Raw genomic sequence first — 56,532 nt, forward strand, 5'->3', positions numbered from 1 at the left:
CGGCATGGGCGGCATGCAGATGCCGAAGGCGCAGGACGACGACGACAACGTCTGATGCCGGCGGCCCGCGGCTTCGGCGGCGGGCCGTGCGCATCGGCGTCACACGGGGCGGCAGGCGCCGCTCCGTGTTTCCATTTTCGAATTCTCATCTTCCGTTCCCATGACCTCGCTCTCAACGCTCTCGTTTTCTCCGACCGTCGCCGCTCCGTCGATGACGGGCGTGGCAGACCCGTCGAGCAGCCTGCAGGCCGGCATGCAGCAGCTCGAACAGATCGACTCGCAACTGCAGCAGATGGTGCGCGCGCTGGTGTCGTCCGCGCAGCAGCAGGACGCCGGCGGCGCGTCGGGCAGCAGCGACGCGGCGCCGTCGGGCGGCCTGCAGATGCCGCAAACCGATGCCGCCTCGCTGCCGCAGGACGGCACGCCGGGCGGCACCGACGCGACGGGCGCGGGGGCGGGAGCGGGTGCCGCGAGCGGCGCGGCGACCGATGACGGCAAGTACGCGGCGCTCGACAGCTACAGCCAGGCCAACGACCAGTCCGATCTCTCGAAGTGGGCCGATCTCGCGCCGCCCGACCAGGGTGCCTCGCTCGAGCGTCCGCTCGCGGCGATGCAGATCCTGAGCGGCAAGGCCGGCCCGGACGGCCAGCCGCCGACCGACGCGCAGAAGGCCGCGGCGATGCAGTTCGTGAACGACAACCCGTCGCTGAAGACGGCGCTGCAGAACACCGGCGCGCTGAAGTCCGACGGCACCGTCGACACGAAGAAGATGGACAAGTTCATGGGCCAGGTCAGCACCAACCTCGACCAGGCCGACTCCGACATCAAGGACTACATGAAGAAGCATCCCGACGCGGATGCCGATTCGGTGAACGTCGAGCGTTCGGCGGGCCTGCTCAAGGCCTACAACGCGATCGCCGGCGAGTCCGAGGGCCACAAGTCGCACGGCAAGAACGGCAACAACTACACCAACGGCGGCAAGAGCGGCGGCGGCCTGACCACCCAGAAACAGATCCAGGACCTGCAGAACGACGCGGGCTTCAGCTCGTCGCTGAAGGCGGCCGCGCAGGCGTTCGGCTCGGACGGCGGCTTCGACGACCTGGACCGCAGCGGCGACGACAAGGCCACCAACAAGCGCGACCAGATCTACTCGACCAACAACATCGACAACTTCCTGAAGAAGGACGCGCCGACCACCCAGGCCGGCTCGCAGCAGTTCCTGCAGGACGCGAGCCTGCAGAACATCACCGGCAACACCGACATCAGCCAGCTCAACGGCGACGTGATCCAGAACCCGCAGAACTACTCGCCGCAACAGAAGGCGGCGGTGATGGTGAAGCTGATGGAGACGCTGGTGGACGTGCAGGCCGGCGGCTCGGACAAGCTGCGCAACGTCGACAAGACGGTGGCCGCGCTCCAGCAGGACATCCAGAAGCTGGCGAGCGACCCGGACACGGCGGCCTACCTGCAGAAGACGGTGCCGCCCGAGATGCAGCAGATGTCGGGCCAGTTCCAGCAGGCGGGCGGCATCAGCACGGCCGGCAGCGGCGCCGACGACGGCACCGATGGCGCCACGGCCACGGGCGGCAACGGCCAGTCGGCCGGCCAGACCATCGACGACGTGCATCGCGGCCTGAGCGACGCGAAGACGGTCACCGACACGCTGAGCGATCTCGCCAAGGGTGACGGCTTCATGGGCCTGGGCGGCGACAGCGCGGCGGCCGAGGCGGCCGGCGCGGCGGCAACGGGCGGCGCGGAAGGCGCGGCCGAGGGCGCGGCGGCCGGTGCCGAGGCGGCCGAAGGCGCGGCGGCCGGTGTCGAAGGCGGCGCGGCGGCGGCCGAGGGCGTGGCCGGCGCGGTTGGCGGCGCGCTCGCGGCGGCGGCACCGGTGATGGCGGTGGGCGCGGCCGTGGTCGGCGTGGCCGGCATCATCTTCGCGATCGTCGAGGCCGTGAAGAAGCACAACGACCAGAAGAAGTTCGCGTCGAACGTGAATCCGACGCTGCAGCAGTTCGGTATTCCGCTGCCGTCCTGATCCCCGGAGGCGCCATGCGCAATCTGGTATTCGACCGCCACGACGAAGTCATGCACTTCGTCGCGGCGCGCACCGGCGAGGCGCGCTACGACGACGCCAAGGCGATCGGGCTCGCGAAGGACGGCGAGCTGGTGGCCGGCGTGGTGTTCCAGGGGCACAACGGGCCGAACCTGCTGATGCATTTCGCGCTCGACGGCTCGCGCCACCTGATCACGGCGGCGTTCGTGGCCGCCGCGTTCCTCTATCCGTTCGCGATGCTCGGCTGCCGCCGCGTGACGGGGCTGGTGCGCGTGGACAACCCCGACGCGCAGCGCCTCGACGAGCATCTCGGCTTCGTGCGCGAGGGCGTGATGCGCGGCGCGGCCAGCGACGGCACCGACTTCATCCTGTACGGGATGCTGCGCGACGAGTGCCGCTATATTCGCGGGCGCTACCTGAAGGCGTTTCTGAAGGAAACCGAAGCGATTCCGGATGCGGAGAGGGTGGTGCAGCCGCAGCGCGAGGCTGCGTAGTTTCACGGTCGCCGGGCCTGGCGTGCGGCAGCCCGCCGTGATTGATCCGGTTTCCTGATTGGTTCACGGTCAATGGGCCGTGAACCACGTAGATCACCACGCGACGGCGGTCCGAGCCGCCGCCGCGAAACCCGGTCCATGCCGCCACCTGGCGGCCGTCGGTCTTTGCCCCGCCGCCCGACGCGTTCCCCCGAATTCCGCTACAGTCACCGCGCCCCGGCGCCCGCGCGGCGCCATGGGCACCAATGGCGAACCCTTTGAAAGACGAATGCAAGGAGATGGCGATGCGGATTCTGGTGGTGGGCGCGGGCGCGACGGGCGGCTATTTCGGCGGACGGCTGGCGGCGGCCGGACGTGACGTGACGTTTCTCGTGCGCGAGGGCCGCGCCCGCGCGCTGGCGCGCGACGGCCTCGTGATCCGCAGCCCGCACGCCGGGGACCTGACGCTCGCCGGCGTGAACACGGTGCAGGCCGGCGACGCCGCGCGCGCCGGCGCGTTCGACCTGGTGTTCCTGAGCTGCAAGGCCTACGGCCTCGACGACGCGATCGACTCGTTCGCGCCGTTCGTCGGCCCCGACACGCTGATCCTGCCGGTGCTCAACGGCATGCGCCACCTCGACGTGCTGCAGGCCCGCTTCGGCCGCGAGCGTGTGCTGGGCGGCCTCTGCATGATCGCCTCGACGCTCGACGCCGGGCAGCGCATCGTCCACCTGAACGACTCGCAGGCGGTGGGCTTCGGCGATCTCGCCGGCGGCATGCCGGCGCGCGTGCGGGCGATCACCGAGACGTTCTCGGGCGCGGGCTTCGACGTGCTGCCGAGCGACGACATCGTCGCCCGCATGTGGGACAAGTGGACCTTCCTCGCCACGCTCGCGGCGGCCACCACGCTGATGCGCGCCTCGATCGGCGACATCCTCGCGGCGCCGGACGGCCGGCAGCTGCTCGAGGCGCTCTATGCCGAAACCGGCGCGATCGCCGCGCATCACGGCTACCCGCCGCCCGCCGCCACCCACGAGCGGTCGCGGCGGATCCTGTTCACGCCGTCGGCGATGACGGCCTCGATGCTGCGCGACGTAGAGAACCGCTCGCGCGTGGAGGCCGACCACGTGATCGGCGACCTGCTCGCGCGCGCGCCCTCCGAGCCGGGCACGGGCGGCCTGTCGCTACTGCGCGTCGCCTACAACCACCTGAAGGCCTACGAGGCGCGTATCGCGCGCGAAGCCGCGAACGCCTGACGCCGGGCTCCGGGCTCCGGGCGGCCGACATCGCCCGCGCCCGGCCGGCCCGAGGGGGCCCGGCACGCAACCGCGGCGCCCGCCGCCCTGCGGCGGTTCGTTTTCCCGCAAACCGGTTCGCCGTTGTCGGCTCGTCGTCGGCCAGCGATGGTCCCATCGAGGTTTTGCCAGGAAAGCGCATGGCTCCGATCCGTTCCCCCTCCCCGTCGACGCCGTCGATCACCACACCGTCCACGCCCGCCTCGCCGGGGACGACGGACGGCGCCGACGCGCGCACCGGCCGCGGCCTGCCCGCCGCGCAGCAGAGCGGTCCGGCCCAGCTGGCCGGGCTGCGTTCCCGGCCGCCGTCGCCGGTTCGCGGCGAGGGCGGTGCCGAAGCGGCCCGCACCGGCCGCGGCCGCGCCGCGTCCCAAGACGTCGCAACGCCCGCGCCGGCCCGCTCGACCGATCCCGCCGAGTCGGCGCGCATCGTCGCCGCCGCCGAGACGATCACGACGCTGCCGGCCCTGCAGGCGGCGCTCGGCGAACTGGGCGGCCTCGACCCAAGCCTGCACGCGAAGCCGCTCGGAGCGCTGGCCAACCGCATCGAGACGCTGCCGCCGGAGGATCGCGCGGCGGCGTTCCAGGCCGTGTCGAAGGCGGTCGGCGAGCTGCCGCCAGCGGCCCAAGCGCACCCGCTCGCCCGCCTCGGCTTCCAGGCCTGCGAGCTGCCCGAGGGCGATCGCGCGCGCGCGTTCCAGAACACGTTCGCGTCGATGGAACACGTGGTGAGCAGCGGTCAGGCCACGCCGGGCGAGCACGCGCAGATGCTGGCCGGTCTCGCCTATTCGGTGCCGGGCCTGACGCCCGGGCAGCAGCAGGCCGAAGTCGGGCGGCTGATGACGCAGATCGGCAAGCTGCCGCAAGGCTCGCGCGGCGCGCCGATCAGCAGCCTCGCGTACCGGCTCGACGTGGCCGATCCCGGCGTGCGGCAGGCCGCGTTCGACGGCGCGATCGCGCATCTGGAACCGGGCGGCGGGGGCAAGGCCGAGCTGACCGCGCTGGCCGCGGCCGTGCATCAGCTGCCGGACCCGGGCGAGCGGCAGAAGGCGTTCGACGAACTGCTGCCGCGCATCGACAAGCTCGCCGGGCCCGATCGCGGGGAGGCCGTCCAGAACCTGACGATGCAGATCGTCCACCTGCCGCCGCAGAACATGCTGCCGGCCGTGAACACGATGCTCGGCGTGGTGGGCGAGCCCGGTGAAGATCCCCATCTGCAGATGGCGCAGCAGCTGTTGAATCACTTCAAGAACCTGCTGTCCCAGGCGGTGGACGCCTAGCGCCGGCCGGCTCGTCGGGCGCCGTGCCCGACGAGCCGGGGACCGGTCCCATCACCGGGACCGGTCCCGCGCGCCGTCCTTCGTCAGCTTTCCACCCGTCCCTCCCGCTCCGCCCCCGATTTCCCCCGCCCTGCGCCGCCCCCGCGCGCAATCTTTCACGCCGGCGCGCCGGCGGTTTCCCGGCAGCGCCCCGCACAAGCCGCGAACTGCGCGCAATATCACCATGGAATTCAAAAACCATGCGAGTCCCGCGCGTAATGAATAAATCCAGACGATTACGGGAGAAATAAAAACGGCACGCCGCTCACGCCGGCCGAAAAATCCGGCCAATTTGCGCTCCGGCCCCGCCGGGCCTTGCTTTTCCGCGCGCCGGCGGTGATCGGAAATACCACTTTTTTCGTTCTATTTCGGTTTTCAATAACATCGAAAAAACATTTTGAAAATCGGTACGACTCCGGGACGAAAGGCTCTATCACTCCGGACGGCGAATTGTTACGATCACCGCCGAAGCGGGCGACAAAATCAAACGTGGAGATGATTAAATGAGCCAATACGGGCCATTGAAATTGCATGTACCGGAGCCGACCGGGCGACCGGGCTGCAAAACCGATTTTTCCTATCTGCAACTTTCCCCGGCCGGCAAGGTGCGCAGGCCGCCGATCGACGTCACGCCGGTCGATACCAGCGATCTGGCCCATGGCCTGGTGCGGGTGCTCGACGACGACGGACGCGCGGTCGGTCCCTGGGCACCCGAACTCGATCGCGAGCGGCTGCGCGCCGGCATGCATGCCATGCTCAAGACGCGCGTGTTCGATTCGCGGATGCTGATCGCGCAGCGCCAGCGCAAGATCTCGTTCTACATGCAGAGCCTGGGCGAGGAGGCGATCGGCACCGCGCACACCTTCGCGCTCGACAACGGCGACATGTGCTTTCCGAGCTACCGCCAGCAAAGCATCCTGATCACGCGCGAGGTGCCGCTCGTCGAGCTGATGTGCCAGCTGATGTCGAACGAGCGCGATCCGCTGAAGGGCCGCCAGCTGCCGGTGATGTACTCGAACCGCGCGGCCGGCTTCTTCACGATCTCGGGCAACCTCGCCACCCAGTTCATCCAGGCGGTGGGCTGGGCGATGGCCTCGGCGATCAAGGGCGACACGCGCATCGCGTCGGCCTGGATCGGCGACGGCGCCACCGCCGAGGCGGACTTCCACACCGCGCTGACCTTCGCGCACGTCTACCGCGCGCCGGTGATCCTCAACGTGGTCAACAACCAGTGGGCGATCTCGACGTTCCAGGCGATCGCGGGCGGCGAGGGCGCGACCTTCGCCGGGCGCGGCGTGGGCTGCGGGATCGCCTCGCTGCGCGTGGACGGCAACGACTTCCTGGCGGTTTACGCGGCCTCGCGCTGGGCCGCCGAGCGCGCGCGGCGCAACCTCGGCCCGACGCTGATCGAATGGGTCACCTACCGCGCCGGCCCGCATTCGACCTCGGACGATCCGTCGAAGTACCGCCCCGGCGACGACTGGACCCATTTCCCGCTCGGTGATCCGATCGAGCGCTTCAAGCGCCACCTGATCCGCGAGGGCATCTGGTCCGAGCAGGAGCATGCCGACCTGAAGGGCGTGCTCGAGGCCGAGGTGATCGCCGCGCAGAAGGAGGCGGAGCGCTTCGGCACGCTCGGCGACGACCGCGTCGCCGACGTGGCGAGCTTCTTCGAGGATGTCTACAAGGACATGCCGGAACACCTGCGGCGCCAGCGCCAGCAACTCGGAGTCTGACCGATGACCACAGCACAACCGAAGGGTCAGTCGGCCACGACCATGACCATGATCCAGGCATTGCGCTCCGCGATGGACGTGATGCTCGAACGCAGCGGCGACGTGGTGGTGTTCGGCCAGGACGTCGGCTATTTCGGCGGCGTGTTCCGCTGCACCGAGGGCCTGCAGGCGAAGTTCGGCAGCTCGCGCGTGTTCGACGCGCCGATCTCCGAGGGCGGCATCGTCGGCGTGGCGGTGGGGATGGGCGCCTACGGGCTGCGGCCCGTCTGCGAGATCCAGTTCGCCGACTATTTCTATCCGGCCTCCGACCAGATCGTCTCCGAGGCAGCGCGCCTGCGCTACCGCTCGGCGGCCGAATTCACCGCGCCGCTCACCATCCGCATGCCGTGCGGCGGCGGCATCTACGGCGGCCAGACGCACAGCCAGAGCCCCGAGGCGATGTTCACGCAGGTCTGCGGGCTGCGCACGGTGATGCCGTCGAACCCGTATGACGCGAAGGGCCTGCTGATCGCCGCGATCGAGAACGACGATCCGGTGATCTTCCTCGAGCCGAAGCGCCTCTACAACGGCCCGTTCGACGGCCACCACGAGCGTCCCGTCACGCCGTGGAACCAGCATCCGGCGAGCCTCGTGCCCGAGGGCTACTACACCGTGCCGCTCGAAACGGCCGCGGTGGTGCGGCCCGGCCACGCGATGACGGTGCTGACCTACGGCACCACCGTCCACGTCTCGCTCGCGGCCGCGCAGGAAACCGGCATCGACGCCGAGGTGATCGACCTGCGCAGCCTGTGGCCGCTCGATCTCGACGCGATCGTCGCGTCGGTGCGCAAGACCGGGCGCTGCGTGGTGGTGCATGAGGCCACCCGCACCTGCGGGTTCGGCGCCGAGCTGATCGCGCTCGTCCAGGAGCACTGCTTCCACTGGCTCGAAGCGCCGGTGGAGCGCGTCACCGGGTGGGACACGCCTTATCCGCATGCGCAGGAATGGGCGTATTTTCCGGGGCCGAGCCGCGTGGGCGAGGCGATGCGACGCGTGATGGAGGGCTGAGATGGGTATCCATGTGATCAAGATGCCGGACATCGGCGAAGGCATCGCGGAAGTCGAACTGGGGCTGTGGCACGTGAAGGTGGGCGACCTCGTGAAGGAGGATCAGGCGCTGGCCGACGTGATGACGGACAAGGCGTCGGTGGAGATTCCGTCGCCGGTGGCCGGGGTGGTCGCGGCGCTCGGCGGCAATGCCGGCGACATGATGGCGGTGGGCGCGGAGCTGATCCGCATCGAGGTGGACGGCAGCGGCAACCATCGCGGCGAGGCGGCGGTGGCCGCGAACGAGGCGCAGCCGGCCGCGCCGGCGCGCGAAGCGGCGCCCGAGCCGAAGCATGAACCCGCTCGTGAACCCGTGCAGGAAGCCACGCGCGAGTCGGTCCGCCCGGCGGCCCGCGAACCGGCGCAGGCCGCGCTCGCGCCGGTGGCCGGGCACGGCGAACGCGAGGCCGCGCTGCCCGTCGCGCGCGAGCCCGGCGAGCGGCCGCTCGCCTCGCCGGCGGTGCGCAAGCGCGCCTGGGATCTCGGCATCGAGCTGCGTTTCGTGCGCGGCACGGGCGAGGCGGCGCGCATCCTGCACGAGGATCTCGACGCCTATCTGCAGGGCCGCGGCGGCATGTCGGGCGGCGGCGCGCCCGCCGCGCGCGGCGGCTATGCCGAGCGCCGCGACGAGGAGGCGGTGCAGGTGATCGGGCTGCGCCGCCGGATCGCCGAGAAGATGCAGGAATCGAAGCGGCGCATCCCGCACTTCAGCTACGTCGAGGAGATCGACGTGACCGAGCTCGACACGCTGCGCGCCGAGCTGAACCGCCGCCACGGCGAGACGCGCGGCAAGCTGACGATGCTGCCGTTCATCGCGCGCGCGATGGTGATCGCGCTGGCCGATTTCCCGCAGATCAACGCGCGCTACGACGACGAGGCCGGCGTGGTCACGCGCCACGGCGCCGTGCATCTGGGCGTGGCCACGCAGAGCAAGGCCGGGCTGATGGTGCCGGTGGTGCGCCATGCCGAGACGCGCAACGTCTGGGCGCTGGCGGCCGAGGTGGCGCGGCTGGCCGAGGCGGTGCGCAGCGGCCGCGCGGCGCGCGACGAGCTGAGCGGCTCGACCATCACGCTGTCGAGCCTCGGCGCGCTGGGCGGCGTGGTCTCGACGCCGGTGATCAACCATCCCGAGGTCGGCATCGTCGGCGTGAACCGCATCGTCGAGCGGCCGATGATCCGCCATGGCCTGGTGGTCGCGCGCAAGCTGATGAACCTGTCCTCGTCGTTCGATCACCGCGTGGTGGACGGCATGGACGCCGCCGAATTCATTCAGGCCGTGCGCGCGCTGCTGGAGCAGCCGGCCCTGCTTTTCGTGGATTGAGCCGATGAACGAACCGATTACAACCACGCTGCTCATCGTCGGCGCCGGCCCGGGCGGCTACGTCGCCGCGATCCGCGCCGCGCAGCTGGGCGTGCCCACCGTGGTGGTGGAGCGCGCGCAGCCGGGCGGCACCTGCCTGAACATCGGCTGCATCCCGTCCAAGGCGCTGATCCACGCGGCCGACGAGTTCGACAAGGCCCGCCACTACAACGGCGACTCGCCGCTCGGCATCCGCGTGGCCTCGCCCGAGATCGACATCGCGCGCACCGTCGCCTGGAAGGACGGCATCGTCGGGAAACTGACCGGCAGCGTGGCCACGCTGCTCAAGCGCCACGGCGTCGAGCTGGTGCGCGGCGACGCGCGCGTGATCGACGGCAAGACCGTGGAAGTCGCGCGCGAAGCCGCCGGCCCGGTGCGGATCCGCTGCGAGCACCTGCTGCTCGCGGCCGGCTCCGAGCCGGTCGCGCTGCCGTCGATGCCGTTCGGCGGCATCGTGCAGTCGTCCACCGAGGCGCTCTCGCCCGCCACGCTGCCGCGCCGGCTGGTGGTGGTGGGCGCCGGCTACATCGGGCTCGAGCTGGCGATCGCCTACCGCAAGCTCGGCGCCGAAGTGAGCGTGGTCGAGGCGCAGGAGCGCATCCTGCCGATCTACGACGCGGCGCTGACCAAGCCGGTGGCCGCCGCGCTCGCGCGGCTCGGCATCACGCTGCAGCTGGGCCGCAAGGTGCTGGGCCTGAGCCCGGCCGGCGACGCGGTGCGCGTGCAGGATGCCGCCGGCGCCGAGACGGCGCTGCCGGCCGACCGCGTGCTGGTGGCGGTGGGGCGCCGGCCGCGCACCCAGGGCTGGGGGCTCGAGGCGCTGCAGCTCGATCGCGCCGGCCACGCGCTGAAGGTCGACGACCAGTGCCGGACCTCGATGCGCAACGTCTGGGCGATCGGCGACCTGGCGGGCGAGCCGATGCTCGCGCATCGCGCGATGGCGCAGGGCGAGATGGTGGCCGAGATCGTCTCGGGCAAGCGGCGGCGCTTCATGCCGGCCGCGATCCCGGCGATCTGCTTCACCGATCCCGAGGTGGTGTCGGTGGGGCTCGCGCCGCACGACGCCGCCGCGCCCGACGACGCGCTGGCGGCCAGCTTCCCGCTGGTAGCCAACGGCCGCGCGATGACGATCGAAGGCACCGACGGCTTCGTGCGCGTGGTGGCACGGCGTGACGATCACCGGATCCTCGGCTGGCAGGCGGTCGGCCGCGGCGTGTCCGAACTCGCGGCGGCGTTTTCGCAGTCGCTCGAGATGGGCGCGCGGCTCGAGGACGTGGGCGGCACCATCCACGCGCATCCGACGCTCGGCGAGGCGGTGCAGGAAGCGGCGCTGCGCGCGCTCGGTCACGCGCTGCATGTCTGACCGGTGGTGACGGGATGGCGCGCGCCAGGACGCGCGCCATCCCGCGCGGCAAACGATGAACAACACAAGGCCGGGACGCGCGACGGACCCGGCCATCAGGCATTCGACGACGAGAGAGTGCGAAGTCTGAGTTTCAGCTACAAGGAATGGCGGGGCGGAAGGGCGCACGGCGCGGGCAAGCGCGGGTGCGGCCTCTACCGCACCCGCCGTCATCGTCCCCGCAATCCGGCCCGAGTCCAGCAGAGGCTTCGGGCCGCACGAGCGAACCGGCACCGTCCGCCGCGGCCAGGCCTGCCGTAGCGGGGTCGCGTGCCGTGCGCGACGCTGCGCCGCCGCGCTGCGTTCGCGACCCCGGTGCGGGGCCTCCCGGCTCCGCGCACATCGGGCGGCCGCGCCGCGTCCATCGACGCGTCGCGGCCGCGTCGTCACGTGCCGCCGCCCTTGCCGGCCGCGCACGTTCGTCTGTCTGTCACTTCGGCTTCCACCGCCCGGCCGTGCCGGCTGCTGCGCGCCCGCTTCGGCGGCGTGCCGTGCCCGGCCGTGTTGGCTCCGGGCCGGGTCCGTTTCTCGTCGCTCGAGATCACCGGCGCGCGGCGGCGCATCCGCCGCGCGCTCGATCCCACCGATGGCCGTCGGTGCGCGTGGCGCGGAGCGAGGCATGCCAATCCAGTCGATCGTCCCAGTCGTTCATTGCGTTCACGTCCCGTGCGCAATCCGTTCCTGTCGCCGTGCCGGTTCGATTGGCGAGCGCGGCGGCCGGACGGACCGCCATCGCCTCCACTCATTCGACACGTGGTCCGGCGCACATGGCTCGACACTCCGTTCCCCCTTCCCGTCCTACCCCCGAATTCGGTTACGACGACCTCCTGCAGGTCCGCCACGGCGTGACCGGCGGCAAGCAGATCTCGCTCGTGGCGCGCGGCAGCCCCCGGCACGGCTTCGTGCTGGAGCGGCACCGGCGCGCGCCCGGCGAGCCCCACTCGATCCAGCGCATCGACGCGCGCGATCGCGCGGCGCTGGCCGAATTCGTCGCGCAGGATCCCTACGCGGCGCAGCTCGGCGACGAATACCGCGCGGTGCTCGATGCACTGGCGGCGGCCGCCGACGGGCCGGCCGAGGCGGCTGGCCCGGCCGGTGGTCAAGGTTCGCCAGGCGCGCCCGGTGCCTCCGGTGCTTCCGCCCCGGCCGCGCCGCGCGCGCCGGAGCGGCTGCCCGCCTACGCGTCCGAATGCGAGAGCGACGCCGAGCTGATCACGCTGATGCGGCGCATCACGGGCGCCTGCGGCGCCGTGCAGTGCTTCTTCCACTGGTTCGTCTACGACGAGCGCAGCGGCGAGGTCGCCGCGCATCACCTGCTGATCGGCGGCGATCCGGCCTGGGCGCAGCAGTACGTGGATCGCCACTGGTACCTGAACGATCCCGCCGTCGCGCACGCGCACGACGACACGCGGCCGCTGCGCGGCTCGTCGCTGGTGATGCCGTCCGGCCACTGGCTGAACCGCCACGGCCCGCTGCACGGCATGCGCAGCCACCAGTTCCACCCGGCGCACCGGCGCGACGTGGCGACCATCGGCGTGCTGCACGTCAGCACGGCGGCCGAGCCGCCCGGCGGCGAGGAAGTGCTGTGGGCGCACCGCCGCCCGCTGCGCGGCCTCGCCAACGAGCTGCTCGAATGGCAGGTGCTGCGGCGCCGCCGCGAGCTGGCCGCCACGCTTTCGCTGGAGGCGCGCGAGCTGCAGGCGCTGCGGCTGGTGGCGCGCGGCGGCAGCGCGCGCCACGTCGCCGCGGAACTCGGCATCGCCGAACGCGCGGCCTACCAGCTGTTCACCGCGATCAACCGCAAGCTCGACAGCGAACACATCAAGGTCAGCGCCAACAAGGCACGCCAGCTCGGGCTGCTCGGCGACGGTTATATCCAGGAATGATGAAAACTTCCATGCATATGCAGGAAACGATCTAAGTCATTCCCCGCCGCTATCCCGTTAATGTGCATCTCAGGAATCGAGCAGAAGAAACACGAATGAGAGAGAGGGACGCAGCCCGCGGGCGCGCCGCATCCAATGCGGCGCGCACCCACGGCCGTCCGACCAAACCGAGGGGCCGAACCCGGCCGGAAGCATCGCGCATGCCTGCCTGCATGCACCACGCGATGCGTTCGAGGGATCGGTGCGCCATGTCGCCCGCCTTGCAGAAGGTGCCCATAGAGACACATCGCAGGAGGGTCATCGAGATGTCCGGACACATCGTTCAAGCCATCCAGACGCACGCGCAGGCCACGCCGTATCGCGCGGCGCTGTCCGATTCACGCGGCGATTTCAGCTACGCCGACCTCGACATCTTCAGCACGCGTTTCGCGCTGCGCCTGCAGTCGTATGGCTGCGCGCCGGGCGACCGGGTGGTGATGGTGGCGAGCCGCTGCGCGCTGATGGTCGCGACCATGGTCGGCACCTTCAAGGCGGGCTGCATCCACGTGCCGCTCGACCCGAAGATGCCGGTCGAGCGGCTGCGCTACATCCTCACCGACATCGCGCCGGCGCTGGTGATCGCCGACGACGAGATCGCCGAGCTGGTGGCCGGGGCGCTGCCCGAAGCGGCGCCGGTGCTGCGCGTGAGCGACGTCGAGCGGCTCCACGACGATGACGATTCGGCGCTGCGCGACGCCTGCGTGCGCGCGCTGCCGCTGCCCGATCTCGACCCCTCGGCCACCGCCTACTGCATCTACACCTCGGGCTCGACCGGCCGCCCCAAGGGCGTGCTGATCGCGCATCGCGGCATCGCCGACTTCTTCGACGGCACGCGCCGCGTCTACGAGGTGACGGCGCAGTCGCGCTGCGCGAGCTTCTCGCCGCTGCATTTCGACGTGTTCCTGATGGACATGCTGTTCCCGCTCTCGCAGGGCGCGCACCTGTACGTCCACGACGACGTGGTGGTGCCCGACATCATGCTCGACGCGCTCTGCGCCCACGACGTCACGCACTTTTCCGCGTGGGGGATGATGCTGGGCCTGCTCGCGCAGGCCGAGCACTTCGCCACGGCGCCGCTGCCGCATCTGAAGCAGATCCTGACCGGCACCGACGTGCCCGACATCAAGACGGTCCAGCGCTGGATGCGCAAGACCCCCGGCGTGCAGGTGATCAACGCCTACGGGCCGACCGAGGCGACCTGCGCGTCCACCGCCCACGTGATCCGCGAGATCGAGCCGGAGCGCCGCACGCTCTATCCGATCGGCGTGCCGCTCGAGCACGTGAAGGTGCTGCTGGTGGGCGACGACGGCCGCGCGATCGACACGCCCGACACGCCCGGCGAGCTGATGGTGGGCGGCACCCAGGTGATGCAGGGCTACTGGCACCTGCCCGAGGAGACCGCCGCGCGGCTCACCCACGTGGGCGGCGTGCCGTTCTATCGCACCGGCGACCTGTGCCGCTGGCTCGACGACGGCAGCCTGTTCTACATGGGCCGCCGCGACAACGAGGTCAAGCTCGGCGGCTACCGGATCCATCTGAACGAGGTGAGGCGCGTGATCGACAGCGTGCCGCACGTCCACGGCTCGGAGATCGTCGTGCTCGACACGCGCTTCGGCGAGAAGGTGCTCGCGGCCGGCGTGCTGTTCGAACAGGCGCAGGCGGTGGATACCGGGTCGCAGCTCGCCGCGATCCGGCAGCGCCTCGCGGGCGAGCTGCCCGCCTACATGGTGCCGCGCTATCTGACGGTGTTGGACGAGTTTCCGGTGTTGTCGTCGGGAAAGACGGATCGCAAGGCGCTTCTGTCGATTTTGCAGCAACGCATCAATACAAGCCACCAGGAGGAAGTCAATTCATGAAAACCGAAGCCATCTTGATTCAGGTTCTGGAAGACGTGATCGGCGTGAAGAACGTGACGCCCGAGACGCGTTTTCCGGATATCGGCGGCAACTCGCTGAATCTCGTCGAAGTATTGAAGCAGATGAAGGCGAAGGTGGGCATCACGCCGCCGCCGCGTCAGTTCTTCGACCGCACGCGTTCGAGCGTCGCCGAGCTGGCGGCGGCCACCGACGCGCTGCGCGAGGCGAGTCGCAACACGGCCGACGCGGCGAGCTGACCGGCGGCGGGCGAGAGCCCGCTGCCCGGTCGATCCCGAGGTTCGTCCGCCCCCGGCGCCGCGCGAGCGGTGGAACCCCGCAGTACCCGTCGTTACCCCGCGCATGGTCTTCCATGCAAATTTAGGAGAACTGAGATGCAGAAGCGTTTTCACCTGTCCGAGGACGAGAAGAAGTTCTTTTACGAGAACGGCTATGCCGGTCCGTTCACGCTGTACGAGCCGGAAGAGATGACGCGCGTCTGGGAGGAGGTCCGCATGGATCTGCTCGATGCCACCAACGCGCCGTTCCCGAACAGCAAGCTCAACTACGACCGCCATCTCGACCTGACGAACCTGAGCCGGATGAGCAGCCATCCGGCGATCGTCGACCGGATCTCGAGCATCCTCGGGCCGGACGTGCTGAGCTGGCGCACCGAGTGGTTCCCGAAGTACCCGGGCGACGAAGGCACCGACTGGCACCAGGCGGAGAGCTTCGTCGAGTTCGAGGGCACCGAGAAGCTCGAACCGACCGCGGCCGAGGAGGGCCGCCCGTGGGAGCTGACGGCCTGGGTCGCGATGAGCGAGGCCACCAAGGCCAACGGCTGCCTGAAGCTGATGCCCGGCAGCCACCGCACCTGGTACTTCGACGAGAAGCGCAACATCCCGTTCGAGCCGGAGAACTTCAACCAGCGCGTGCTCGACGACGGCCAGAAGTCCGGCTTCTACGGCTACGACTACGAGAAGCTCAAGCTCGATCCGAAGTGGAAGCCCGACGAGGACCGCGCCGTTCACATGGAAGTGAAGCCCGGCCAGTTCTTCATCTTCACGTCGCGCTGCATGCACGGCTCCAACCCGAACTCGACCAAGGATTCGGTGCGCTTCGGCTGGGCCACGCGCTACGTGCCGACGCACGTGAAGGTGTACGCGGGCCAGGAATCGTTCCATCACTTCGGCGAAGTGCTGCCGCTCGACCGCTACTCGACGGTGCTGGTGGCCGGTGAGGATCGCTACGGTCACAACCGCGTCTCGCAACCGCTGGCCGCCAAGGCCACGGCGACGGCCTGAGCGATGACCGGCGCCGATCTGGAGACGCGCGAGTCCGACTGGCTCCGGTTCGGCGCCGGCGGTCCGAGGTCCGACGCGCGCGTGCGGCTCGTCTGCTTCCACTACGCGGGCACCGGCGCATCGATGTTCGCGCCGTGGGCCGCGGAGCTGCCCGGCGAGGTCGAGCTGATCGCCGTGCAGCTGCCGGGCCGCGAGAACCGGCTCGACGAACCGCTGCTGCACGCCATGGACGAGATCGGGGCGCCGGTCGCCGAGGCGCTCGCGCCCTGGCTCGACCGGCCCTACGTGATGTTCGGGCACAGCGCCGGGGCGCGGATCGCGTTCGACGTGGCGCGGCGGCTGCGCCGCGCCGGGTTCGCGCTGCCGCGCGTGCTGATCGTCTCGGCGCAGTACGCGCCCGACGTCGAGCCCGCAGTGATCCGCTACACGCTCGACGACGCGCAGTTCGTGGAAGTGCTGCGCGCCTGCAAGGGCACGCCCGAAACGATCCTCGACGATCCGGTGCTGCTCGACCTGCTGCTGCCGAGAATCCGCGCCGACGGCCAGGTGTTCGAGACCTATCGCTACGAGTCCGAGCCGCCGCTCGACTGCCCGATCGTGGTGTTCCAGGGCACCGCCGACGCGATGGTCGACGACGCGGGGGCCGCGGGCTGGGCGCGCCACACGCGCGGCGGGTTCCGGCTGCGCAACTTCGAGGGCGGTCACTTCTTCATCCACGAGAAGCAGGCCGACGTGCTCGACGAGATCAACCGGGAGCTGGCCGTGCTGCTCGGCGAGCCGGATTCCACCCTGACTGGATGACAAGACAATGGCCCAATGGAATACGGATGAGGAACTGTTCGCGCTGATGCGCGAGGAGCTGGCGACGTGCCCCGTCAGCGACGTGCTCGAACAGCTCGGTTTCGCCACGCCGATGCTGCCGCCCGCGATCCGGCCGCTGCGCGCCGAGATGGTGATGATCGGCCGCGCGATGCCGGTGCAGGACGATCCGCCGGTGCCCCACGGCGGCCTCAAGCGCTACGACGCGAAGCCGTTCGGCTTGCTGTTCGAATCGATCGAGGCGCTGCGCCCGGGCGAGGTGTACATCGCCAGCGGCGGCCCGGTGGGCGCCGCGCGCATCGGCGACCTGCTGGCCTCGCGCGTGAAGAAGATCGGCGCGGCCGGCGTGGTGCTCAACGCCCACGTGCGCGACGCCAACGCGATCGGCGAACTCGGGCTGCCGGTGTTCGCGCACGGCACCCATGCCTACGGGCTGCAGGGGCGCCACAACGTGGTGGATTTCCGCTGCTCGATCCGCATCGGCGAGGTGCGGGTGCGGCCCGGCGACCTCGTGTTCGGCGACAACGACGGCGTGTGCGTGATCCCGCGCGAGGTGGAGCACGAGGTGATCACGCGCGCGATCGCCAAGAACCGGCTCGAGCGCAAGGTGCGCGATGCCGTGGCGGCGGGGCGCAGCGTGGTGGATGCCTTCAACGAATACAGCGTGATGTGAGGAGACGAGCGGCGATGAACGCGAAATACATCTGGAAGAACGGCGAGCTGCTGCCGTGGGAGCGGGCGCAGGTCCACGTGATGAGCCACGCGCTGCACTACGGCACGAGCGTGTTCGAGGGCATCCGCGCCTACGAGATCGGCGACAAGGCGGCGATCCTCTGCGGTCGCGAACACTACGAGCGGCTGCTGTTCAGCTGCAAGGTGGCGCGCATTCCGTCGCCGCTCACGGTCGGGCAGTGGATGGAGGTGAGCGCCGAGACGCTGCGCGCGAACGGCCATCGCGCGGCCTATATCCGGCCGCTCGTCTATCGCGGCGCGGGCGATTCGCTCGGCCTCGACGCGCGCTCGCATCCGGCCGAGGCGCTGCTGGCCACCACCAGGTGGGGCGCCTATCTGGGCGAGGCCGCGCTGACGGGCGGGGTGGACGTGCAGGTCAGCAGCTGGCGGCGCCATGGCCCCGGCGCGGCCAGCACCATGGCCAAGATCGGCGGCCAGTACATCAACGGCCAGGCGATCGCGATGGAGGCGCGCGAGAACGGCCTGAGCGAGGGCATCGCGCTCGACGGGCACGGCTTCATCAGCGAGGGCAGCGGCGAGAACGTGTTTCTCGTGCATCGCAACGAGATCTTCACGCCGTCGGTGGGCAGCAGCATCCTGAGCGGCATCACGCGGCAGTGCGTGATGCGCATCGCGCGCGACCTCGGCTATACCGTCACCGAGACCAGCCTGCCGCGCGAGATGCTGTACCTGGCCGACGAGATCTTCTTCACCGGCACGGCCGTGGAGATCTGCCCGGTGCGCTCGATCGACCGCATGCCGGTGGGCAACGGCGCGCGCGGGCCGGTCACCAAGGCGATCCAGGACCGCTACTTCGGCATCGTGCGCGGCACCCACGCCGACAAGTGGAACTGGCTCACCACGGTGCCGGTGGCGGTGCCGTCGCGCGACGAGGTGCGGGCATGAGCGCGCATCTGGACGAATCCCCCTGGCTGATCGTGCATCCGGCGGCGAGCGGCCAGCCGGCGCGGTTGCGCCTGTTCTGCTTCCACTACGCCGGCGCCACGGCCTCGATCTTCCGCTCGTGGCGCGGCGGCCTGCCCGACTGGGTCGAGCTGGTGGCCGTGCAGCTGCCGGGGCGCGAGTACCGGCTCGGCGAGCCGCTGTTCGAGAGCGCGACGCCGATCGTCGAGGCGCTGGCCGAATGCGTGCCCGACTGGCTCGACCTGCCGTTCGTGTTCTTCGGCCACAGCATGGGCGCGCTGATCGCGTTCGACCTGGCCCGCGTGCTGCGCGCGCGCGGCCACGGCGAGCCGGCTCTGTTCGTCGCGTCGGGGCGCAACGCGCCGCGCTACCTGTGGCGCGACGCGGGCATCCAGGCGCTGCCCGACGACGTGTTCCTCGCCACCGTGCGCGACTACAACGGCACGCCCGAGGAACTGATCAACGAGCCGTCGATGCGTGATCTGTGGATGCCGCGGCTGCGCGCGGACCTGACCATCTCGGCGCTCTACCACTACACCGAGCAGACCCCGCTCGCGTGCCCGCTGCTGGTGCTGCGCGGCACCCACGACGGGCTCGTCAGCGACGAGGGCGTGGAGGGCTGGCGCGCTGAGACCACCGGCCCGATCCATTACGTGCGCTTTCCCGGCAACCATTTTTTCCTGCACAGCGAGGAGCCGGACGTGCTGGCCGAACTGCGCCGCGCGCTGGCGCAGGTGTCGGCGGACCGGCCCGTGCAGCACGGCCACGCGGCCGCCCGCCAACAGATCGAGGAGAACCGCAGATGAAGAACCGATCCACCCGTGCCGAGCGCCAGGTCCGCGCCCCCGGCACCGCACGCACCCGTGTCGCCATCCTCGGCTCGGGCAGCATCGGCATCGACCTGATGTTCAAGGTGAAGGCGTGCGAGCAGTTCGATCTCGCGTTCGTGGTCGGGCGCAACGCGGACAGCGACGGGCTGCGGCTCGCGCGCGAATGCCATGTGGCGACCTCGAGCGACGGGCTCGATTTCCTGCGCGCCAACGCCGACGCCTACGACCTCGTGTTCGACGCCACCTCCGCGGCCGCGCACACGCAGCACAACCGCTTCTTCGCCGAGGCCGGCAAGTTCGCGATCGACCTGACGCCGGCCAAGGTCGGCCGGCTCTGCGTGCCCTGCATCAACCTGCCCGACACGCACGCGGTGCAGAACGTCAACCTGATCACCTGCGGCGGCCAGGCGAGCCTGCCGCTCGCCTACGCGCTGCGCCAGGCCGTCGACGAGATCGACTACCTGGAAGTGGTCTCGGCGATCGCCTCGCGCAGCGCCGGCATGGCCACCCGCGAGAACATCAACGAATACCAGACCACCACCGAATACGCGCTGGCGAAGTTCAGCGGCGCGAAGCGCACCAAGGCGATCCTCAACATCAATCCGGCCGAACCCGGCATCCAGATGCAGACCACGCTGTACGCGCACGCGCGCTACCGCGACTTCGGCCGGGTGTGCTCGCGCATCGAGGCGATGGCCGAGCAGGTGCGCGAGTACGTGCCCGGTTATCAGTTGGTGGTGCGGCCGCTCGAAAGCCAGGGGCGCATCACCGTGAGCCTGACCGTGCGCGGGCGCGGCGACTACCTGCCCGAGTACGCGGGCAACCTCGACATCATCAACTGCGCGGCGCTCGCGGTAGCCACGCATCGGCATGCAACCCTTCGCTCAGGAGTCACGCAATGAACCTCATCAGTGATGCGACGCTGCGGGACGGCAATCACGCGATCCGCCATCAGTTGAGCAGCGCCCAGATCGCCGACTACGCGCGCGCCGCCAACGCGGCCGGCATCGACATCGTGGAAGTGGGCCACGGCAACGGCCTGGGCGGCTCGTCGTGCCTGCTCGGCCAGACGCCGATCGACGACCGCACCATGCTCGAGACCGCGCGCGCCGCGCTCACCACCAGCCGGCTCGGCGTGCATTTCATCCCGGGCCTCGGCAAGTCGGCCGACATCGAGCTGGCGATCGAGACCGGCGTGGACGTGGTGCGCGTGGCCACCCACTGCACCGAGGCCAACGTCTCGCGGCGCTTCATCGACCAGACGCGTCAGGCCGGCCGCACCGCGTTCGGCGTGCTGATGATGTCGCACATGGCGCCGGCCGAGGTGCTGCTCGCGCAGGCGCGGCTGATGCAGGGCTACGGCGCGCAGGCGGTGATCCTGATGGACAGCGCCGGCTATTCGACGCCGTCGCTGGTGCGCGAGAAGGTGCGGCTGCTGGTGGGCGAGCTGGAGGTGGCGGTGGGCTTCCACGCCCACAACAACCTCGGCCTCGCGGTGGCCAACAGCCTGGTCGCGCTGGAGGAGGGCGCCACCATCGTCGATGCCTGCGTGAAGGGCTTCGGCGCCGGCGCCGGCAACACGCAGCTCGAGACGCTGGTGGCCGCGATGGAGCGCGAGGGGCATGCGGCCAACACCAGCTTCGAGCGCGTGACGCTGCTCGCGCGCGAGTCCGACGCGTTCCTGAGCCCGAAGACGCCGCACATCCCGGCCGCCAACATCGCCAGCGGCCTCTACGGGCTCTTTTCCGGCTACGTGCCGCACATCCAGAAGGCCGCGCTCGAGTTCGGCGTGAACGAGTTCGAGCTGTACCGGCGGCTCGCGGAACGCAAGCTGGTGGCCGGGCAGGAAGACATCATCACCGAGGAGGCGAGCCGGCTCGCGCGCGCGCGCGACGCGCAGCAGGCCGCGCGGCGCCAGGAAACCGCGCGCGAGCTGTCCGCCTGAGCAGCGCGGCGCCGAGATTCGACAAGCGATCCACCCCAACCGGGAGAGAGACGACATGGCAGGGCTCAACGAACACGGCCACGGCACGTGGGACGGCATCGAGCGCGAGGTGCTGACGCCGCGCATCGAGCGGCAGGTGGTGAACGGCGACGCGCTGATGATGGCGAAGCTGTTCATGAAGAAAGGGGCGTTCGTCGCGACGCATTCGCATCCGAACGAGCAGTTCACGGTGATCCTGTCGGGCCGCCTGCTGTTTCGCTACGGCGAGCGGCTCGAACACGAGGCCGAGGTCGGCCCGGGCGGCATCCTGCACCTGCCCGCGAACCTGCCGCACAACGCGCTGTGCCTCGAGGATGCCGTCGATCTCGACATCTTCACGCCGCCGCGCTCGGACTGGCTCGAACCCGGCGGCAACCGCTATTTCGAACGCGAGCGGGCCGAGCCGGCGCGCGGCTGACGGCGGTGCCGCTTCCGTTACTTCAACCCGTTATCTGATCCTGATCCGATCGAGGAGGCATCGTGCCGCTCCAGGATGCGTTGTTACGGATGCTGATGTACGTCTCGCTGGTGCTCGTCGTGCCCGGCCCCACCAATACGCTGCTGCTGTCGTCGGGCCTGAAGGTCGGGCTGCGCGGGACCTGGCCGCTCGTGATCGCCGAGGCGCTCGGCTATCTGGCGGCGGTGTCGGTGTGGGGGCTGTTCCTCTGCACGTTCGCGGCGACGCGGCCGTGGCTGTACGACATCGTCAAGCTCGCCAGCTCGGCCTACATCTTCTACCTCGCCCTGAAGATGTGGACCCGCAGCCGCGTGCTGGCCGAGGTGGCCGACGTGAGGCCGATCAGCTTTCGCGACCAGTTCGTCGCCACGCTGATGAACCCGAAGGCGCTGCTGTTCGCGAGCACGCTGTTCCCGGTCGAGGCGTTCCGCTCGATCCACGTCTACCTGACCGCGTTCGCGCTGTTCCTGATCGTGCTCGCGCCGATCGGCGTCGGCTGGTCGTGCCTGGGCGGACTGATCACGTCGCGGCGTGCCTGGGCCGAGCGCACCTCGACGCTGTTGCGCGGCGCCTCGCTGGTGCTGCTGATGTTCTCCGGCACGCTGATGTACTCGGTGCTCAAGAGCTGAGCGGGCGCGGCGCCGCTTCCAACCAACCGACACGACGAGGAGACACGATGGCCAGCCCATGGAGCAACGCAAGAACCGACGGCGCGATACGCGCCGCACTCGAGGCGGCCGTGGCCGCGCCGGCGGCGGGACGCGCGCGGCCCGGCGCGGTCAGCGCGGTGGGGGCGGCGGACGCGGCCAAGGACGCTCAAGCCGCCCATGCCGAGAACGGCGCGGCCGCGCGGCCGGAGCCGGCCGGCACGGGGCGCGACGGGCGGGACGAGGCCGAGCTCGCGCGCCAGTTCCGGCACGCGATGCGCCGCCTCACCGCCGCGGTGTCGATCGTGGCGACGCGCGAGCACGGCGCGCGCTACGGCATGACGGCCACCGCGCTCAGCACGCTCAGCACCGAGCCGCCCGCGATCGTGGTCTGCATCAATCGCAACGCGAGCGTCTACCTGCCGCTCGCGCGCACGCGGCGCTTCTCGGTGAACCTGCTGCAGGCGCGCCAGGCCGACCTGATCGCGCCGTTCAGCGGCAAGCTCGAGCACGCGGCGCGCTTCGCGTTCGGCGCGTGGCGCGAGGCGCGCGGGCTGCCGGTGTTGAGCGGCGCGCAGGCCACGCTGCTGTGCCGGGTGGACGTGATGTACGGCTACGGCAGCCACGATCTCGTGATCGGGCGCGTCGAGGCGGTCACGGCCGCCGAATCGGTCGCGCCGCTGTTGTGGCAGAACGGCGGGCCGGCCGCCGCGAGCGGGCTCGGCGCATGAGCGCGGCGCGGCCGGACGCGTCCATGGCGCGCCGCTCGTGGGCCGGCGCATGCGCGGGTTGGCGCGCGGGTTCCGGTGCGCGGGCACGCGCGAAGGCATGCACGGACCCCGGGCGCCGCGCGAGGCAGCCGGTGCGCTCGAGCAGGCCCGCGCGGCAAGGCATGGCCGCCGCGCGGGCCGGGGCCGGGGCCGCGAGCCCGCCAGGCCGGCGCGCCCCGCCGCCGCGCGAGGCGGCCGCCGGCCCGACTCTTCTCCCGCGCGACGCCGGCAGGCGTCCGGCCGCCACGCGCGGGTCTTTCCCACTTTGCGAGGAAGCTTCGTCATGCAAAAGAAACGCATCAATTTCGGCGTGCTGATCCAGGGGCCGGGCGCGAACATGAACGCCTGGAAGCATCCGAGCGTGCCGCCCGACGCGAGCGTCAACTTCGATTTCTACGCCGAGCGCACGCGCACGGCCGAGGCGGCCGGCATCGCGTTCGCGTTCATCGCCGACGGCCTGTTCATCACCGAGAAATCGGCGCCGCACTTCCTGAACCGCTTCGAGCCGATCGCGCTGCTGTCCGCGCTCGCCGCGCTGACGACGAAGATCGGGCTGGTCGGCACGGTGTCGTCGCCCTATGCCGAGCCGTTCAACGTGGCGCGCCAGTTCGCCTCGCTCGACCTGATCAGCCGTGGCCGCGCGGGCTGGAACGTGGTGACGTCCTCGCTCGAGGGCACCGCGCGCAACTACGGCCGCGAGCATCCCGACCACGCGGCGCGCTACGAGATCGCCACCGAGCACATCGACGTGGTGCAGGGCCTGTGGGACAGCTGGGACGACGACGCGCTGGTGCGCGACCGCGCCACCGGCCGCTTCTTCGATCCGGCCGGGCTGCACCGGCTCGATCATCGCGGCCGCTACTACTCGGTGGACGGCCCGCTCAACATCCGCCGCTCGCCGCAGGGCCAGCCGGTGATCTTCCAGGCCGGCTCGTCGGGCGACGGCGTCGAGTTCGCCGGGCGCTACGCCGACGCGGTGTTCTCGAACGGCGGCACCTTCGACGACGCGCGCGCCTTCTACCGTCGCGTCAAGGACGCCGCCGCGCAGGCCGGGCGCGATCCGGAGCACGTGAAGGTGTTTCCCGGCATCGGGCCGATCGTCGGGGCGACCGACGCCGAGGCCGACGACCGCTATCGCCAGGTGCGCGACCTGCTCTCGCCGAAGGAGGCGCTCGCCTATCTCGGGCACTTCTTCCAGCAGCACGATTTCAGCGTCTATCCGCTCGACGGGCCGTTCCCCGAGATCGGCGAACTCGGCAACGACGGGTTCCGCTCGACCACCGACAACATCAAGCGGCTCGCGCGCGAGCGCAAGCTGACGCTGCGCGAGGTGGCCTATGAAGTGGCCACGCGGCGCTCGAACATCGGCACCTCGGAGGCGTTCATCGGCACGCCGGAGCGCGTGGCCGACGAGATGATCCGCTGGGTCGAGGAGGGCGCGGCCGACGGCTTCATGCTCGGGCTGCCGGTGGTGGGTTTCGGGCTCGACGACATGATCCGCCACGTGCTGCCGGTGCTGACCGCGCGCGGCTACTTCGATCCGGTGCTGCGCGGCGCGACGCTGCGCGACCACCTCGGGCTGCCGTACCGCGAGAGCCGCTACGCGGCGGCCGCACAGGTGGCGGCGATTTAGATACACTGGGCGGCGCGCGCGGCCGATCGCCGCCGCCCGGACCGGGTCCGCCACGGGCGGCCGTGCGATCGCAGGCTCGACAGCATCGGGCCGGCGCATCGTCCGGCCGCCCGCCGTTTGCCGTTGGCCGTCATCGTGAGCGGAACCCGCAACCATCCCCACCTGGCCATCGCCACGAGCGATGGTGAAGATACGGAGACACTCAATGAAAGTCGGATTCATCGGCATCGGCGTGATGGGGCAACCCATGGCGCTCAACCTCGCGCGCGCGGGCACCGCGCTGGTCGTCTGGAATCGCTCCCCGGAACGCTGCGCGCCGCTCGCCGAGGCCGGCGCGCAGGTCGCCGGATCGGTCGACGAGGTCTATCGCGACACGCGCACCGTGATCCTGATGATGGCGACCGACGAGGCGCTCGACGCCGTGCTCGGCCGCGGCACGCCCGATTTCGCGCGGCGCGTGGCGGACCACCTGATCGTCCACATGGGCACCGTGTCGGCCGAATATTCGCGCGGCCTCGACGCCGACATCCGCGCCGCCGGCGGCCGGTACGTGGAGGCGCCCGTGTCGGGCTCGCGCAAGCCGGCCGAGGCCGGCCAACTGGTGGCGATGCTGGCCGGCGAACCGGCCGACGTCGAGGCAGTGCGCCCGCTGCTCAAGCCGATGTGCCATGAATCCGTGGTCTGCGGGCCGGTGCCCACCGGGCTGCTGATGAAGCTGTCGGTCAACACGTTCCTGATCCCGATGGTGACCGCGGTGGCCGAGGCCTCGCATCTCGCGCGCTTCTACGGGCTCGACATGAAGCAGTTCCAGACCGTGCTCGACGCCGGGCCGATGGCGAGCGCCGTCTCGCGCGTGAAGATCGACAAGCTGGTGCGCGAGGATTTCGAGGTGCAGGCGTCGATCGCCGACGTGCTGAAGAACAACCGGCTCGCCGCCGAGGCCGCGCGCAACGCGAACCTCGCCTCGCCGCTACTCGACACCTGTTTCGAGCTCTACACCGAGACGCTGAGGCTCGGGCACGGCGGCGAGGACATGGCCGCCGTGGTGCGCGCGATCGAGGCACGCACGGACGCCCGGCGCGCCTGAGGCCCGATGCGGCGTGCGTCGCCGGCGGGGCGGCGAAGCGGCGAGGCAGCCGGGGTGACCGCGCCGCTTCGTCGGCGTGCCGCGTTGCGGCGGCGCGATCCCGGCGACTTGATTGATCCAACCGACGTGATCGGCTCGACCGGTCCAGCCGGTTTCATCGAGAAATCCGGCCTCGGCACGCCGTCGCGTCGGCCTCGTCCCAGGCGGCCCCGAGCGCGGCCATGTCCGCGTACACCAGCACCGGATCCGGGAACGGGTTCGGCTCGCCCGGCGCCACGATGCCCGCGAACGGCATGCCCAGTTCGCGCGCCGCGTCGAATTCCGTCCACGAATCGCCGATCGCCAGCACCTCGGCCGGCTGCCAGCCGCCGTGCCGCAGCACGTCGGCGAACGCGACCGGCTTGGTGGTCGGCGAGCCGGCGATGGTGCGGAAGTAGCGCGCGAAGTCGCGCCGCTGCGTGATGTGGCGCAGGTCGTCGTCGGTGGTGCCGGAGATCAGGTGCAGCGACAGCCGGCCCTGCATCCGTTCGAGGAACGCGCGCGCGCCGGGCAGCTCGGGGCAGGCGTCGATGCGCGGCATCAGCAGCTCGCTGTAGCGCCGCGCGAGCGTGGTCACCACCTCGGGATCGGGCTCGCGGCCGAAGATCGCGCTTTCGTAGTGGGCGAACTTCGCGACCCGGCCGACCCCGCCATGATGCGTCAGGTGCGCGAGCATTTTGGCGCGCTGCGCCGGCGTCAGCGGCCTGCCGTAGTCCTCGTAGCACTCGAGGAACAGGTTCACCTTCATCCAGACCGAGTCGAGAATCACGCCGTCGAAATCGAAGGCGATCGCGCGGATCGTGGTGAACGGGATCGGATGCGGCATCGTCGGGCTCCGGAGGCGGCAGTGGGGCGGGAAGGCGGCGCGCGGGCGGCGGCCCGCGCGGAAAGCGACGACTTTACCCGAACTTGCGCGGCGGCGAGGGCGCGGCGGCCCGCCGGGCGGGCATTGCGGGCGATGTCCGGCCGATTCACGCCAGGGGCTTCTCAGCTTTTTTGACATTGTATAAAATATACGCACATCGAATTCAGTCACCCGGAGCGCGGTTCGTCCCAGGCTGGTTTCGTGTGATGTTCAATCCGTCTCACCGAACTTTCAGGAACCTGTAATGACCACCAACGTTTTCGAAGGGACCATTCCGGCCCTCATGACCCCCTGCAAGCAGGACCGCACGCCCGACTTCGACGCCCTGGTCAGGAAGGGGCGCGAGCTGATCGAGCTCGGCATGCGCGCCGTGGTGTATTGCGGCTCGATGGGCGACTGGCCGCTGCTGACCGAGGCGCAGCGCCAGGAAGGCGTGGCGCGCCTGGTGGCCGCCGGCGTGCCGACCATCGTCGGCACGGGGGCCGTGAACACGAAGGAAGCCGTGTCGCACGCCGCTCACGCCGCGAAGGTGGGCGCGCACGGCCTGATGGTGATTCCGCGCGTGCTGTCGCGCGGCTCCTCGCCGGCCGCCCAGAAGGCCCACTTCTCGGCGATCCTCGCGGCCGCGCCGGCGCTGCCGGCGGTGATCTACAACAGCCCGTACTACGGCTTCGCCACGCGCGCCGACCTGTTCTTCGCGCTGCGCCAGCAGTTCCCGAATCTGGTCGGCTTCAAGGAGTTCGGCGGCGCGGCCGACATGCGCTACGCGGCCGAGCACATCACCTCGCAGGACGACAACGTGATCCTGATGGCCGGCGTCGACACCCAGGTGTTCCACGGTTTCGTCAATTGCGGCGCGACGGGCGCGATCACCGGCATCGGCAACGCGCTGCCGCGCGAGGTGCTGCAACTGGTGGCGCTCAGCAAGCGGGCGGCGGCCGGCGACGCGCTCGCGCGCCGTCAGGCGAAGGAGCTGGAAGCGGCGCTGAACGTGCTGTCGTCGTTCGACGAGGGCACCGACCTGGTGCTGTACTACAAGTACCTGATGGTGCTGAACGGCGACACCGAATACACGCTGCACTTCAACGAAACCGACGTGCTCGGCGACGCGCAACGCAACTACGCCGAGAAGCAGTACGCGCTGTTCCGCGAGTGGTATCGCTCGTGGTCGGCCGATCTCGAACGCGCCTGACGCGCGGGGCTGGCAGCGCGGCCGTCGCCCGGCGGGCGCGCGGGCTAAGGCCAGTGATGTGAAGTCGATGAAGTGAGGCGAGCGACGCGGCCCGAACGTCGGGCCGCCGTCGTGACCCGGTGGATCGGACGAGCGGGGCGGCGAAGCGTGCCCGCCCCGCCTTCGCTCCGCGTCGCCATGCCGGCGCCGCTCAGGCGCCGCGCCGTGATTCCAGAAAACGTTTCAGTTCGTCGCCGACGTGCTCGATATGCGCCTTCAGCAAGGCCGCGGCACGCTCGGCATCGCGCTGCCGGCAGAGCTCGACGAGCTCGGCATGTTCCCGTTCGGCGCGATCCGCGCTTTGCGCGGTCAGCGAGAGCTGCACGCGCGTGTGGCGATCGGTTTGCTGCAGCAGCGAATGGACGATGCTGGCCGTCCTCGGCTGGTTCGCGCGCGACAGCAGCAGCTGGTGCAGCTGCGTATTCAGCTCGCCCCAGCGCGCCGGCGCGTTGGCGTGCAGCTCGTCGCTGAACGCATCGAGCACCTGCTGGATCGCGGCGAAATCGTCGGCGACCAGGTGGGGCACCGACTTGCGCAGCAGCATCGGCTCGAGCAGCGCCCGCAGTTCGAACAGCTCGGTGATCTCGTCGATCGAGAACTCGGCGACGATCGCCCCCTTGTGCGGCAGGATCCGGACGAGGCCTTCGCTTTCGAGCTGGACCAGCGCCTCGCGCAACGGAATGCGGCTGATGCCGAACTCGGCGGCGAGCGCGTCCTGCTTGAGCTGCGTGCCTTCGGCGATATCCCCGGCGAGAATCCTGCGCCTCAGTTCGTCAGCCGCCGCCTCCGCTCGCGTCATATGACCCAGTCCGGGCCGCTTGTTTTGCATTGTCGATTAGTCGAAGGTCGATCACGATGCGGGCGCCCGGGCGGGTGCCTGCATATTTTCTACAATAGTAGCGCACGCGGCAGGCGGCCCGGGAGGCGGGGCAGGCGCCCCGCCTTTCCCCGAGGTCATTGTCCCGCCGTCATCACCTCGAGCTGCCGCACGATCTCGTCGCGCAGCGCCGGCGAGAGGTTCTGGTAGCCGAGCAGCTCGGAAATCCACAGCCCGTCGGCGGCGAGCCGGCAGATCATCAGCGTGGCCGCCTGTTCGAGCGGCAGCGGGTCGGGGCGCGACAGCTCGCGCATCGGCGCGGCCCAGCGCTCGCGCGCGTCGGGGTCGGTCATCATCGACGACACCAGCACGCGCAGCAGGTTCGTGCTGGCGGCCGGCGTGGCCTCGTTCATCGCCGCGTGCAGGTAGGCGCGCGCGTTCGCGCCGCCCGGATGCGGATCGGCGGCGATCGAGGTCTTCATCTGGGCTTCGAAGCGTTCGAGGGTCTGCGCGAACAGCGCATCGAACAGCGCCTGCTTGCTGCGGAAATGGTACTGGAGGCCACCCTTGCTGACGCCGGCGCGCTCGGCCACGGCGTCGAGCGTGATGGCCTGCACGCCGTGCTCGGTGGCGATGTCGGCGGCGGCCCGCAGCAATTCCGAGCGGACGTGGGCCGGCGCCTTCTTGCGGCGGCTGCCGCGCGTGTCGTCGGCGGGCGCGGCGGTATCGGCGGGGTGGGCGGAATCGGACGGAGGGGCGGTGCCGGCGGCAGTGGACGCGCCGGCACGCTCGGGCGCGGGATCCGGCGCGGACTGCTGGGGGGCGGGCGCGGCGTCCGCCGGGGCGGGCGGCGTGCCGGGCGCGGGAGGCCGGGTGTCGTTCATGCGCGCATCTTACCATCGACGTTTCTGCACGCAGAACAATCCGGCCGGATGGTATGATCCGGCCGATGAAAAATTCCGATCTTCCCCTCCCGTCCCTGCTCGACGCCGCGATCCTGCGCGGCCGCGATGCGCTCGCGCAGCGCCAGAGCGCTGACGGCAGCTGGTGCTTCGAGCTCGAATCCGACGCCACCATCACCGCCGAATACATCCTGATGATGCATTTCATGGGGAAGATCGACGAGGCGCGGCAGGCACGCATGGCGCGCTATCTGCGCGAGATCCAGCGGCTCGACACGCACGGCGCGTGGGACCTGTACGTGGACGGCGCGCCCGACGTGTCGTGCAGCGTGAAGGCCTACTTCGCGCTGAAGGCGGCCGGCGACAGCGAGGACGCGCCGCACATGGCGCGCGCGCGCGAGACGATCCTCTCGCTCGGCGGCGCGGCGAGGTCGAACGTGTTCACGCGGATCCTGCTCGCCACCTTCGGCCAGGTGCCGTGGCGGGCCACGCCGTTCATGCCGGTGGAGTTCGTGCTGTTCCCGAAGTGGGTGCCGATCTCGATGTACAAGATCGCCTACTGGGCGCGCACCACCATGGTGCCGCTGCTGGTGCTCTGTTCGCTGAAGGCGCGCGCGAAGAACCCGCACGACGTGTCGATCCGCGAGCTGTTCGTGACCGCGCCCGAGGCGGAGCGCCGCTACTTCGCGCGCGGTGGTTTCGTGCGCAACCTGTTCCTGACCATCGACCGCGTGCTGCGTCCCGTCGATGCGCTGATCCCGAAGGCGCTGCGCCGCCGGGCGATCCGCCATGCCGAGGCGTGGTGCGCCGAGCGCATGAACGGCGAGGACGGCATGGGCGGGATCTTCCCGCCGATCGTCTACAGCTACCAGATGATGGACGTGCTCGGTTATCCCGAGGACCACCCGCTGCGCCGCGACTGCGAGAACGCGCTCGAGAAGCTGCTGGTCGAGCGACCCGACGGCAGCGTCTATTGCCAGCCGTGCCTGTCGCCGGTGTGGGATACGGCGTGGTCCACGATGGCGCTCGAACAGGCGCGCGCGGTGCCCGACACGCGCGACGATCCTCAGGTCTCCGAAGCGGAGCTGCAGCGGCGCATCGCGGCATCCTACGAATGGCTCGCCGGCAAGCAGGTGACGCAGGTGCGCGGCGACTGGATCGAGAACGCGCCGGCCGGCACGCCGGCGGGCGGCTGGGCGTTCCAGTACGAGAATCCGTATTACCCCGACATCGACGACAGCGCCGTGGTGGCCGCGATGCTGCACCAGCGCGGCCGCCTGCTCGCGCGCACCACCGGCACCGATCCGTATGCGCAGGTGGTCGCGCGCGGGCTCGACTGGATGCGCGGGCTGCAATCGCGCAACGGCGGCTTCGGCGCGTTCGACGCCGATTGCGACCGCCTCTACCTGAACCTGATCCCGTTCGCCGATCACGGCGCGCTGCTCGACCCGCCCACCGAGGACGTGTCGGGGCGCGTGCTGCTCTGCTTCGGCGTGACCGGCCGCGACGAGGACAAGCCGGCGCTCGCGCGCGCGATCGAGTACGTGAAGGCTACCCAGCGCGCCGACGGCTGCTGGTGGGGCCGCTGGGGCACCAACTACATCTACGGCACCTGGAGCGTGCTGGCCGGCCTCGCGCTGGCCGGCGAGAGCGCCTCGCAGCCCTACATCGCGCGCGCGATCGCGTGGCTGCGCGCCTGCCAGAACGCCGACGGCGGCTGGGGCGAAACCAACGACAGCTACCTCGATCCGGCGCTGGCCGGCACCAATGGCGGCGAGAGCGCGTCGAACTTCACGGCCTGGGCGCTGCTCGCGCAGATGGCGTTCGGCGACTGGGAATCGGAATCGGTGCAGCGCGGCATTCGCTATCTGCTGTCGGTGCAGCAGGGCGACGGCTTCTGGTGGCACCGCTCGCACAACGCGCCGGGCTTCCCGCGCATCTATTACCTCAAATATCACGGCTACACGGCGTACTTCCCGCTGTGGGCGCTGGCGCGCTACCGGCGGCTCTCGCAGGCGGCGGTGACGCACGGCGTGACCGAAGGCGCGGCGCTGGCCGTGAACTGACGCGACGCGGCGGCCGGGCGTCGCCGCATCCGCATCCCCCGCCGTTCATGACGTGCGCCGGCCAGGTCGGCGCATCACGGTGACGGGCCCGCTGACGGCGGGCTTACCGTGCCTCACATTCCATGGACTCCGTCGAAATATTTACCCGGCGCATGCATCGCCACTGAAATATCTTCCGGTACGATAGGCGCTTGCGTGGAGGCAGGCGCACGATCCCGTGTCACGCCCGAGGCCTTCATGGATCGGACCTCCCGTCACGCTGCCATGTCCACCCCGACCGCGCTTATCGGCGTAGCGACCCTGTTCTGCCTGATGAGCGCCGCCGTTCTCGGCTCGCTGCTGCAGGCACGAATCCCGGGCGTGCGCCACTGGTGCGCGGCGGTGGGCCTGCTGGGCGCCGCCGCCGCGATGCTGCTGCTGCGCCGCTCGGACAGCGTGGTGGCCGGCGCGAGCGTGCTGCTGGTGTCGGCCTCGCTCGTCGCGCTGCACGGCTTCCGGCGGTTCTTCCATCTGCGTGCCTCGGTGAACCGGGAATACGGCGTGTTCGGCCTGCTGCTGGCCGGGCTCGTCTACTGGACCTGGCTGTCGCCCGACGTCGACGCACGCGGCGCGCTGGTGTCGGGCTTCCTCGCCTACGTCCGGCTCGCGATCGCCTGGCTCGCGCAACGGCACCGGCCGGCGGGCCGGCCCAGGTACAGCTACGATTTCGTGTCGGTGGTTGCCGCGCTCGGGGCGCTGGTCCATGCGGTCCGCTGTGCGGCCTACGGCTTCGGCTTCGTGCATGAAACGGCGTTCCTGATGCCGACGCCGCTCAACCTCGCGTTTCTCGTCATGGCCACGCTGACCTTGCCGTGCCTGTCGGTGGGCGTGGTGATGCTGGCCCACGACCGGCTGATGGAACGGATGGAGCGCCTCGCCACCGTCGACGACCTGACCGGCCTGCTCGGGCGGCGTGCCTTCATCGCGCGGGGCGAGGCGCTGCTCGAATCGGCGCGGGCCGCGCAATCGCAGCTGTCCATCGTGATTCTCGACATCGACGATTTCAAGCGCATCAACGACTGCCATGGGCATGCGGCCGGCGACCAGACGCTGGCGCACGTGGCCCTGACCATCGCGCGCGAGACGCGGCACGCCGACGTGCTGGGCCGGATCGGCGGCGAGGAGTTCGCGCTGCTGCTGCCGCGCACCGGCAGGGAGGAGGCCGAGCGCCTGACGAACCGGTTGCGCGCGATCGTCGCCGCCTCGGTGGCGAGCGCGCCGGCGGGGGACGTGACCTGCACGTTCAGCGCCGGCGTGGCGGAGATCGGGGCCGGCGATACGCTGGCCGAGGCGATGGCGAGGGCGGATACCGCGCTTTATGCTGCGAAGGCCAGCGGGCGGAACTGCGTGGTGCTCGCGGAGGTGCCGCCGGTCCGCCAGGATCCGCCGCTCGACGGCGGGATCTGGCAGCAGGTTTGAGGAGCGCGCGGGCGCGAGGAGAGGGTACGCATGACGGAAGATGTCGAGGCGCTGGTCGCCGAACTCGCGCGGCGCGGCGTGGCGGTGCCGGCGGGCAACGTCCGGATCGGCGGCTTCGGGGATTCGGAGGCGCTGTCCGAATCCCTGATCGCGTGCGTGCTGACCGGCGTGAAGCGCGGCACCTGCAGCCTCGCCTGGTCGTGGGAGGCCGATGGCGAGCCGCTGCCAAGGGCCGGGGACATCGAGATCGTGCTCGACTGGCATGGCCGGCCGGCGGCGGTGCTGCGCACCCTCGACGTGCGGATCGTGCCGTTCGATCAAGTCACCGCTGAGTTCGCGGCCAGCGAAGGCGAGGCAGACCTGTCGCTCGCGCACTGGCAAACCGAGCACTGGCGCTTCTTCACCGACGAGTGCGCGCGCATCGGCCGGGTGGCGGACGGGACGATGCCGCTCGTCTGCGAGACCTTCGCGCTGCTTCATGCGCTGGCGCGCCCGCCGCGGTGTGAATGACGCGGGGCGCCATGCATGGCGCGCGCCGTCTCAATGCGCCGGGGCTTTCACCGCCGTTCCGGCTTCGCCTTTCGTCCCCGATCCCGCCTCGTCGGCCAGCGGCGCCGTGCAGCGTCGATACGCCGGCCCGGTGTGCGTGAACGTCACCGCCACGCAATTCGCCGGCGCGCCGGCGCGGTCCACGCCGTGCCCCGTCACGCGGATCGCGCCGTCGCTCTGCCACGCGAGCGCCGGCGCGGGTTCGCCGCCGAATTTCACGTCTCCCACGCTCACTTCGCCGTCGCCGTGCAGCGTGCCGCTCCACGACAGCAGCTGGCGCGCCGCGCCGTAGTCGCCCGACATCGAATCGACGTCGAACGCGAACGCCTTCGCGCGTTCGACCTGCGAGAACGTCTGCTCCTGCCAGAACAGCGTCCAGCCGCCGTTCCTGCCGCGCCGCACGACGGTAGCGGGCGGCCACGCGACGCTGCCGATCGTCACCGTCTTCGCGAGCTGGCACGACACGAGGCGCGGCTTGGGCGCGCGGCGGTTCTCCACGCGCAGCACCGTGTCCATGTCGGCGATCGCCGCGCACGGCCAGCCCTCGATGGTCTGGTCGAACGCGAGCCGCGCGCCGTAGGTGTCGTCGGCGCCGCCGGCCACGCGATGGATCGCGCGGATCGACAGCTTGCCGAGCGCGACCGGGCGATCGGCCTCGACGGCGGCCGGCTGCGTGGCGTCGCCGTGATCGTCGGGCGCGAGCATGGCGACGCGGCTGCCGGCCGGGAACGTCGCGCCGCCCAGCTCCACGGGCGTGTCGGTGGTGCGCATCGCGGTGGTGGGGGAGGACGGCGTGAATTCGCGCGGCTCGGTCATCGCGAACCAGCCGTAAGTGATGGCGAGCCAGAGGAACGGCGCGGCCAGGAACAGGCCGCTCGCGGCGTAGCGCGCGTGCGGCCGTACCCGCCGCAACATCGTGAACAGGAACAGCGTCAGCAGCAGCCAGCCGCCGGCGAGCGCGTAGATGGCGATCCGGCCGGAGCCGCCGAGTTCGCCGAAGCCGCCGAGCATGTCGCTGTCGGCGCGGCAGACCATCGGTATCGCGCTGCCGGCGAGCGCGACGGCGAGTGCGGGGGCGGCCCGCTTCGCGCGCGGGCCGCATGGCCGGCGCGTGATGGCCGGCACCGGGTTCGTCGGGTTCGGAGTGAAGCGGCGGGAGGCGGCGGACAGCTTGGAGCGGGGCGTCGATATCGTATCGATCGTGGTCATCGATGTTCCGGAATGGCCTGGTACGCCCTCACGATACACGAGCCCCGCGCGCCGTTGTTCGATGCGCGCCGGGTTGGCGCGCGGGTGTTCATAACGTTATCGCGCGGGCCGCGCGGCGCGGCGCGTTTTTTGTTCGGCGATTGCGGCTGGCCGCCGTGAGCGGATCCGTTTCAGTGAAAAACCCGCCGGGGCGACGCTGAAACCATCACTTCGTGATGGATCAGGCCGCGAGCCACGCGAGCAGCGCGGCATTGACGGCCTCGGGGCATTCGAGCGTCGCGTTGTGGCCGCACTCGGGCACGATCACGAGCGTGGCGCCGGCAATCGCATCGGCCATCTCGCGCGCGTGATCGGGCGGCGTGAGCGGGTCGCTGTCGCCGGTCAGCACGAGCGTGGGGACGGCGACCGCCGCGAGGCCGGCGCGCGAATCGACGCGGCCGATCACGGCCTCGCTCTGGCGCGCGAAGCCGTCGCGGCCGATCGCGGCGGCCATGCGCCGCTTGATGGCGGCCAGCGCCGGATCGCGGCGGCGTGACGGATGCGCGGAGGTCATCGACACGTTCGCGAGCACCGTGTCGAAATCGCCGTGGCAGGCGGCATCGACCAGCGCGCGGCGCATCTCGACGTGGATCGGCAGATCCGGGCGCGCCGAGGTGCTGAGGAGCGCGAGCCGCGTCACGCGCGCGGGCGCCTGGCGCAGGATCTCGTGCGCGATGTAGCCGCCCATCGAGTAGCCGGCGAGCGCGAAACGCGGCGGCGCGCTGGCAAGGATCGCCGCGGCCAGCTCCCGTATCGTCTCACCTTCGAGCGTCGAGGCGACCATGACCGGGCCGTGCGGCCACAGCGCGGGGATCTGCGGGGCGAAGACTTCGGCCGTGCAGAGCAGGCCGGGGATCAGGACGATCGGTGTCACGCGAAAACTCCGGGAGCGAAGAGGGCGGATGCGATTATCGCGCGGTGAGGGCGGGCGTGTGCGCGAGATGCCGTGGCCGGATCGATCGGAGCGCGGAGGTTGCGGGACGAGCGGTGCAACCGGAACCAGGCGATGGCCGCCGCGCTCGTCGCGAGGCGGCCGTGCCGCGTTCAGCCGCGCGCCGTGGTGCCCGTGGCGCCGCCCGCGTGCTCGATCCGGTGCGGCAGCCGCGTCGCGCCGAGGAACGTGAGCGCATAGAGCGCCGCCAGCATCGCGAAGCCCCAGGCGAACGCGCCGCCCTGGTTCGCGCCGGCTGCCGCCGGCACCGCCAGCCGCCACGCGACGAGCGTCGTGCAGAGCGTGGTCAGCACCGGGCCGCCCAGGCGCTGCACGATGTTCAGCGCGGTGGTGGCCATCGGCAGCGAGGCGCGCGGCACCGACGCATAGGCCGACGAAATGGTCGGCACGCCGATCGCGCTCTGTCCCATCCCGCGCAGGAACTGCGTGACGAGCAGCACGCCGAGGTCGAAGCCGTGCAGCGCGAGCCAGACCATCGGCAGCGTCGCGACGCAGGCGAGCAGCGAGCCCGCGGCCGAGACGCGACGCAGCCCGAAGCGCGCGGTCAGCGCGCCCATCGACGGGTAGGTGACGAGCATGCCGAGCCCGGTCGGGGCGAGCAGCCAGCCCATCTCGGCCGGCGTGCGGCCGATGTCCTCGATCAGGTAGAGCGGCACCAGCATCTGGCCGACGAACAGCGCGCCGTTCCAGACGAACTGGATGGCCGTGGCGAGCGCGAACACCGGCCGGCGGAACAGCGCGAGATCGAGCAGCGCGGCGTCGGCGCGGCGCCGCGCGCGATGCACGAACCACGCGAGCAGCACGGCGCCGGCCGCCGCGGCTGCGAGCCCCGCGGCCTGCCCGATGCGCTCGCAGCCGAACAGCAGCAGCACCAGTGCCGGCGAGAGCTGCGCGAAGCCGATCCAGTCGAGCCGGCGCCGCCCCGCCGCGGGCGGATCGGCCGGCAGCACGCGCAGCGCGAGCGCGAGGCCGAGCGCGCCGATCGGCAGGTTCATCAGGAACAGCCAGCGCCACGACGCGTAGTCGACCAGCGCGCCGGCCAGCACCGGCCCGAGGATCGGCGCGAACAGCACCGGCACCGCCGAGTAGCCGACCACGCGCGCCATCTGGGCGCCGGCCGCGCGCGCGATGGTCATCTGCGCCATCGGCGCGAGCAGGCCGCCGCTGATGCCCTGCAGCACGCGGAACCCGATCAGCGAGCCGGCCGACCAGGCGAGCCCGCACAGCGCGGAGCTGAGCGTGAACGCCGCGAAGCAGAGCAGGTACACGCGCTTCGCGCCGATCCGGTCCACCAGCCAGCCGTTCAGCGGCAGCGCCAGCGTGAGGGCCAGCAGGTAGCCGCTCGTCACCCACTGGATCGTCGAGAGGCTGCAATGCAGCGCCGTGGCGAGGCTCGACAGCGAGACGTTGACGATCGTCGCGTCGAGCTGCGCGAGCAGCGAACCGAGCGTCGCGACGCCGGCGATCTTCCAGACCGAGCGGTCGAGCCGGCCAGGCGATGCCTTGGCGGCTTGGGCGGCGGCTTGGGTGGCGTCGGCCGGCGCCGACGTGAGAGGCGCGGGTGCATGGCCCGCGGCGCCCGCGTTGCCTTCATGGCCCGCGGCGCGCGCCGGGGCCGCCGCGTTTGCGCCGGCCCCGGAAAGGCCGCGGCCGTCGCGCGGACGGTCAGGCATTGCGCGTGTCGAGCAGCGCGATGATGTCGTCGGTGGTGCCGGTCTCGCCGAGGCGCGGGAAGATCCGCGCGATGCTGTTGGCGTGCGCGTCGGCGTGCAGGTCGGTCATCGCGTCGACGGCGAGCGTGACGTGGTAGCCGAGCTGGTAGGCGAGGCGCGCGGTCGATTCCACGCCGATGCTGGTGGCGATGCCGCACAGCACGACCTGCGTGACGCCGGCCGCCTTCAGCTTCGCGTCGAGACCGGTGTTGGTGAAGCCGCACCAGGTGCGCTTGGTGACGAGGATATCGTCCGCTTGCTGCTTCAGTTCCGGCAGCAGGTCGGCCCAGTCGGGCGGCAGCTCGCCGCCGCGGTGCGGCTGCTCGTTGCGGCCCGGCGCCATGCCGGCGACGTTGACGAGCACCACGGGCAGGCCGCGTTCGCGGAACGCATCGAGCAGCCGCACCGAGCGTTCGACGACGGCGGTGGGCTGGTGCGCGACGGGCAGCGCGACGATGCCTTTCTGCAGGTCGACGACGATCAGCGCGGTTTTCGGATCGAGGGTGGTGACGGTCATGAAAAGCTCCTTGGGCCGGGGGCCGCTGACGGGGAATGAGCCCGGGCAAGCCCGGGACGAGGCCGCGCGGCCCGGGGCGGGGGCGCGGTCGTGAAGCTCGCGCGCCGGCCGGCGGCGCGCGGGTGCGGATGTCGCGCGGGCCGTGGCCGGCAGCGCGGCGGATCGGGTCGAAGCGGGCGAAGCGCCGCGGGGCATGCCGCGGGCACGCCACGACTCAGCGCTCGGCGAGCCGGCGCAGCAGCGGGGTGGCCGCGGCCAGCGCGCGGCGCTCCTCCTCGCTGAGTTCGCGGATCGCCTGGAGCAGCCACGCGCGCTTCGCGCTGCGGCGCTGCCGGCGCTCGGCCGCGCCGGCCTCGGTCAGCGCGATCAGCCACTGGCGGCCGTCGGTGGGATGGGACTGGCGCTCCACCAGGCCCGCCTGTTCGAGGCTCTGCACGAGCGTGCCCATCGATTGCGGCTTCATCGATTCGGCGCGCGCGAGCTCGGCGATCGTCATCGGGCTGCGATGCTCGAGGCGCGCCAGCACGCTCAGCTGGGACAGGTTGTAGTCGCTCGGATCGACTTCGGCGCGTACCCGGCGCACGAGCTGACCGATCGCGAGCGTGAGGTCCGCGACGGCGGCTTCGAGCGCGCGGTCGGATTCAGTGGAGGTCGTCATGGCCGCTATCGTAGTTAAAGGAAGATCAACTTGCAAGATGATCTTCCATTTTTTGCGTGTGCGAAAGCGGCCTGAAAGATCAGGGGCGCCGGCGTGCCGGTGGCAACGCGAACGTCAGTGGTCGAGTTCCGGGTAGTGCCGGAAAATTCCTTCCTTGTTGAACGGGATGCGCCGCTCCGAGGCCAGATAGCGTGCGATGGGTGGATGCTCGGCCACGCGGTCGCGGATCGCGGTGAGGCCCGCGTGCTGCTTCTCGACGCGCGCGGTGGCCTTCGGGAACGCGTAGCGCAGGCCTTCGATCAGCTGGAAGATCGACAGGTCCACGTAGCTCAGCTGGCTGCCCACCATGTAGCCGCCCTGGTGCGGGTTCTGCTCGCGCACGCGGTCGAAATAGCCGAGGAACTTGGGCAGCCGGTGCTTGATGAAATCCTCGGCGCGCATCGCCGCCTCGGCTTTCTGGTCCTCGTAATAGAGGTCCGAGGCGATCGGGTGGTGGGTGTCGTGGATCTCGGTGACGAAATCGGCCACGGTCAGTTGCAATTGGTGTGCCCAGAGCCGACCCGCTTCGTCCTTCGGCGCGAGCTGATGTCTCGCGCCGAGGAACAGCAGGATGTTCGGGGTCTGGCCGATGATCTGCTCGCCCGCCTTCAGGAACGGCGGCGCGAACGGCGGCGTGTCGAGCGAGCGGCTGTCGAGCAGGTCCATCAGTGCCGCCACGCCGTGGCCGTTGCCGCCGTGCTCGCGCGCGACGTCCACGTAGTCCGCGCCGGCCGCTTCGAGTGCCAGCCGAACGTATTCACCGCGGCCCTGGATGGTGGGCCAGTAATGGAGTTCGTATTGCATGCCGTGCTCCTCTTCGTATGCGAGCGGTCATTATGGAGCGCGGGTGGGATGCCTGCAGCGCATGTGAAGCGCTGCGCGCGCGGCCCGTCTCACCGGATCAACGCCAACCCCGCCGGCAGCGCCTCGCCGAACACGCGCCCGGTGTCCGCGCTGTCGAGCGTGACGACCTCGCGCACCATCGCGAGCCAGCTCGGCGCCGCGTGCGCGGCCGCGAGCCGGCGCAGCACCGCGTCGCGAGCCGCGTCGGGCAGGTCGCGCGAGCGGTCGCCCGTCATGCGGGCGATCTGCGCGGCCGCGAACATGGCCGGTTCGATCTTCTTCCAGTCGAGCGCGAGGATCGCGTCGAGCCAGCGCGTGGCCACCTCGGGCGGCACCACCTCGTGCGTGCTGCCGTAGAACGGCAGCCGCGCGCCGATCCGGCCGATCGCCCACCAGTCCTGGCGGTTGCCCGCGCCGCGCGCGAGCCGGTCGAGCAGCGCCCCGGCGATCGCGATCTTGCGCCCGGCGGGGATCCGTTCGAGCGAGGCGTACAGACGCGTCATGTCGGCCTGGCCGAGCTTCGACGGATCGAACGGCAGGCCGTGATGCTTCCGCGCGGCCGCCTCGTCGAGCCAGGCCAGCGCCTCGCAGGCCTGCTGCTGCGCCTCGGCCGGCAGGCCGCCGGCCGCGCGGCGCCAGAGCGTCCACCATTCGGACCACACCTGCGCGTCGTGAACGTGCTGGATGCCGTCGTCGAACAGCGTCCAGAGCTGCTCGACGCGCCACGCATCGAGCGCATGGCCGAAGCCGGGACGAATGCACCAGCCGGCGAGATTGAGCCACAGCCGCTCGTGATCGGCCGAGCGACGCCGCCGCGCGGCGCGTTCCCACAGCGCGCCGAACAGGTCGCGCAGCAGCGCGAGATCCCAGCCCTCGCGCGGGCCGAGCCGCTGTTCGAGCTGCGCGCGCAGGCGCTTCACTTCCTTCGGATCGACGCGTGCCGACGGCGCGCCGAAGCCGCGTTCGATCAGCGCGATCGCGGCATCGAGCCCGGGATGGCGCGCGGCGTCGGCGGGCTCGCCGCCCCCGGCCGCGTCGGCGCCGGTCGGGTCCGCGCCGCGCAGCCGGAATTCGAGCTGCCAGCGCTGCGCGTCGTCGTCGGTGGCCACGCAGTGCATCTCCAGCGTGCCGACCTCGGTCAGCGCCGCCGTCAGCCGCACCGCGCGCTCGCGTGCCTTGCCGGCGCCGCCGTCGCGACGCCGCACCACGGTGGCCAGCGGCGGCAGCCAGACGAAATCGTCACCGGCGGCCAGCTCGGCGATCTCGCCGGGACGCCACGGCGTGTCGGCCACCGTCGAGACGAGGCGGAACTGCACGGGATGGCCGAGCCGCAGCGCGAACGTGCGATCGTCGAGCCGCACCGGCTCGTCCTCGGGCGTGCCGCGCGGCAGCACGCAGACGCCGCGCGGCGCGGGGGCGCCGGCCTCGTCCGTGGCGCCGGCCGCTGCCTGCGCGTCGCGCCCGCCGTCGAGCACGAGGAAATAACTGCGCGGCGAGCCGCCGCCGATCTTCGGCGCGAGGCCGGCGCGCGCGAGCCCGTAGGCCACCGCGCCGCGCGCCACGGCAAGATCGGGCTGGGTGTTGGCGAGCACCTTGAGCGGCGCGCCGCGCCAGGTGCCGAGCGTGTCGGCGAGGCGCGCGGCCGGCGCGCGGGCGCGGAACACGCCGCCGTTGAGCAGCAGCGTGTCGGGCAGCGCCAACGCGGCCGGCGCGTGGCCGGTCGCGGCGTCCGCCGGATTCGATGGTTGCGCAACGGGTTCGCCGTTCGCCGCACGGGCGCCGTCGGCGAGCGCGTCGCGCGATTGCGACGCGAAGCGCGCGAGGAACGCCGCGACGTGCCGCGTGATCGCCGGATCGGCCGCGTAGGGCAGCCCGAATTCGACGAGCGCCGCGCGCGCGCGGCGCGGCAGCTCGTCGGCGCGGCCGGCCGGGAAGAAGCCGTCCACCACGATCCGCTCGACCTCGGCGCGTTCGAGCCGCGTGCTGCGCGCGCCGCCGATCAGCTTCGCGCCGGCGCCGAGCAGCGTGACGGGGACCGACTCGGGCGCGTCGTCGCCGAGCAGTTGCTCCTTCGCGGCGCGGCAGCGTTCCACCAGTTGCGAGAGGCTCGCCGCCGACAGCTTCGCGCCGCCGCCGCCGTCGCCGGCGAGCCGGCGCTCGGCCAGATGCGCGAGCGCGAGATCCATGTTGTCGCCGCCGAGCATCAGGTGATGGCCGACGCCCACGCGCGTGAGGGTCGGCTCGCCCTGCGCGTCGAGTTCGACGCGGATCAGCGTGAGGTCGGTGGTGCCGCCGCCCACGTCGCAGACCAGCACCAGCCGCGTGCCGGCCAGCGCGTCGCGCAGCCCGTCGCGGTGCTGGTAGAGCCAGTCGTAGAACGCCGCCTGCGGCTCCTCCAGCAGCCGCAGCGCGGGCAGGCCGGCCGCGCGCGCGGCTTCCAGCGTGAGCGCGCGCGCGCCGTCGTCGAACGACGCGGGCACGGTCAGGACCACCTCCTGCCGCGCCAGCGGCGCGTCGGGAAAGCGGTGGTTCCAGGCGTCGCGCACGTGCGCGAGATAGCTGGCGCTGGCGGCCACCGGCGAGACCTTGCCGGTGCCTTCGGGCGCGCCCCACGGCAGGATCGGCGCGAGCCGGTCCACCGAGGCGTTCGACAGCCAGCTCTTGGCGCTGCTGACGAGCCGGCCCGGCACCTGCTCGCCAAGCTGCCGCGCGAGCCGGCCGATGATCGCGGGCGGTGTGGTGCCGCCGGCCGTCCCGGCTTCGGCCGCGCCGTCGCCTCCGGCTTCGCCTTGCCGCCACGGTAGCGCGAGCGCCCCGGCGGCCAGTTCGCCCTCGGCCGGGTGGTAGCGCGCCGAGGGCAGCAGCGGCGCCGCGCCCAGCTCGCCGAGGCCGACCAGCTGGTCGATCTCGAACAGGCGAATGTCGGTGCCGCCCGCCTCCACATAGGCGACCACGGTGTTGCTGGTGCCGAGGTCGATCCCGACGACGTAGCGCGCCTTCGCCTGCGCCATCAGGCGTCCACGCCGCCGCGCACGTCGAATTCGACCTTCCAGCGCTCGCCGCCGCCGCGCGGCATCGCCTCGAGTTCGAGCGTGCCGGCCTCGGTCACGCGCGCGTGCAGCCGCACGGCCACCACCTCGCCGGGCGTGCGGCCCTCGGCGGGCAGCGTGGCCTGGATCGCTTCCAGTTCCTGCAACTCGTCGGCCGACCAGTAGTCGAGCAGGGCGCCGACCTGATCCTGGCGCCGCACCGACGAGCCGAAGAAGCGGAACGTCACCGGCTCGCCCACCACCAGCCCGAACTCCTGCTCGGGCAGCGCGGCGTCGGAGCCTTCCTCCATGCCGAACGGCGCGACGCAGAGCGCCGAGACGGGCGGCTCCATGCCGGGGATCGCCGGCATCGCCGATTCGATCGCGATGTAGTAGGCGCGCGCCGTGCCGCCGCGAATCCGCACGCCGCGGCCGCGCTTGACGTAGCCGTAGTAGGCCGCGAGCCAGCCGTTCAGGATCGTCAGGATCCGCTCGGTCAGCAGCTCGGACTTGAACACGCCGCCGTTGAACAGCACGGCGGTGGGATGCAGGAAGCTCGCGCCCTCGGCCGGCGGGGCCGGCAGCCCGCCGAGGTCGGCCAGCGCGCCCACCTGCTTGCCGAGGAACGCGGCGAGGTGGCGCGTGATGCCGGCGTCCTGCGCGTAGGGCAGGCCGAGCTGGGTGAGGCCGGCGCGCGTGCGCACCGCCGGCCGCGCGGCGGCGTCCACCTGCGGGAAGAAGCCTTCGAGCAGGATCTGCGTGAGTTCGGCGCGCGTGAGTTCGGTGCGGATCGAGCCGCCGATCAGCTTCGAGCCGCGGCTCGGCACCACCAGCGGCACGGTGTCGAGCGTGCGGTCGCCGAGCAGCGTTTCCTTCGCGCCGCGGCACGCGTAGGTGAGCGCGCGCAGCTGCCACGGATCGGCCTGGGTGCCCTGCGCGGCCAGCTTGCGCGCGACCACGTGCGCGAGCGCGAGGTCCATGTTGTCGCCGCCGAGCAGGATGTGCTCGCCCACCGCCACGCGGTGCAGTTCGAGGTTGCCGTCGCGCTCGACCACGGCGATCAGCGAGAGGTCGGTGGTGCCGCCGCCGACGTCCACCACCAGGATGATGTCGCCGACCTTCACGTCCTTGCGCCAGCCGCCGCCGCTCTTCTGGATCCAGCTGTAGAGCGCGGCCTGCGGCTCCTCCAGCAGCGTCATGCGCGCGTAGCCGGCGGCCTGCGCGGCCTCGGCGGTCAGCTCGCGCGCGGCCGGGTCGAACGAGGCGGGGATCGTCACCGTCACGTCCTGCGCGGCGAACGGCGCGTCCGGATGCGCGTGGTCCCAGGTTTCGCGCAGATGCGTGAGGTAGCGCACCGAGGCGTCGAGCGGCGAGACGCGTTCGACTTCGGGCGGCGCGTCGTTGGGCAGGATCGCCGCGCGGCGGTCGACGCCGGGATGGCAGAGCCAGCTCTTCGCGCTCGACACGAGCCGGATCGGCGTGCCGGCGCCGCGGCTGCGCGCCATCTCGCCCACCGCGTAGTCGCGCGTCGCGGTCCACGGCAGCGTCAGGTCGCCCGGCGTGAGTTCGCCCGGATGCGGCAGGTAGAGGAACGACGGCAGCAGGCTCGGCGAGCCGATCGCGCCGGGCGAGGTCAGCTGCGCGATCGGCAGCACCTGCTGCTGCGGCGCGTCGCCGTCGCCGGCGGCGAGATCGACATAGGACAACGCGCAGTGCGTGGTGCCGAGATCGATACCGATCGAGAAACGCGGCTCGCTCACAGCTCCACCTCCGCCGGCGCGATCACGCTCACGTCGTGCGTGCCGACCAACTTCGGCAGCCTCACCTCGGCGGCGCGCCAGCCGCGATGGCTCAGCGTGCCGGTGAACGGCGCGGTGCCCACCACGTTGCCGGTCAGGCGGTTCGCGCCCGCATCGAAGCCCTCGGCCAGCGTCACGCGCGTGCCCTCGGCCTCGGTGCGGACCGGGCGGATCGTGAAGTGCTCGCGCAGCGTCGCGCGGCAGCCTTCGTGGACGAGGCGCGCGGCCGCGCCGATCTCGGCGTCGGCGTAGCTCGCGATGTCTTCCTCGACGAAATCGACGAAGCGCGCGTTCTTCTGCAGCAGGCCGAGCAACTGCAGCGCGGCGTCGGGGCTCGCGGCCTGGATGGCCGGGGCGGGCGCTGCCGCCGGGGCCGGCGCCGGCTTCGGCGCGACGGGGGCCGGGGCCGTGGGCGCGGGGGCGGGGGCGGGCGTGGCCACGCCGTTGCGCAGGTTGCGGACTTCGGCGGCGAGCTTGCCGTCGCCGAGGATGGCGAAGAACGATCCGATGGCGACCGACAGGCGGCCAACGAACGACAGATTCGACTCAGGCATGGTCATGCGACTCCAGTGGGCTCGCGGCACGGCGCGAGCGGGCCTGCCGGCGCGACGGCGCGCGGCTGGCGGCGGCGCACGAGGCGGGCAGGCGGGGCGAGCCCGGCACGGGCTCGGAAAAACCCGTATTTTGCCTTGTTGTGGTGCGGTGCCGCTCAAAAATGCGGGCGGGGGGCGGGAGCGGCGCGGGTCGGGCCGCGTCCGGCGCCCGCCGGGTGGGCGTTGCCGGAAGGGCTTGCGGGAGGCGTTGCGGGACGCGATACCGCTTGCCGCCAGATCCCGGCCGCGCGTGTCGGGGCCGGGAAAAATGCCCGGGGTCGCCCCGGATCGACGACGTTCACGACCGCCACCAAGCCGCGATGACGCGTACGTCATTCCGTACAAGCCGCCCCTTGAGGAGCCGCCGTGCCGATCTCGGCCCGCGATGCGATTTCGTTGTCCCGGGCCAGGGGGAGCCGGACGCCTCATCTTCCGGCGGGCGCGCGCAACCGCGCCAGGTCGGCCCGGCAGGAATTCATGGCCCGCGCGCTGACGGCGGAAAGTTCGGCGCGCGGGACGAGGCGCCGCGGCGGGTTCCCCGACGAATCGCGGGCGCCGCGCCTGAACGCGGCACAATGGCGGCCTGCCTGCTTGCCGGGCGTAATCCGGAGACCTCCTGCATGAATCTCGCCCTGATCGGCGCCTCGGGCCTGCTCGGCCGCGCCGTGGCCGCCGCGCTCGCGCCGCGTCGCGAATGGCGGCTGGTCGCGACGGTGCGCGATCCGCATGGCGCGCCGGCGCGCGCGGCCGCACGCGTCGCGGGCCTTGCCCCTGAAGCGCTGACGCCGCTCGACCTGCTCGACGCGCGCGCGCTCGACCGCTTCTTCGCCGAGCATCGTCCCGACGCCGTGATCGTCTGCGCGGCCGAGCGCCGGCCCGACGTCTGCGAGCACGATCCGGCCGCCGCGCGCGCGATCAACGTCGAGGCGCTCGCCGCGCTGGCCGAACGCGCCGACGCGCTCGGCGCCTGGACGCTCGCGATGTCCACCGACTACGTGTTCGACGGCCGCGCCGCGCCCTATCGGGAAACCGATCCGCCCGCGCCGCTGAACGCCTACGGCCGCAGCAAGGTCGACGGCGAGGCGGCGCTGCTGGGCGCCTCCGCGCGTGCCTGCGTGCTGCGCCTGCCGCTGCTGTACGGGCCGGTGATCGGCTGGGGCGATTCGGCCGTCACGAGCCTGGTGCCGCCCGTCGTCGCGTCGGCGCGGCCCGGCGCGGCGCCCGCCGACATGGACGCCTGGGCGATCCGCTATCCGACCTGGACGCCCGACGTCGCGCACGTGATCGCCCAACTGGTCGAGCGCCACGCGGCCGGCGAGCCCGTGACGGGCCTCTGCCAGTGGTCCGGCGACGAGCCGATGACCAAGCACGAGATCGCCACGCGGATCGGTGCCGCGCTCGGCCTCGCGCCGCGGCTGAACGCCGTCACCGAGCCGCGCGATGCGACGCCTCGGCCCTACGACTGCCATCTCGACTCGACGCGCCTCGAAGCGCTCGGCATCGGCCGGCGCACGCGCTTCGACGTGGCGATCCGCGAGGTGCTGCGCGCCGGGCCGGCGATCTGACGGCGCGACGGCCCGCCGGCACGCGCAGGGCGCCGCGCGCCGAACCGGGCCGAACGGATCGCGATGAGTGGCGTCGGGCACGCCGCGCTTCGCATTCCGGCTGACGGGTTCCGGTGCGGTCAGGGGCGCGGCGCGGCAAGCGCCGACAATCGACGGGAATCAGGAAAAATGGCGCGAGGCCGCCCGGCCGTGGCGCACCGCGTCCGTCTTCAGCTTCGTATTCATCTTCATTTTTGTCCGCTTCGTCGATCGTTCCATGCCCGCCTCGCGCATTCCCGCTCCGCCCATTAGTTTCATCGACCCGTTTGCCGCGCCCCGCGCGCCCGGTGCCCCGGAACTGCCCGCCGCGTCGGTCTCGCACCACGGCGGGCCGGCATCCCATGCCGGCGACGGACCGCTCGGGCCGCTGGTAGCGATGCGCCGCGCCTCGGTACCGGCCGAGGGCGGCGAGCGGCGCGCGTCGATCGGTGCGCCGCGGCGCGGCAGCGCGCCGTTCGTGACGCCGTTGTCGGACGCAACGGCCCGGCGCATCGAGGAGGCGGCCAGGCGCACCCGGGGCCGCGTACTGACCGAGGTCGAACGCGAGATCGGCGAGACCTTCATGCTGCCCGCGCATCTGGTCGCGATCGCCGAGGTGGCACGGATCATGAACGTCGCGGTGAGCTTCCGGCCCGCCGGCGCGCAGACGCTGAAGCGCCTCGCGGCCGGCGCGCGGCCGAAGCCGCACGATCTGTCCGACAAGACCATCAAGCCCGAATCGCTCGCCAGGGTGTACGTCGACCGGCACGAGGCCGAGCGGCGCATGGAGCAGATGCGGCGCCACGATCTCGACGGCTACGTCGGCCATTACGGCGACGGCAGGCTCGACGGCGTCTACGTCGCGCACACGGCGCCCGGCATGTCGGCGCTGCGGCTGAAGCCGGCGCCCGAGGCGCCGGGCTGGATGTACCTGCCGGTCGATCACGATCATCCGGGCGAGAGCCTGGTGCGCCTGCGTCACACGGCCGACCGCGAAGGCGGGCTGGTGACGGGCGACTACGACATGCACGACGCGATCAACATGAGCGGCGCGCGCGGGCCGCTCGGAGAGGGGCAGGAGGCCGCCCTGATGTCCGGCATCAATTGCTCGGTGGCCGCCGTCGATCCACGGCGGCCGCTCGACCAGCCGTGGATGAGCGTGGTCCAGCACGGGCCGCAGTACAACTATCTCGCGCACATGAGGAACCAGGAGCCGGGCGCGCGGATCGACGAGCGCGTGGCCAGGCCCTCGCTGCCCGTCGCGATGTGCGATCGCGGCACCTGGCACATCATCCGCACCGAGCCGCAGCTGAAGCGTTTCTACGGCGATCGCGGTATCAAGGGCAAAAGCGGCTGGACGGGAAGCGAGAGCGGCGGGACGCCGTCGCCGGGGGCTTCGCGGCGCGGTTCGCTGGCCGATGCGAGCGCTTCGCGGCGCGGTTCGCTCGCCGATGCGGGCGCTTCGCGGCGCGGTTCGCTGGCCGATGCGGGCGCTTCGCGGCGCGGTTCGCTGGCCGATGCGGGGGCTTCGCGGCGCGGTTCGCTGGCAGATGTGAGCGCTTCGCGACGTGGTTCGCTGGCGGACGCCGGTGCCGCGCGGCTCGGCCCGCCTGCCCCGCGGCGCGATTCGGGCATCGACGCGGGCACGGCGGCCCGCGATGCCGGCGACAAGCCCGGCGGCCCGCGGCGCGGTTCGGCGACGAGCCTCGGCTTGCCGCCGTGGAATGCCTCGGCGCCGTTCGTCGGCGCGCGCCGCGACTCGACGGGCAACGCCCGGGCATCGAGGTCCGAACGCGCGTTACCCATGCCGGCCGCGGCAGGCGGGCGGCGCGGCGCCATGACGGAGGACGTCGTCACGCTCGCCGCGCGCGACCGGCGGCCGCCCGCGATGTCGGCCGTTGCCGAAGGTGTCGCGTTCAGCGATCCGTTCGCGGCGGCGCGGGAGCAGCAAGGCGAGACCTCGCGCGACGAGTGAGTGCGCGGCGGCGGCCCACCGACCCGGCGGATCATGGCGAGCCGTGTCGTGCCAGACCTTTCACGCGCGTTGCCGCCACCCGGCCGACGTTTCGTATGCCGAGTCATGCGCTGTCCGGCCGGCCCGCGCCGACGGCGCGGGAATAAATGCGCTTTCTCGCCTGTTCTGTTCGAAGAACGCCTGCCTGTCGCCGCGCGCCGTGACGTCGCGCGAGACGCCCGGGCGGGCGCGCCGCGGTAGCGATTGGCCGCGCGGCGCTGAACTCGCGAGGAAATCGACATGTCCGCCGCTCCCGGCCTGACCCTGACCCTGACCCTGACCCTGACCCTCCATGACGCGTCGGCCACCCGCACGGTCGCCGTGCGCGACACCGGCGCCACGATCGGCCGTGGCGCCGAATGCGACGTCGTGCTGGCCGATCCGCGCCGCGCGATCTCGCGGCTGCAGGCGCGCATCGACTGGCGGGACGGCCACTACCGGCTGACCGATGCGGGCCGCAATCCGACGCTCGTCAACGGCCACATCCTCGGCGTGTCGCGCGAAGCGGTGCTACGCGACGCGGACACGCTGAGCATCGATACCTATCGGATCGAGATCGGCATTCGCGGCGCGTCGTCCGGCGACGAGCCGACTGTGTTTGCGGCGCTGCCGGCTGGGGTTGCCGATGACGATGCCGCGCCGCACGAGGACGGCTTCGATCCGCCGACGAGGGTGCGCGTGCCGGGGCGCGAGGCGGGTGAGGGCGCGGCATCGGTGATCGGCCACGCGACCGCGCAACGGGCGCATGAGGAAGCACCGAGGCCGGATGACGACGCGTTTGATGTGCCGACGATGGGTCGCATGCCCGACGTCGACGCGGGACAGGTGGTCGGCGTGCGGGTCGCTGAAGCCGCCCATGCCGCCGATCGTGCCGACACGGCGATGCGTCCGGCACGGGGCGCCGCGCATCCGGCGATTGGCGCTCCGCGCGACGCGGCGCTTCCATCCTCGGTCGCCGATGATGCTGTCGATGCTGCCGGTGACGTCGATGTTGCCGCCACCGCCACCGCCACCGCCACCGATGCCACCGATGCCACCGCGCCGCGCACTCCGTCGCCGGAGTCCACACGCCACGCGGCAGCCGGCCATGCAGCCGACGCGACGCCGAACGACGCGCTGCTGTCCGCGCTACAGGACGGCCTCGGCATCGTTCCGACCACGCTCACGCCACCCGACGCGATCGCCTTCACGCATCTGGCCGGCGTGCTGCTGCGCGAATCGATCGAAGGCGCGATGGCGATGCACGGCCGCGCATCGGGCCGCGCCACCATGCCGGGCGATGCAACGCCGAACCGGCCCACGGCGCCAAACCCGCTGCTCGACGCCACCAGCGTCGAGGCCGCGCTGACGCTGTTGCTGGCGAGCGCGCACGCCGAAGCGGCGCGCACGATGCTGCGCGATGCATTCGCCGGCATGCGCGAGCACCAGCGCGCCCTGCACGACGTGCTGCGCGAGGTGCTGACCGATCTCGCGCCCGTAACGGCACCGCCGTCACGCACGGGCTGGTTGGGCCGATGGCTGGCGTCGCGCGCGAGCCGCTCGCGCCGCGAGCAAGCCTGGGCACGCGCCGCGCGGCGCGCCGCCGCGTTGCTGGACGTGCCGGCCGCCAGCCTCCGGGCGCCCCAGGCATCTCGAGCAACCGACTCGCGGCCACGCTCCCCCTGAGCCTTCACGGCAACGCGGCGCGCAACCTCCCGTGCCGCGCGCGACGCCGCCTCTTCACCGCCCTCACGCGTCCAACTCCCGCAAGAACGCGACCTTGTCAACCGACGCCGGCAGCGCATCGACAAGCCGCGCATGAAACGTAGCCGTATCGGCGCCCACGGCCGCGCGCTGCGCGACGAGCCGCGCGATCGGGCCGAGATGGGTCGCGAGCCGCCGCGCGGCCGCGTCGATCCGGGCCGGGTCGAGCATGGGGCTCGCGGCCGCCTCCGCCGCCGTGCCGCCGCCATGCGCCGCATGCACGCGATCCGTCGCGCCGGTCCCCGCCGCCGCGTGCCGTTGCAGCAGCGTATCGACGTCATGCCGCGCGGCCTCGTCGGGCAGATGCCGTGCGAGCGCCGCCGCAAGCGTGCGCGAATCGCTCGCCAGCGCGGCGGCGCGCCGGACCAGCCGCGACGCCACCGGCCCGACATGGTCGGCAAGCCGCCGCTCCAGTTGCGCGAGCAGTTCCACCGACCAGCCGCCCGGCAGCGTGCGCGCCCCGGCAGCCTCGGGCGGCGGCGCGAGCGCGGGCCGCGCGAGCGGCGCGGCCACGATGGTCTCGTCGGGGTCGCGCGGCGCGGCGAGCGTATCGAGCAGCGCCAGCACGGCGCCGCGCCACGCCCGCGCCGACGCGTAGCGCGCGTCCGGCGCCTTCTCCAGCGCCTTCAGCACCAGCGCGTCGAGCGCGGCGGGCAGGCCCGGCACGCGGCTCGACGGCGGCGCCGGCGGCTCGTCCAGCACCTGCCGCATCACCGCGGCCGACGAGCCCGTGAACGGGCACTGCCCGGTCAGCATCTCGTAGAGCACCACGCCGGCCGAGTACAGGTCGCTGCGCGCATCCACGGGCGCGCCCGCGTACTGCTCCGGCGACATGTAGCGCGGCGTGCCGATCAGCATGCCGGCCTGCGTGAGGCGGCCGGTGTCGAGCTGGGCGATGCCGAAGTCGGTGATCTTGCATTCGCCGCGCGGCGCGATCAGCAGGTTCGCGGGCTTGACGTCGCGATGGATCACGCCGGCCTCGTGCGCATAGGCGAGCGCGTCGAGCAGCTGCGCGAACCACACCAGTACGCGCGGCGGCGGCATGGTGCTGCCGTTGCCGGCGTGCGCGGCGAGCCGCGCCGCGAGCGTCTCGCCGCGCACGTACTCGAGCGCGAGGTAGGCGACGCCGTCGGCCTCGCCGTAGTCGAACACGCCGACGATGTGCGGATGGACGAGGCGCCCGGCCGCGCGCGCCTCGTTGATGAAGCGCGCGGGCAGCTCGGCGTCGGCGGCGTCGCCGCCTTCGTGCGCGTCGCGCAGCAGCTCGGCGCGGATCGTCTTCAGCGCCACCTGCCGCTGGATATGCGGATCGGTGGCGAGATAGACGGTGCCCATCGCGCCACGCCCGAGCACCCGCTCCACCACGTAGCGGCCGATGCGGGCCGGCGGCGCCCCGGCATGCCGCGTCATGGCCGCGATCCGCCCGGCGCGGTGCCGGCCGCGCCGGTTTCGTCGAGGATCTCGAAGGCCGTCACGAGGCTGGTGCGCATCCGGCCGAACGACACCGCGAGCGAGGCGATCTCGTCGCCGCCGCGGGTGGGCAGCTCGACGTCGTCGAGCTGGCCGAGGCTGACCGCGTCGGCCGCGCGCGACAGCACCTGCAGGCGCCGCGTGACGAGGAAATGCACCATCACGTTGAGCACCACCAGCACCACCGCGAACACCACCGCGAGCGCTTCCATGAAGCTGCGCCAGAGCGCCCGGCCGCGCGCGATCGATTCCGACATCGGCACCGACACGAACTCGGCGCCGATCACGTCGTTCATGGCCCAGCCGAAGCCGTTGGCGGGGCCGTACTTCTCGAGCATGGTGCGCGGCGCGGCCGAGGGCGTGCTGTGACACTGCATGCAGGTGGCGTCGGTGATGCGGCTTGGGCGCGCGAGGAACAGCAGCTGCTCGCCGCCCGGCGTGCGCCGCTGCCCGGTGATTTCCTGCAGCGCGGGCTGGTCGTGCAGATGCGCGATCACCTCGGTCTCCCAATCGGTCGGCCGGTCGCGCGGATTGGTGGGGTTCAGCATGGTCGAGCGGTACGAGAAGTTCCGGAACGAGCCCTGCAGCGTGTTCAGCATCTCGATGGCCGAGAACGCCGGCACCGATTCGGGCACGAACGAATACTGGATCTGCGTGGCGAGCAGCGGCGTGACGTGCCGCGCCGTGTAGTCCTGCATCGCCTCGGCGGCGCGCATCAGCACGTCGGCGTCGTGGCGCGTCTCGTCGAGCGCCTGCCGCTGCAGCACGCGGTCGGCCACGACGCCGGCCGCGGTCAGCCCGATCGCGAAGATCGCGACGAACACGAGATTGAACTTGATGGCGAGCGACAGTTTCATGGGCGCACGGGGATCGAAGGATAGGCGGCGGGCGGCGCGAGCGGCGCGCCCGATGAAGCGCGCGACGGCGCGCGGCGCGGCGGCGGGAACAGCAGCGCGCGCCAGTCGGGCAGCGCGCCGAGGTGCTGCCGCACGTCGCGGCGGAACGCGGCGTCGGACAGGCGCGGCCGGAACCGCCCGGCGAAGCGCGTCGGCGCGGCGGTGCGCACGGCGAGCGTGCTGGTGAGCCAGTCGGCGACGTCGTCGTAGGCCACCGGGCGCGAGGCGGGCGGCGCGTCGTGCGGCGCGGGCGGCACCGGCAGCGCGCGCAAGGCGTCGCGGAACGCCGTCGGCATCGCGGCGACGAAGGCCGGATCGGGGCCGGGCAGCACGGCGATCGTCCGGTTCGTGCTCGCGCGCTGCGCGAAGCGCGGCGCGTCGAGCCTCGCGTGGGCCGGCCGGCCGAGCACCTGGCCGAGTGCGTCCACGCTGGCCGCGCCGCTTTCACAGAACGCGGCGTCGGCGTCGTAGCCGGGCGGCGCGGCGGCGATCACCAGCGCGCCGCGCGCGACCGGCGCGAAGCGCGTGCGTTCGGTCTCGACGGCGGGCGGCGCGCAGCCGGCGGCGCCGTCGCAGGCGGACAGCAGCTTGAGCCAGCCGCGCAGCAGCGCGACCTGCGCGCCGCGCGCGAGCAGCACGCGCGTGTCGGGGCCGAGCGCGAGCACGTTGCCGTCCGCGTCCTGCAACTGCGCGCCGCCCGCCGGCGCGGTCTCGACGATGTCGTTCACGGCGAGGCGCCGGCCCGCGGGCGCCAGGTAGCGGACCGTCTCGTGAATCGTCGTGACGGGCGACGTCGCGCGCACCAGCGTCCAGCCTTCCGGTGTCTGCGCCCGGGTCGATGTTTGCGCCTGGGTTTGCGCGGCGAGCGCGAGCAAGGCCAGCGAGGCGACGCATCGCGAGACAAGGGCGCGGATCGAAAGGCGTGAACGTGTCATTCGGTGCAAGGCATCGGCGTGCAAGCCGCCGCCGGACAGGAATCGGATACCTGCTGAACGATCGGCGCCGCGTGTTTATTCCGCGCGTCGTCCACGAATCGCCTGCCGTGGCTTCGCTCGCGCGGCGCGTCGCGACTGCTACGTCCTCCGAAGCGCCGTCATCGAAACGCTCGTCGCTCACCGCGTCACGGCGAATTCGTAACAAAACGTTTTTGTGCCGCCCGCCACGGAATATTCGCGCGCCGCGAGCCGTTCTGGCTTGCGACGACGATGACGAACCCGATGCGCCGGCAGCCGCTGCCGGCATCGCGGGCCCCGCGAAAACACCGCCGCCGTGGAATAGATCGCGACATCGCGCTGTTCTGTGGTCGTGGACGGCGAGGGCAGCCGGTCCAGCGGCTCGTCGGATTTCCGAAACCCTATGCACCCGGAGGAACAGCGCATGGCAACGAGGCAGAGCAGTCAGAAATTCATTGCGCGCAATCGGGCGCCACGCGTCCAGATCGAGTACGACGTGGAGCTGTACGGCGCGCAGAAGAAGGTGCAGATCCCGTTCGTGATGGGCGTGATGTCGGACCTGTCTGGCGCGAACGCGGGCGAGCTGCCGCCGATCGAGGAACGCAAGGCGCTCGAGGTGGACGTCGACAACTTCGACAGCCGCATGCAGTCGATGAAGCCGCGCGTCAACTTCACGGTGCCGAACACGCTGACGGGCGAGGGCAGCCTCGAGGTCGACATCACGTTCGAGAGCATGGACGACTTCTCGCCGGCCGCGATCGCACGCAAGGTCGATTCGCTCGCGAAGCTGCTGGAGGCGCGCACCCAGCTGGCGAACCTCGGCACCTATCTCGACGGCAAGTCGGGCGCGGAGAAGCTGATCGCGCAGGCGCTGAAGGACCCGGCGCTGCTGCAGTCGTTGAGCGCGGCGCCGAAGGCGGCCGACACCGAACCCGGACAGGAGTGAGCAGACCATGGCAAGCCAGCAGCAATTCGATCCGGCCGCGCGGGCCGATATGGCCCAGGCGGCCACGGCCGGGGCCGATGATTTCGCGGCCCTGCTGAACCGCGAGTTCCGGCCGAAGAACGAGCGCGCGAAGGAGGAAGTCGAGGCGGCCGTGCGCACGCTCGCCGAGCAGGTGCTGCGCGATTCGAACATCGTCTCCGACGACGTGGCGCAGACCATCAACGCCTACGTGGCCGAGATCGACCGCAAGCTCGGCGAGCAGCTGAACCGCGTGATGCACCACGCCGAGTTCCAGAAGCTCGAAGGCGCGTGGCGCGGGCTGCACCATCTCGTCACGAACTCGGAAACGGATCCGATGCTGAAGATCCGCGTGATGAACGTGTCGAAGCAGGAGCTCGCCCGCAACCTGAAGCGCTTCAAGGGCGTGGCATGGGACCAGAGCCCCGTGTTCAAGCGCATCTACGAAGAGGAATACGGCCAGCTCGGCGGCGAGCCGTATGGCTGCCTGATCGGTGATTATTACTTCGACCACAGTCCTCAGGACGTCGAACTGTTGCGCGGCATCTCGCAGGTCGCCGCGGCGGCGCACGCGCCGTTCATCTCGGCGGCCGATTCGACGCTGCTCGGCATGGAGAACTGGAACGAGCTCGCCAACCCGCGCGACCTCTCGATGATCTTCACCACGCCCGACTATGCCGGCTGGCGCTCGCTGCGCGAGATGGACGACGCACGCTATCTGGCGCTGACCATGCCGCGCACGCTGGCGCGCCTGCCCTACGGCGCGAAGACCGATCCGGTCGAGGAATTCGATTTCGAGGAAGACACCGAGGGCGCCGATTCGGGCAAGTACACGTGGCAGAACGCGGCCTACTCGATGGCGGTGAACATCAACCGCTCGTTCAAGCTGTACGGCTGGTGTACGCGGATTCGCGGCGTGGAGTCGGGCGGCGCGGTGGAGAACCTGCCCGTGCATACGTTCCCGAGCGACGACGGCGGCGTGGACATGAAGTGCCCCACCGAGATCGCGATCACCGACCGCCGCTCGGCCGAGCTCGACAAGATGGGCCTGATGCCGCTCGTGCATCGCAAGAACTCGGACGTGGCCGCGTTCATCGGCGCGCAGTCGGTGGCCAAGCCCGAGGAATACGACGATCCGGCCGCCACCGCGAACTCGAACCTGTCGGCGCGGCTGCCCTACATGTTCGCCTGCTGCCGCTTCGCGCACTACCTGAAGTGCATCGTGCGCGACAAGATCGGCTCGTTCAGCACGCGCGAGCAGATGGAGAGCTGGCTGTCGAACTGGGTCATGAACTACGTGGACGGCGACCCGGTGAATTCCAGCGAGGAAACCAAGGCGCGCAAGCCGCTCGCCGCCGCGCAGGTGGTGGTGGAGGAAGTCGAGGACAACCCCGGCTACTACACCTCGAAGTTCTTCCTGAAGCCGCACTACCAGCTGGAAGGCCTGACCGTGTCGCTGCGCCTCGTGTCGCGCCTGCCGTCGGGCCACGCGGCCTGACGCGAGAACCCGCCGGAGCGGGCTGCGCTCCGGCTCCCAACGTTCGTCGGATCGGCGAGCACATTCACCAGTAACGAGCAGAGGTAACTATGGCATTCGACATGCACCTGAAATTCGGCTCCGGTTCGGTCACGATCCAGGGCGCGTCCAACCACGCGAAGCACAAGAACGAAGTACCGATCATCGCGTGGTCGTGGGGCGTCAGCAACACCGGCAACCTGCACACGGGCGCCGGCTACGCGTCGGGCGGCAAGGCCAACATCCAGGACATCACCATCACGAAGTACGTCGACAGCTGCTCGAACGCGATCCTGAACGCCTGCTGCACCGGCGCGCGCGTCGACAACGCCTATCTCTACGTGACCAACGCCACCGGCCAGCAGACCGACTTCCTGACCATCGAGC

The 56,532-nt window shown here is 71.4% G+C and carries 50 protein-coding genes (2 of these 50 cut by a window edge); 34 read left to right on the top strand and 16 right to left on the bottom strand.

What is annotated here, in order from left to right:
* From bpln_RS19125 to bpln_RS19145, 5 genes are all read left to right on the top strand, one after another.
* Positions 1–55 carry the end of a hypothetical protein gene (locus bpln_RS19125; RefSeq protein WP_055139692.1) on the top strand. Its footprint begins 1,025 nt before the window's first position, so the window shows 55 of its 1,080 coding nt (coding positions 1,026–1,080); its start codon lies off the left edge, out of view; the stop codon is at positions 53–55.
* A 156-nt stretch (positions 56–211) separates the two neighbouring features.
* On the top strand, positions 212–2,035 hold the full coding sequence (locus bpln_RS19130; RefSeq protein WP_244132078.1) for a type III effector HrpK domain-containing protein: 1,824 nt from the start codon (positions 212–214) through the stop codon (positions 2,033–2,035).
* A gap of 14 nt (positions 2,036–2,049) precedes the next feature.
* The gene (locus bpln_RS19135) at positions 2,050–2,547 is read left to right on the top strand and encodes a GNAT family N-acetyltransferase (protein WP_042626991.1); all 498 of its coding nucleotides are present in this window, start codon (positions 2,050–2,052) and stop codon (positions 2,545–2,547) included.
* Positions 2,548–2,831: 284 nt separating this feature from the next.
* Complete coding sequence (gene panE, locus bpln_RS19140; RefSeq protein WP_055141133.1) at positions 2,832–3,782, top strand: 2-dehydropantoate 2-reductase; 951 nt, start codon at positions 2,832–2,834, stop codon at positions 3,780–3,782.
* Positions 3,783–3,961: 179 nt separating this feature from the next.
* Positions 3,962–5,101 (top strand): hypothetical protein, encoded by a 1,140-nt coding sequence (locus bpln_RS19145; RefSeq protein WP_055139694.1) that lies wholly within the window; start codon positions 3,962–3,964, stop codon positions 5,099–5,101.
* 275 nt (positions 5,102–5,376) lie between these two features.
* Here the strand turns inward: bpln_RS19145 and bpln_RS35765 are convergent, their stop codons facing one another.
* The gene (locus bpln_RS35765) at positions 5,377–5,673 is read right to left on the bottom strand and encodes a hypothetical protein (RefSeq protein WP_141755283.1); all 297 of its coding nucleotides are present in this window, start codon (positions 5,671–5,673) and stop codon (positions 5,377–5,379) included.
* Here bpln_RS35765 and bpln_RS19150 point away from each other — a divergent pair.
* The 19 genes from bpln_RS19150 to bpln_RS19240 all read left to right on the top strand — a co-directional run bounded on the left by bpln_RS19150 (position 5,644) and on the right by bpln_RS19240 (position 25,689).
* The gene (locus bpln_RS19150; RefSeq protein WP_042626993.1) at positions 5,644–6,876 is read left to right on the top strand and encodes a 3-methyl-2-oxobutanoate dehydrogenase (2-methylpropanoyl-transferring) subunit alpha; all 1,233 of its coding nucleotides are present in this window, start codon (positions 5,644–5,646) and stop codon (positions 6,874–6,876) included. The two genes, bpln_RS35765 and bpln_RS19150, sit on opposite strands and share 30 nt — an antisense overlap.
* Before the next feature lie 3 nt (positions 6,877–6,879).
* A complete protein-coding gene (locus bpln_RS19155) occupies positions 6,880–7,923 on the top strand; it encodes an alpha-ketoacid dehydrogenase subunit beta (RefSeq protein WP_042626994.1) in 1,044 nt (347 codons plus the stop codon).
* A gap of 1 nt (position 7,924) precedes the next feature.
* Positions 7,925–9,283 (top strand): dihydrolipoamide acetyltransferase family protein, encoded by a 1,359-nt coding sequence (locus bpln_RS19160; protein WP_055139695.1) that lies wholly within the window; start codon positions 7,925–7,927, stop codon positions 9,281–9,283.
* A 4-nt stretch (positions 9,284–9,287) separates the two neighbouring features.
* The gene (gene lpdA, locus bpln_RS19165) at positions 9,288–10,685 is read left to right on the top strand and encodes a dihydrolipoyl dehydrogenase (protein WP_042626996.1); all 1,398 of its coding nucleotides are present in this window, start codon (positions 9,288–9,290) and stop codon (positions 10,683–10,685) included.
* Between the two features lie 806 nt (positions 10,686–11,491).
* The gene (locus bpln_RS19170) at positions 11,492–12,610 is read left to right on the top strand and encodes a helix-turn-helix transcriptional regulator (protein WP_055139696.1); all 1,119 of its coding nucleotides are present in this window, start codon (positions 11,492–11,494) and stop codon (positions 12,608–12,610) included.
* 305 nt (positions 12,611–12,915) lie between these two features.
* Positions 12,916–14,505, top strand: coding sequence for an amino acid adenylation domain-containing protein (locus bpln_RS19175; RefSeq protein ID WP_042626998.1), 1,590 nt, complete (start codon positions 12,916–12,918; stop codon positions 14,503–14,505).
* The gene (locus bpln_RS19180) at positions 14,502–14,762 is read left to right on the top strand and encodes an acyl carrier protein (protein ID WP_042626999.1); all 261 of its coding nucleotides are present in this window, start codon (positions 14,502–14,504) and stop codon (positions 14,760–14,762) included. The genes bpln_RS19175 and bpln_RS19180 overlap by 4 nt, the downstream gene beginning before the upstream one ends.
* Positions 14,763–14,897: 135 nt before the next feature.
* Complete coding sequence (locus tag bpln_RS19185) at positions 14,898–15,806, top strand: chlorinating enzyme (protein WP_042627000.1); 909 nt, start codon at positions 14,898–14,900, stop codon at positions 15,804–15,806.
* A 3-nt stretch (positions 15,807–15,809) separates the two neighbouring features.
* The gene (locus bpln_RS19190; protein ID WP_042627001.1) at positions 15,810–16,607 is read left to right on the top strand and encodes a thioesterase II family protein; all 798 of its coding nucleotides are present in this window, start codon (positions 15,810–15,812) and stop codon (positions 16,605–16,607) included.
* Between the two features lie 7 nt (positions 16,608–16,614).
* A complete protein-coding gene (locus bpln_RS19195) occupies positions 16,615–17,298 on the top strand; it encodes an RraA family protein (protein WP_042627002.1) in 684 nt (227 codons plus the stop codon).
* Between the two features lie 14 nt (positions 17,299–17,312).
* Complete coding sequence (locus bpln_RS19200) at positions 17,313–18,263, top strand: branched-chain amino acid transaminase (protein ID WP_042627003.1); 951 nt, start codon at positions 17,313–17,315, stop codon at positions 18,261–18,263.
* On the top strand, positions 18,260–19,087 hold the full coding sequence (locus bpln_RS19205) for a thioesterase II family protein (RefSeq protein WP_055139697.1): 828 nt from the start codon (positions 18,260–18,262) through the stop codon (positions 19,085–19,087). Before bpln_RS19200 ends, bpln_RS19205 begins: the two co-directional genes overlap by 4 nt.
* Positions 19,084–20,013, top strand: a complete 930-nt coding sequence (locus tag bpln_RS19210) for an acetaldehyde dehydrogenase (acetylating) (RefSeq protein ID WP_042627005.1) — start codon at positions 19,084–19,086, stop codon at positions 20,011–20,013. The genes bpln_RS19205 and bpln_RS19210 overlap by 4 nt, the downstream gene beginning before the upstream one ends.
* Complete coding sequence (gene dmpG, locus bpln_RS19215; protein WP_042627006.1) at positions 20,010–21,056, top strand: 4-hydroxy-2-oxovalerate aldolase; 1,047 nt, start codon at positions 20,010–20,012, stop codon at positions 21,054–21,056. The genes bpln_RS19210 and dmpG overlap by 4 nt, the downstream gene beginning before the upstream one ends.
* Positions 21,057–21,111: 55 nt before the next feature.
* Complete coding sequence (locus bpln_RS19220) at positions 21,112–21,513, top strand: cupin domain-containing protein (RefSeq protein WP_055139698.1); 402 nt, start codon at positions 21,112–21,114, stop codon at positions 21,511–21,513.
* 89 nt (positions 21,514–21,602) lie between these two features.
* The gene (locus tag bpln_RS19225; RefSeq protein WP_404991060.1) at positions 21,603–22,181 is read left to right on the top strand and encodes a LysE family translocator; all 579 of its coding nucleotides are present in this window, start codon (positions 21,603–21,605) and stop codon (positions 22,179–22,181) included.
* A gap of 47 nt (positions 22,182–22,228) precedes the next feature.
* Positions 22,229–22,930 (top strand): flavin reductase family protein, encoded by a 702-nt coding sequence (locus bpln_RS19230; protein WP_055139699.1) that lies wholly within the window; start codon positions 22,229–22,231, stop codon positions 22,928–22,930.
* 322 nt (positions 22,931–23,252) lie between these two features.
* Positions 23,253–24,602, top strand: a complete 1,350-nt coding sequence (locus tag bpln_RS19235; protein WP_042627010.1) for an LLM class flavin-dependent oxidoreductase — start codon at positions 23,253–23,255, stop codon at positions 24,600–24,602.
* Between the two features lie 154 nt (positions 24,603–24,756).
* Complete coding sequence (locus bpln_RS19240; protein WP_420807393.1) at positions 24,757–25,689, top strand: NAD(P)-dependent oxidoreductase; 933 nt, start codon at positions 24,757–24,759, stop codon at positions 25,687–25,689.
* Positions 25,690–25,843: 154 nt separating this feature from the next.
* Here bpln_RS19240 and bpln_RS19245 read toward each other — a convergent pair whose 3' ends face one another.
* Positions 25,844–26,554: an HAD family hydrolase gene (locus tag bpln_RS19245; protein ID WP_055139701.1), complete on the bottom strand. Its 711-nt coding sequence runs from the start codon at positions 26,552–26,554 to the stop codon at positions 25,844–25,846.
* 283 nt (positions 26,555–26,837) lie between these two features.
* Here bpln_RS19245 and bpln_RS19250 point away from each other — a divergent pair, with 283 nt between their 5' ends.
* Complete coding sequence (locus tag bpln_RS19250; protein ID WP_042627013.1) at positions 26,838–27,785, top strand: dihydrodipicolinate synthase family protein; 948 nt, start codon at positions 26,838–26,840, stop codon at positions 27,783–27,785.
* Between the two features lie 190 nt (positions 27,786–27,975).
* On the opposite strand, the gene bpln_RS19255 is transcribed toward bpln_RS19250, so the two are convergent.
* Together bpln_RS19255 and bpln_RS19260 are read right to left on the bottom strand one after the other, a co-directional pair.
* Entirely contained in the window at positions 27,976–28,653 is a 678-nt protein-coding gene (locus bpln_RS19255; protein WP_055139702.1) for a GntR family transcriptional regulator, read from the bottom strand.
* Positions 28,654–28,778: 125 nt separating this feature from the next.
* Positions 28,779–29,525, bottom strand: a complete 747-nt coding sequence (locus bpln_RS19260; protein ID WP_055139703.1) for a TetR/AcrR family transcriptional regulator — start codon at positions 29,523–29,525, stop codon at positions 28,779–28,781.
* Positions 29,526–29,578: 53 nt separating this feature from the next.
* Here bpln_RS19260 and shc point away from each other — a divergent pair, with 53 nt between their 5' ends.
* The 3 genes from shc (at position 29,579) to bpln_RS19275 (ending at position 33,577) form a co-directional block, all read left to right on the top strand.
* On the top strand, positions 29,579–31,609 hold the full coding sequence (gene shc, locus bpln_RS19265; protein ID WP_042627016.1) for a squalene--hopene cyclase: 2,031 nt from the start codon (positions 29,579–29,581) through the stop codon (positions 31,607–31,609).
* A gap of 264 nt (positions 31,610–31,873) precedes the next feature.
* A complete protein-coding gene (locus bpln_RS19270; protein ID WP_175937982.1) occupies positions 31,874–33,067 on the top strand; it encodes a GGDEF domain-containing protein in 1,194 nt (397 codons plus the stop codon).
* A 30-nt stretch (positions 33,068–33,097) separates the two neighbouring features.
* Entirely contained in the window at positions 33,098–33,577 is a 480-nt protein-coding gene (locus bpln_RS19275; protein WP_052498382.1) for an ASCH domain-containing protein, read from the top strand.
* A 30-nt stretch (positions 33,578–33,607) separates the two neighbouring features.
* On the opposite strand, the gene bpln_RS19280 is transcribed toward bpln_RS19275, so the two are convergent.
* From bpln_RS19280 to bpln_RS19320, 9 genes are all read right to left on the bottom strand, one after another.
* Positions 33,608–34,825, bottom strand: coding sequence for a hypothetical protein (locus bpln_RS19280; protein ID WP_244132076.1), 1,218 nt, complete (start codon positions 34,823–34,825; stop codon positions 33,608–33,610).
* 220 nt (positions 34,826–35,045) lie between these two features.
* Positions 35,046–35,738: an alpha/beta fold hydrolase gene (locus bpln_RS19285; protein WP_055139706.1), complete on the bottom strand. Its 693-nt coding sequence runs from the start codon at positions 35,736–35,738 to the stop codon at positions 35,046–35,048.
* A 170-nt stretch (positions 35,739–35,908) separates the two neighbouring features.
* Complete coding sequence (locus bpln_RS19290) at positions 35,909–37,489, bottom strand: DHA2 family efflux MFS transporter permease subunit (RefSeq protein ID WP_082465359.1); 1,581 nt, start codon at positions 37,487–37,489, stop codon at positions 35,909–35,911.
* Entirely contained in the window at positions 37,482–38,045 is a 564-nt protein-coding gene (locus tag bpln_RS19295; RefSeq protein WP_042627020.1) for an isochorismatase family protein, read from the bottom strand. Before bpln_RS19295 ends, bpln_RS19290 begins: the two co-directional genes overlap by 8 nt.
* Before the next feature lie 214 nt (positions 38,046–38,259).
* On the bottom strand, positions 38,260–38,703 hold the full coding sequence (locus bpln_RS19300) for a MarR family winged helix-turn-helix transcriptional regulator (RefSeq protein ID WP_042627021.1): 444 nt from the start codon (positions 38,701–38,703) through the stop codon (positions 38,260–38,262).
* Between the two features lie 114 nt (positions 38,704–38,817).
* Positions 38,818–39,546, bottom strand: coding sequence for a glutathione S-transferase (locus bpln_RS19305; protein WP_042627022.1), 729 nt, complete (start codon positions 39,544–39,546; stop codon positions 38,818–38,820).
* A gap of 89 nt (positions 39,547–39,635) precedes the next feature.
* Positions 39,636–42,596 carry an Hsp70 family protein gene (locus tag bpln_RS19310; RefSeq protein WP_055139707.1) on the bottom strand — a complete coding sequence of 987 codons (2,961 nt, stop codon included), beginning with the start codon at positions 42,594–42,596 and terminating at the stop codon, positions 39,636–39,638.
* Positions 42,596–44,374: an Hsp70 family protein gene (locus bpln_RS19315; protein WP_055139708.1), complete on the bottom strand. Its 1,779-nt coding sequence runs from the start codon at positions 44,372–44,374 to the stop codon at positions 42,596–42,598. The genes bpln_RS19310 and bpln_RS19315 overlap by 1 nt, the downstream gene beginning before the upstream one ends.
* On the bottom strand, positions 44,371–44,967 hold the full coding sequence (locus tag bpln_RS19320) for a DUF2760 domain-containing protein (protein ID WP_055141134.1): 597 nt from the start codon (positions 44,965–44,967) through the stop codon (positions 44,371–44,373). Before bpln_RS19320 ends, bpln_RS19315 begins: the two co-directional genes overlap by 4 nt.
* A 659-nt stretch (positions 44,968–45,626) precedes the next feature.
* Here bpln_RS19320 and bpln_RS19325 point away from each other — a divergent pair.
* The 3 genes from bpln_RS19325 to bpln_RS19335 all read left to right on the top strand — a co-directional run bounded on the left by bpln_RS19325 (position 45,627) and on the right by bpln_RS19335 (position 50,268).
* Positions 45,627–46,571 (top strand): dTDP-4-dehydrorhamnose reductase family protein, encoded by a 945-nt coding sequence (locus tag bpln_RS19325; RefSeq protein WP_042627025.1) that lies wholly within the window; start codon positions 45,627–45,629, stop codon positions 46,569–46,571.
* A gap of 256 nt (positions 46,572–46,827) precedes the next feature.
* Positions 46,828–48,564: a hypothetical protein gene (locus bpln_RS19330; protein ID WP_148654092.1), complete on the top strand. Its 1,737-nt coding sequence runs from the start codon at positions 46,828–46,830 to the stop codon at positions 48,562–48,564.
* 279 nt (positions 48,565–48,843) lie between these two features.
* Positions 48,844–50,268 (top strand): FHA domain-containing protein, encoded by a 1,425-nt coding sequence (locus tag bpln_RS19335; protein WP_055139710.1) that lies wholly within the window; start codon positions 48,844–48,846, stop codon positions 50,266–50,268.
* A gap of 63 nt (positions 50,269–50,331) precedes the next feature.
* On the opposite strand, the gene bpln_RS19340 is transcribed toward bpln_RS19335, so the two are convergent.
* The 3 genes from bpln_RS19340 to bpln_RS19350 are packed head-to-tail and all read right to left on the bottom strand — an operon-like array spanning position 50,332 to position 53,647.
* The gene (locus bpln_RS19340) at positions 50,332–51,756 is read right to left on the bottom strand and encodes a serine/threonine-protein kinase (RefSeq protein WP_055139711.1); all 1,425 of its coding nucleotides are present in this window, start codon (positions 51,754–51,756) and stop codon (positions 50,332–50,334) included.
* Positions 51,753–52,673: a c-type heme family protein gene (locus bpln_RS19345; RefSeq protein WP_055139712.1), complete on the bottom strand. Its 921-nt coding sequence runs from the start codon at positions 52,671–52,673 to the stop codon at positions 51,753–51,755. The genes bpln_RS19340 and bpln_RS19345 overlap by 4 nt, the downstream gene beginning before the upstream one ends.
* Entirely contained in the window at positions 52,670–53,647 is a 978-nt protein-coding gene (locus tag bpln_RS19350) for a FecR family protein (protein ID WP_244132075.1), read from the bottom strand. The genes bpln_RS19345 and bpln_RS19350 overlap by 4 nt, the downstream gene beginning before the upstream one ends.
* 442 nt (positions 53,648–54,089) lie before the next feature.
* Here bpln_RS19350 and tssB point away from each other — a divergent pair, with 442 nt between their 5' ends.
* From tssB to bpln_RS19365, 3 genes are all read left to right on the top strand, one after another.
* On the top strand, positions 54,090–54,611 hold the full coding sequence (gene tssB, locus bpln_RS19355) for a type VI secretion system contractile sheath small subunit (RefSeq protein WP_042629222.1): 522 nt from the start codon (positions 54,090–54,092) through the stop codon (positions 54,609–54,611).
* Positions 54,612–54,660: 49 nt separating this feature from the next.
* Positions 54,661–56,127, top strand: a complete 1,467-nt coding sequence (tssC, locus tag bpln_RS19360; RefSeq protein WP_208459484.1) for a type VI secretion system contractile sheath large subunit — start codon at positions 54,661–54,663, stop codon at positions 56,125–56,127.
* A 101-nt stretch (positions 56,128–56,228) separates the two neighbouring features.
* Positions 56,229–56,532 carry the 5' portion of an Hcp family type VI secretion system effector gene (locus tag bpln_RS19365; RefSeq protein WP_244486984.1) on the top strand. The gene runs 188 nt beyond the window's last position, so 304 of the gene's 492 nt are visible here — the first part of the coding sequence; its start codon is at positions 56,229–56,231; its stop codon lies beyond the right edge, outside the window.

Origin of the sequence: Burkholderia plantarii, from assembly GCF_001411805.1 — a bacterium.
Lineage (GTDB): Bacteria > Pseudomonadota > Gammaproteobacteria > Burkholderiales > Burkholderiaceae > Burkholderia > Burkholderia plantarii.

Excerpts from the sequence above, each read along its gene's own strand:
- bpln_RS19320 (WP_055141134.1), bottom strand. The coding sequence starts at position 44,967 with ATGCCTGAGTCGAATCTGTCGTTCGTTGGCCGCCTGTCGGTCGCCATC.
- shc (WP_042627016.1), top strand. The coding sequence starts at position 29,579 with ATGATCCGGCCGATGAAAAATTCCGATCTTCCCCTCCCGTCCCTGCTC.
- bpln_RS35765 (WP_141755283.1), bottom strand. The coding sequence starts at position 5,673 with ATGCAATTTCAATGGCCCGTATTGGCTCATTTAATCATCTCCACGTTT.
- bpln_RS19135 (WP_042626991.1), top strand. The coding sequence starts at position 2,050 with ATGCGCAATCTGGTATTCGACCGCCACGACGAAGTCATGCACTTCGTC.
- bpln_RS19325 (WP_042627025.1), top strand. The coding sequence starts at position 45,627 with ATGAATCTCGCCCTGATCGGCGCCTCGGGCCTGCTCGGCCGCGCCGTG.
- bpln_RS19150 (WP_042626993.1), top strand. The coding sequence starts at position 5,644 with ATGAGCCAATACGGGCCATTGAAATTGCATGTACCGGAGCCGACCGGG.
- bpln_RS19275 (WP_052498382.1), top strand. The coding sequence starts at position 33,098 with ATGACGGAAGATGTCGAGGCGCTGGTCGCCGAACTCGCGCGGCGCGGC.
- bpln_RS19220 (WP_055139698.1), top strand. The coding sequence starts at position 21,112 with ATGGCAGGGCTCAACGAACACGGCCACGGCACGTGGGACGGCATCGAG.
- bpln_RS19130 (WP_244132078.1), top strand. The coding sequence starts at position 212 with ATGACGGGCGTGGCAGACCCGTCGAGCAGCCTGCAGGCCGGCATGCAG.
- bpln_RS19210 (WP_042627005.1), top strand. The coding sequence starts at position 19,084 with ATGAAGAACCGATCCACCCGTGCCGAGCGCCAGGTCCGCGCCCCCGGC.
- bpln_RS19350 (WP_244132075.1), bottom strand. The coding sequence starts at position 53,647 with ATGACACGTTCACGCCTTTCGATCCGCGCCCTTGTCTCGCGATGCGTC.
- bpln_RS19230 (WP_055139699.1), top strand. The coding sequence starts at position 22,229 with ATGGCCAGCCCATGGAGCAACGCAAGAACCGACGGCGCGATACGCGCC.
- bpln_RS19260 (WP_055139703.1), bottom strand. The coding sequence starts at position 29,525 with ATGAACGACACCCGGCCTCCCGCGCCCGGCACGCCGCCCGCCCCGGCG.
- bpln_RS19225 (WP_404991060.1), top strand. The coding sequence starts at position 21,603 with ATGCTGATGTACGTCTCGCTGGTGCTCGTCGTGCCCGGCCCCACCAAT.
- tssB (WP_042629222.1), top strand. The coding sequence starts at position 54,090 with ATGGCAACGAGGCAGAGCAGTCAGAAATTCATTGCGCGCAATCGGGCG.
- bpln_RS19190 (WP_042627001.1), top strand. The coding sequence starts at position 15,810 with ATGACCGGCGCCGATCTGGAGACGCGCGAGTCCGACTGGCTCCGGTTC.
- bpln_RS19145 (WP_055139694.1), top strand. The coding sequence starts at position 3,962 with ATGGCTCCGATCCGTTCCCCCTCCCCGTCGACGCCGTCGATCACCACA.
- bpln_RS19345 (WP_055139712.1), bottom strand. The coding sequence starts at position 52,673 with ATGAAACTGTCGCTCGCCATCAAGTTCAATCTCGTGTTCGTCGCGATC.
- bpln_RS19170 (WP_055139696.1), top strand. The coding sequence starts at position 11,492 with ATGGCTCGACACTCCGTTCCCCCTTCCCGTCCTACCCCCGAATTCGGT.
- bpln_RS19155 (WP_042626994.1), top strand. The coding sequence starts at position 6,880 with ATGACCACAGCACAACCGAAGGGTCAGTCGGCCACGACCATGACCATG.
- bpln_RS19330 (WP_148654092.1), top strand. The coding sequence starts at position 46,828 with ATGCCCGCCTCGCGCATTCCCGCTCCGCCCATTAGTTTCATCGACCCG.
- bpln_RS19250 (WP_042627013.1), top strand. The coding sequence starts at position 26,838 with ATGACCACCAACGTTTTCGAAGGGACCATTCCGGCCCTCATGACCCCC.
- bpln_RS19205 (WP_055139697.1), top strand. The coding sequence starts at position 18,260 with ATGAGCGCGCATCTGGACGAATCCCCCTGGCTGATCGTGCATCCGGCG.
- bpln_RS19195 (WP_042627002.1), top strand. The coding sequence starts at position 16,615 with ATGGCCCAATGGAATACGGATGAGGAACTGTTCGCGCTGATGCGCGAG.
- bpln_RS19160 (WP_055139695.1), top strand. The coding sequence starts at position 7,925 with ATGGGTATCCATGTGATCAAGATGCCGGACATCGGCGAAGGCATCGCG.
- bpln_RS19185 (WP_042627000.1), top strand. The coding sequence starts at position 14,898 with ATGCAGAAGCGTTTTCACCTGTCCGAGGACGAGAAGAAGTTCTTTTAC.
- bpln_RS19280 (WP_244132076.1), bottom strand. The coding sequence starts at position 34,825 with ATGACCACGATCGATACGATATCGACGCCCCGCTCCAAGCTGTCCGCC.
- dmpG (WP_042627006.1), top strand. The coding sequence starts at position 20,010 with ATGAACCTCATCAGTGATGCGACGCTGCGGGACGGCAATCACGCGATC.
- bpln_RS19235 (WP_042627010.1), top strand. The coding sequence starts at position 23,253 with ATGCAAAAGAAACGCATCAATTTCGGCGTGCTGATCCAGGGGCCGGGC.
- bpln_RS19290 (WP_082465359.1), bottom strand. The coding sequence starts at position 37,489 with ATGCCTGACCGTCCGCGCGACGGCCGCGGCCTTTCCGGGGCCGGCGCA.
- lpdA (WP_042626996.1), top strand. The coding sequence starts at position 9,288 with ATGAACGAACCGATTACAACCACGCTGCTCATCGTCGGCGCCGGCCCG.
- bpln_RS19335 (WP_055139710.1), top strand. The coding sequence starts at position 48,844 with ATGTCCGCCGCTCCCGGCCTGACCCTGACCCTGACCCTGACCCTGACC.
- bpln_RS19270 (WP_175937982.1), top strand. The coding sequence starts at position 31,874 with ATGTCCACCCCGACCGCGCTTATCGGCGTAGCGACCCTGTTCTGCCTG.
- tssC (WP_208459484.1), top strand. The coding sequence starts at position 54,661 with ATGGCCCAGGCGGCCACGGCCGGGGCCGATGATTTCGCGGCCCTGCTG.
- panE (WP_055141133.1), top strand. The coding sequence starts at position 2,832 with ATGCGGATTCTGGTGGTGGGCGCGGGCGCGACGGGCGGCTATTTCGGC.
- bpln_RS19255 (WP_055139702.1), bottom strand. The coding sequence starts at position 28,653 with ATGCAAAACAAGCGGCCCGGACTGGGTCATATGACGCGAGCGGAGGCG.
- bpln_RS19305 (WP_042627022.1), bottom strand. The coding sequence starts at position 39,546 with ATGCAATACGAACTCCATTACTGGCCCACCATCCAGGGCCGCGGTGAA.
- bpln_RS19200 (WP_042627003.1), top strand. The coding sequence starts at position 17,313 with ATGAACGCGAAATACATCTGGAAGAACGGCGAGCTGCTGCCGTGGGAG.
- bpln_RS19340 (WP_055139711.1), bottom strand. The coding sequence starts at position 51,756 with ATGACGCGGCATGCCGGGGCGCCGCCGGCCCGCATCGGCCGCTACGTG.
- bpln_RS19175 (WP_042626998.1), top strand. The coding sequence starts at position 12,916 with ATGTCCGGACACATCGTTCAAGCCATCCAGACGCACGCGCAGGCCACG.
- bpln_RS19245 (WP_055139701.1), bottom strand. The coding sequence starts at position 26,554 with ATGCCGCATCCGATCCCGTTCACCACGATCCGCGCGATCGCCTTCGAT.
- bpln_RS19310 (WP_055139707.1), bottom strand. The coding sequence starts at position 42,596 with ATGGCGCAGGCGAAGGCGCGCTACGTCGTCGGGATCGACCTCGGCACC.
- bpln_RS19295 (WP_042627020.1), bottom strand. The coding sequence starts at position 38,045 with ATGACCGTCACCACCCTCGATCCGAAAACCGCGCTGATCGTCGTCGAC.
- bpln_RS19300 (WP_042627021.1), bottom strand. The coding sequence starts at position 38,703 with ATGACGACCTCCACTGAATCCGACCGCGCGCTCGAAGCCGCCGTCGCG.
- bpln_RS19180 (WP_042626999.1), top strand. The coding sequence starts at position 14,502 with ATGAAAACCGAAGCCATCTTGATTCAGGTTCTGGAAGACGTGATCGGC.